Source organism: Treponema vincentii (assembly GCF_010365865.1).
Classification (GTDB): Bacteria; Spirochaetota; Spirochaetia; order Treponematales; family Treponemataceae; genus Treponema.
In genome coordinates, this window is sequence record NZ_CP048020.1 from 2534450 (window position 1) to 2591096 (window position 56647).

The window sequence follows — 56647 nt, forward strand, 5'->3', positions numbered from 1 at the left end:
AATGAGAAAACCCAAGCCCGTCCATAATCCCAATCGGCTCATAACTTGCAAAATCGACCGCTTCTCCGACAATCAACTCATCACGGCCTTTTACCTCCGACGTATTTTTGCATCCCGACATGGCAATCAGCGCCGCAACCGACACCGCTGCAATCCACCGTATTTTTCTTGTATTCATACAAACCTCCATTGTTTTTTGTTACTTCTAAGTCTGATGATCTTCCCCTTATTTTCCGTTATAAAAGCGGCTGCCCGCAGGTCATGTGTGATAAATAAATATGCGCACTGCGTCTCTTTTTGCAGCCGTTTTAAGAGCTGAAGGATATGCAGCATCACCGTAGGATCAAGCCCCGCGACGGCTTCATCCAGCACGGCGAGCTTCGGTCTAATAGATAGCGCACGGATAATGCATATCCTTTTTTGCTGACCGCCCGACAATTCATGCGGATACTTTTCCAAAAGATAGGCAGGAATATCGGCGGTATCCAGCAGCGGAGCAAGCCGAGCCATACACTCCTTTTCAGAAAATCGGCAAAAATGCTGCAGCGGCTCGCAAAGGCTTTTCTTAATTTTTTGCCTTGGGTCAAAGCAGTTCAGGCTATCCTGAAACACGGGTTGAATATGCCGGTAGAGCGTTCTCCTGCGGGCAAGCGGGAAAACATCCTCGCCGTCCCACCGGATGCTGCCTACAGTCGGTTTTTCAAAACCGCAGATAAGACGCGCCAAGGTACTTTTTCCGCTGCCGCTTTCGCCGATAAGCGCAACCGTCTCCCCGTCCCCGATCGTCAACGAAAAATCCTCCAGCACCGGCACACTGCCTTTCCTGCCGTTGTCCGTATAGCGTTTTGTTACCTGTTTTACTTCAAGCATCGCTTCTCCTCTATAAAATATCCACGTGCACACATGAAAAGAAAAATCTTCCGCCATGGAGGGCGGTGTTAAACAAATATACATCCGTGTATATTTGTTTAACTTCGAGTTTGTTCCCACAAACTCGATTCTGTGGATACTCCCTGGCATCCTTGCCAGTATAACGATATTTTGATCTTGCCAAAATTTGCAGTCAAAAGTGTACATGGACGTACACTTTTGACGATGATAGTAATTCGGCTGTGTACGGATGCCGGGGATTTTTCAGAACCGTTTCGGCGGTTCCTGTCTCTACTATTTCACCCTCTTTCATCACGGCAATACGTTCTGCAATATTCGCAACGGCATTCATATCGTGCGAAACAAACAGCAATGCGGCTTGGGTCTCTCTTACCGCTTTTGCAAGCAGTTGTAAAACAATACCGCAATTACCGGCATCCAGTGCGCCGGTCGGCTCGTCGGCAATGAGCAACACGGGACGCAGCAAAACGGCAATCGCAACCATAACCCGCTGCAGCATTCCGCCGCTTAATTGCCCCGGATAGCTTTCCATAACACGTTCCGCATCGGGAAGCCCTACGGCACGGAGCAGTTCATACCCCAGCCGGAAAGCCTCACGTATACTGCAATGACGGTGAGCCTTAATCGTTTCCATAAAATGGCGCTTTATTTTCATACACGGATCAAATGCCGCATGCGGATTTTGCATGACATACCCGATATCTTTTCCGTTGATTTTTTGCTGTTCCTTTGGGGATAATCGCAGTAGTTCTTTACCACACAGCCGGATACTGCCGCTTTGCTGCGCACGGCCTTTGAGTAAACCGAGTATCGCTTTGCACACGGAACTTTTGCCGCTGCCGCTTTCACCGATCAAACCGAACGTTTCTCCCCGCGCAATGGAAAAACCGATATTGCGTATTTTCGTTCTTTCATTCGGATATTCGATGCACAAGCCGCTTACGGAAAGGATCGGTTCCACCTTCGCCGGGTCTCCCGTATACTGTACATATTGCGGCATGAGCATACTCGCTTCATTCATCGATGCTTTCCTGTACGATTTCGTTAGGCAGTACCCCCTTCGACACACTTTTCGTCGTTTGGTATATATGTTCCTGTACGGAGCCTTGATACGGAGAAAAGAAACGGCGCAAACCTTCCCCCGTTATATTGCAGGCGCATACGGCAAAGAAGATACAGAGTCCGGGATAAACGGCGAATCGCGGAGCACGAATAAAGCTGCTTTTTGCATCCGACAGCAGCGCGCCCCATTCCGGCGTCCCCGCAGGCAATCCGATCCCTAAAAATGAAAAGCCGGAGAGCATCAGTACCGCATCGCCGATTCCTATCGTCAACAGTACGATAAGGCTCGGCATAATATTCGGAAAAATATGCTTTACCGTTATGCTCCAATCGGAAAGGCCTGCGGTTTTTGCATAGACAATATAGCTTTTTCGGCTTTCGTTATGCGTATAGCTGCGCAACATTCTGCCGTACCACCCCCAATACGCAAACCCCGCGCTTACGAGCAGATTGACTACGCCGTTTCCCATAATGCCGATAACCGCAAGCACCAGCACCGTTGGCGGCATCGCCATACTCACATCACAGCTTAACACAAAAAGCTGATCCGCAACGCCGCCCTTAAACGCCGCAATCATCCCGATAGGTGTTGCAAGCACGGCAACTGTCCCGATAACTGCGGCGGCAAGTCCCATGGAATAGCGCGTGCCGTACAGCAGTCTTGAAAATATGCACCGTCCGTACGCATCCGCTCCCAACGGCATCGCAAAAGACCGCTCGGCAAACCGTACACTCATATCGATTTTGTCAGGATTATTCGGCGCCAACACATCGCAAAAAACAGCGATGATAACCAATACCGACACCATACCGAGCCCTGCGCCGAGCGCGGCATTCATTTTTCCCCTCATGCACGATTCCTCAACAAACGTTTTAGGAAGGATTAAGCGCTTCGCCGATAAACTCCGCCGCGCCGTTGCACACGGTAAATGTAAACGCCGTTACAATAAGATACGCATTGATGACGGGAAAATCACGGTTAACTGCGGCGTTCAGTGCATACATACCGATTCCCGGAATTGAAAAGATAGTTTCTACAATCGCTGTTCCCGCAATAAGATAGCCGATATTTTGTCCCCACAGAGTCACAAGCATCGGAGCTGCGTTGCGTAAAAGATGGCGCGTCATAATATTCCGGTCGGTAATCCCGCGGGCTTTCGCGTATTGAATATATTCTTTCTCCTCATTTTCCAATAAAAAGGATCGTAAAAGGCGGATAAGCGTGCCGGTCATCGGCAAAGCGAGTGTACAAGAGGCAAACAGCACGCTGACACCCTGCCCGTGCCCGATAACGGGAAGCAGATGTAAGCGCATACCGAAAACGAGCAAAACCAAAAGACCGGTGCAATAACCGGGTACGGAAAAACTCAAGAAAGAAATGAAGCCGATAAGTTTATCCGCCAACCGTTTTTTGTACAAAGCCGCTGCTATGCCGAGCGGAACGGCAGCAATGATGCTGAATACCGATGCACAGGCAGCAATCAGCAGCGTTACGGGCAGCGCCTTGCCGAGTTCTTGCCGTACGGATTTTTTAGTAAGGTACGATGCGCCGAAATCCAGTCGCACCGCTTTATGCAGCCATGACAAATACTGCTGCAGAATCGTCTTATCAAATCCGGTAAGCTCACGGTATTGCGCAATCAACTCTTTATTTGCAGAACGGACAACCCTCCGCGCGTATGCTTCCGCAGGATCAATTGCCGAAATATTTGCCAACAAGAACGAAAGGAAGGACACGCACACCAAGACAAGGATAAGATACCCCGCTTTTTTAATAATTCTCACGTTTGTTTCAAATACCCCATAGTATCATCTAATATTAATCGTTAGTATTCTACGAAAAAGTATAGGGTGCTCTACCCCAATCGGAATTTATTATGCCCCAAACGGGTATTGTTATATTTATCAGGTCAAATCTCGAGTTTTGGTAAAATAGGAGAATCAAGGAGAACCCATCCTTTAATAAAATATTAAGGCAGCTTTACGCCGCTTAAAAAAGCCTGTTTGACATATACACGTTCCATGTGTATAATATACTTATGATAAAGACTTTTGCGGATAAAGAAACAGAGCATGTTTATAAACAGGAGTTTTCAAGACGGCTTCCGAATACAATTCAGAAAGTTGCTTTGCGTAAACTTATGTTAATAGATAATGCAAAGTGTCTTGAAGATTTGCGGGTGCCTCCAAATAATCATCTTGAACAACTTGTAGGAGACAGAAAAGGACAGCGCTCTATCCGTATAAATGATCAGTGGCGTGTCTGTTTTACAGAAAAAGACGGACACTTTTATAATGTAGAAATTGTGGATTACCACTAGGAGAAAACTATGGCAGAGTATATCGAAACACCGACAATGGGTGAAATCTTAAATGAAGAATTCTTGATTCCTCTTGGACTTTCCGCATATAAAGTCGCACAGGAAATTAAGGTTCCTACATCTCGCATCCAGGATATTCTTCATAATCGCAGAAGAATTACTGTAGATACATCTTTACGACTTGCAAAATTCTTTGGAGTTTCAGATGGTTATTTTATGGCTTTGCAGGATGATATTGATATAAGAAATGCAAAGTTAGAGCTTGCTCCACAATTAGAAGAGATAAAAGCCTACGCTTATGCATAATAATATGCCATAACAAGAAATTCAAAGCCGACACGGGCTCAAGGTCTGTGCGATTTAACTCATTGTTAGATGTACAGATCACTAAGCAGGTTCTTTATTTACAATAAAAACGTGCAGGTGTACAAAATCTTGATATTTCAAGCATTCTATAGATTGAAAATGATTCCCTAAATAGGTTTCAATATAAAAAGTAATATATGGAGAAAAATTCTACTCGCTTTTTCCTTTTTGCATTTTATTTAATTCGGCGATATAATTCAGACCAAAAATCTCAATCTCGTCTAATACTTTTTGAAACTGGGCTCCCAATTTACTCAAAGAGTATTCAACATGAGGGGGGACTTCGGCAAAGACTTTGCGGTCGATTAGTTTATCTTTTTCAAGCTGACGGAGTTGTCTTGTTAAAACAGTTCGAGTTGTTGTAGGCATTAATCTTTCAAGTTGATTAAACCTTTTTGTACCCGTACTCAGATGATATAAAATTATAATCGCCCATTTTCCTTGCAATACTCTTTGAGTAGTAGCGAAGGGACATTTATCATACATCGACATTATAAAAATCCTTCTTAAGTATTATATTTGATACTATGTATTATAAATGTTCGTACTTACAAAATCAAGACAAAAGACTATAATGATACTTAAAGAAGTGAGAAACTTCTAAATATTTACTGGAGGAATTTTATGAAACATGAAGTAATGAAGGTATTTACTGTTTATCGAGATGCATTGGAAAAGGGGGATTTTGCGGGAGCTTTTGCAACAATGTCCGATACTGTTGTATGGCACATGGGAGGCGAAAGTTCGCTTTCAGGTACGATTATGGGGAAACAAGCATTGGGTGAGCGGCTAGGTGAATTTGCAAAAAGGAGTGGCGGCACATTTAAAGTTATGACCAATTGGGCTGCGAGCAACGAGTGTTTTGTTGCTGCAAGTGTTGTTTCCATAGCGGAGAAAGGTGCTGATAAGCTCAATGATCCGGGTATTGATCTATTCAAAATAGAAAATGGCAAGATACAAGAAGTATGGACTTTTGCCGAACAACAATCGGCAGAAGACACATTTTGGGGTTAAGTGTGTACGCTTTGATTCATATAGAATTTTTCTGTGTTATAGATCATTCATCATAGAAAAATAAATAAAAGACATCTAACACCCGCTTCAACCTGCCATTACCTTTGCGGCAATGCAAGGAAAGGCTCATTTTGCCGAGCATGAGTTGATTGAGGCAGAGTAATGCGGCTATTATGGGAAGATAGAGCATGGGATGATTATTTATATTGGCAGGCACAGGACAAGAAAACACTGAAAAAATAAACGGGCTTATCAAAGATATTCAGCGAAGTACTTTTGAGGGGATAGGTAAGCCGGAACCCCTAAAGAGAAATTTAAGCGGTATTAGGGCGCTCTACCCCAATCGGAATTTATTATGTCCCAAACAGGTATTGTTGAGGAATCGTATAAAGAATGAGTAAAGACTATTTCTCTACTACGGAAAGCGTTATTTTATTGTAAGCGTCCTTTTCATCGTTCGGGTGCGGTTCCAAGCCTATCACTGTAATATCCTCCCGACCAGGTTCATAAACCCAAAAAACTCTTTCAGCCGCTGGTTTGTTATTTTCCACATAGGATTCCCAAACTTTCAGATTGTATCGTTTTGTAAGTGCCTCAATATCATGTGTACAAAGGCTTGGATACCTTGGGTCAGTAGAAAGTTTCTTAAAGCAACTGACAAGTTTTTTAAATAATTCAATCTCTTTTTTACTTGCGCTTTTAGCTTTGATTTTTTGCTCTAAATTGTCCCAAAATTGTTTCATTTCAGGAACACCCATTCTAATGTTGAACATTATTCAATATCTGTATAAGAGGAGAGACTCAGAGGAGCTGATACATTGCCTATTTTAAAATTATCCACACTGGAATCCAACATAGAAAGAGAATTCTGAGAAATTTGAAATGGTTTTGTTAATTCCCGAGGTTCCAACACAATTTTCCCATCTTCATATTCTTCAATATGAAAATATTCATAAATTGTATTACGCAACGTAATTCTTTTCTTTGAGTCTACTTTTGCATTATATGATCTGACCGCTGCAGCCTGCATAGTATGCCTCCAAATAGTGGGATTTCCCACCTACACTATAAAATATAAGCCTAAAAAAAACAAGTCGCCGTTGCTCCGTTCTATTCTGAAAGTAATATCCGCTATCTGGAAAATATTGTGCGTGATATAAAAGAGGGAAAGGCTCATTTTGCTGGGCATGAGTTGATTGAGGCAGAGTAATGCGGCTATTATGGGAAGATAGAGCATGGAATGATTATTTACGTTGGCAGGCACAGGACAAGAAGACACTGAAAAAAAAATAAACGGGCTTATCAAAGATATTCAGCGCAGTACTTTTGAGGGGATAGGTAAGCCGGAATCCCTAAAGGGAAATTTAAGCGGTATTAGGGAGCTCTACCTCAATCGGACTTTATTATGCCCCAAACGGATATTGTTATATTTATCAATTAATTTGACAATAGGGAACCTCTAAAAACCTCAGTTTTTTAGAGGTTTTCCTTAGATTTACTTGCGATGTTTTACTTTAAGTCATTACAATATAAAGACTTAAAGTAAAACTCGTCGGGCATCTCTAAAAATCTAACCGAGTTTTTAGAGATGCCCAATAATCCCATCCTTCGAATCAGAGTACCAGGGGGTATGTTTATGAAAAGCTCTGCAAAAAACAATCAATATATGCTATAATACCACCCGGAGGCAGCAAAATGTTTGCAATAACTGGGATTATTCAGGGAAATACCATTCTTACGGATTATCCTTCGCTTGAATATTATAATGGCAGAAAAGTAATAATAACCGTTTTGGAAGATGACAAGCCATATCATACCGTTTCTGATGAAAAACTTTTTGCAATTTCCGATTTTCTCATCGATCAGAATAAGCAAGCGTATCAGGAATTAGCTAAATGATTTTCTTTGAGTATGAACAAGTAGTAAAAATCCACAGGTCTCTTATCGAAAAGACAGGCGGTATGGATGGTATACGTGACGCGCAGCTTTTGGATTCAGCATTGAAAACACCGTTTCAAACTTTTGGCGGGAACAATCTTTATCCTGATATTTTAGACAAGGCTTCGCAGCTGTGCTGCTCTTTGATTGAGAATCACCCTTTTATAGATGGAAACAAAAGAATCGGCGTACATTTAATGTTGCTTTTTTTAAAGTTGAATAATATTGAAGTAAATTATTCACAACAAGAATTGATTGATTTTGGTTTAGACATTGCTTCGGGGAAAATGTCTAAAAATGACATAAAAGGATGGATTATTGAGCATAGAAAATAATCAGCCTCCCCCCGCAGCAGCAACCTCGTATGCAGGACTGCGGAGGAAGAGTAATTCACAGCCTTATGCCTTTACAATAGGCACCCATAGCTCCATCATGTAATTCTTGCTGTACATATCTCCTTCCGAATATGCTTCAAAGTCGGGAGTACCGGCATGACAGTACCCTTGTTCGGGAAAGAAGGTTTCCATAACATACTTCCAGCCTTTGTGGATGCAGTCGGGAACGGGGCCTTTCAGCTGGACTACTGCGTATTCTGCTTCAGGGATGTGCATCACCGACAAGCCGAGTTCGGTCGCCTTTTGTGCGTCACGGCAATCATACGCCGCTGCATAGGTAAACGTTTTGCCGTCTTTTACCTCGGAACAGATGCCGAAGCTCCTGCCGTTTCCGAGTTTTGCAAGTTCTTCGTGCGAAGCTTTTCCAAAAAGGCTGTTCCAGACTTTCGGAAAATCACTGGTTAGATCCGCATCGACTTGAATGCCTGCAAGCGTAAATCCGCTCTTTTTTTCAATTTTGACTTCCATAGTTTGCCCTCCGTTGACGGTTAAAGATAATTTAATTGGAGCAAATGATTTAAATTCTTTTCCGTTCCGAACCGCGCTCGGACTGACGCCGTGGAATTTTTTAAACGCAGCTGCAAAAGAATCAGGCGATTCATAGCCGTACGCCAATGCTATGTCGATAATCTTAGCATCGGTATTGCGCAAATCGGCGGCGGCTCTGCTGAGTTTTCTAAAACGGAGATATTCATTTAAAGGATACCCGACCAATATCGAAAAAATTCTGCTGAATAGCGGATAGGAATAACCGGAAATGCGCGCAATCTCCGCTTCATCACACCCTGTCTCAATAGTTCTTTCAATATAAGCCATCGTTCCGTTAAATGATTGAATGATATTCATCTTTTGCTCCAAAACCTACGGAGAGTATAATGCATATAAAAACAGCCGTCCCGATAGTTATCGTACAAAAAAAAGCGGCTGCGATGTGTCTTCTATATCATCATCAGCCGCAAAAACAAGTACAGCACACAGTAAAAAAGCTGCATAAAAAATAGGCGTTTCATACAATGTTTTTCATAAGTTATTGGTACTCCAAAACTTATGAAAAACATCATCTCGGATAGGCTTACGATTTTTAGCGGCGCCATCTTAGCGGCTGACAATCAACATTGTTTTTTAGCGGCGCCCAATACTCAAGTCCGAGTCTTACGCGCCTGCCTTTTTCATTTGTTCAAGGTTTTCAAGATTTTGCTTCATCGCTTTTTCGACCGCGCGGAGGATGTTTTCGTAGCCGGTGCAGCGGCAGAGGTGTCCGGAGATAAGCTTACGCAGCTCCTCCCGTGTATACAGCTTTCCGCTGCCGACAATTTCTACCGCCGTCAGAATAAGGCCGGGTGTACAGAAGCCGCATTGAACCGCTGCTTCATCGATAAAGGCCTGTTGTATCGGATTGAGTTCTCCGTTTTCGCCCTGTAAGCCTTCAACCGTCAAAATACTCTTGCCGTCCGCCCAGACTGCAAGGTAAATACAGCTGTCAACGGACACTCCATCCACCAACACGGTACAGGCGCCGCATTCTCCTACTTCACAGCCTTTTTTAACACTGGTCAACGCAAGCCTATTGCGAAGCGCGTCGGCAAGCGATTCCCGAACATCAACGGCAAGCTCGCACTGCTTTCCGTTCACCTTCATACTAATAATTTTTAACATGCTCACACCTCCTGCCGCTCGACAGCTTTCCGTAAAGATCGCACCGCTATTTGCTTGGCGGTATTAACTCTGAACGCTTTTGACGCGCGCCACGAGTCACGGGGATTGATATCCGTGAGAAGCACTTCCTGCAAGCCTTCATATAATGCATCGTTGATTTCTTTACCGGTCAAAAAAGCCTCGGTATTTTTACAGCGGAGCGGTACCGGAGCGGCAACACCGAAACACATACGCACTTCGTCGATTTTTAAGGCGCCGTTTTCCCGTTTGGTTTTTACAAGGGAGGCGCAGCTCAAGTTCGCAATATCCATCGCATTACGCATCGCATACTTGATGTAATCGCCGGTAAAGCCTTCGTAGTCCTTCTTTTTAATGAGGAATGAGGTTACCAACTCGCCTTTTTGCAGTACCACCTTTCCGGCGGAGACGTAAAATTCCTGTACGGGAACCAGCCGCACGCCGTCCGGGCCGGTAATTTCGACAACCGAGTTATAGCATTGCTGACTCGGCGCGGTGTCGGCGCTCGTTACACCGTTGGAGATGTTCCCGCCTGCCGTTCCCATATTCCGTATCTGAGGCCCGCCGACCTGATCGGCCGCATAGCCGAGCATCGGTAAGTGCTTTTGCACGATGGGACTTCCGGTTAATTCGCTAAAGACCGTCAGCGGACGGATACGGATAGTACCTTCTTCGTCTATGCTCACGCCGCGCAATTCGGGGATGCCGAAAATAGACACGACATTCCGTCCGGCAAGTTTACCTTCCCGCATTTGAATCAGCACATCGGTACCGCCGGCAAGGATAACCGGGTTTTCGGTACGGACTAAGGCGCTTACGGCATCGGCGATTGATGTCGCTTGATAAAAACTTTCCATATCGTACATATTAGATTACCTCCTTCAGCAGCCCGCTCTCGCTGAACGCTTCAAAAAGCCGCTGAGGATTAAGCGGCAGCTTGTTAATGGCAACGCCGGTGGCATGGAGCAGCGCATTGCGGATTGCCGGCGGCTGCGAAATAATCGGCGGCTCACCCAAAGATTTATTCCCGAAGGGGCCGGTGGGGTCGGCATTTTCGATAAACAGCTCGTGTAAATCAGGAAGATCCATCGCCGTCGGCAGCTTATAGTCCAAAAGGTTCCCATTCAGCAGCTTGCCTTTCTTATCGTAGAGCATCTGTTCGGCAGTCGCAGCGCCGATTCCCATTCCCATGCCGCCGTGTACCTGAGCTGCTGCCAGCTGCGGATTGATAAGCGTGCCGCTGTCGTGCAGGTTCAAAATATTCAATACCTTGATTTTGCCGACAGGAATATCAACCTCAATCTCAACAAAGGTTGCGCCGAACGAGAAGCAGTTATCGGTACAATGCGATGTTTCTTCCGCGCTGAGGTGATTGGATTCCTTCATACTATAGCAGCTTTCCATTGCGACCTCTTCCAAGGTGAGCCGCTCTTCGCCGGTACTGCGGACGATAATTTTTTCATGCTGCAGATCAAGTTCATCGGCCTTCATATCGAGCATCCACGCCGCATAGTCCAATATCTTTCGTTTAAGCGATTCGGCGGTCTTTTTAATTGCCTTACCGCTGACATACGTTTGCCGTGAAGCATAGGCCGCGCTGTCGTACGGGCTGACATCGGTATCCTGTTCGGAAAAAATATAGACCTTATCCATCGGCAGCGAAAGCACTTCGGCAGCCATCTGGCAGAACACCGTATCGGCGCCCTGCCCTATTTCCGTTGCGCCCATCTGAATTTGAATACTGCCGTCCTGATTGAGCACAATACGGGCGGAGGCGGTTTCGAGCGAGATGGGGTAAACGCCGGTTTTGTAGTTAAAACAGGCAACTCCGACACCGCGGCGCACCGGCCCTGTTTGATTTGCATACTTTTTCCGCAACTCATCCCAGTGGAACACCTCGCGGCCTTTCTGCAAGCATTGATAGAGCCCATCCGAGTTTGCTCTAATCTTTGTAACAGGGTCTTCGTATCCTTCCCGCATACAGTTCTTGAGCCGCAAATCAACAGGATCCATATTCAGTTTGAGCGCCATATCATCCATAAAAGATTCAAGGGCAAAATCCGCTTGCGGAATCCCATACGCGCGCATAGCCCCTGCGGTAATATGATTGGTAAACACGGAGTACGCTTCGGAAATGATTCCCTTTTCAGCCGAATAGAGCTGCTTAAACTCGTTGGAGGCATTCGCGGTAATGGCGTGTCCGTGCGAAGCGTAACCGCCCTTCGTAGAATAGCAGAGCATTTTGCGCGAAATGAACCTGCCGTCCGACTTCCGCACTGTTGTCTTCATGTGGAATTCCATTGCATGGCGCGTGCGGGTACACATAAAGGTCTCTTCCCGCGAAACGGACAGCTGTACGCACCGTCCGCCGACCACCGTACAAAGGTAGGCATTCAGCGGCTCATACAGGATATCCTGCTTGTTGCCGAAGCCGCCGCCGATATACGGCTTGATAACCCGTATCTTTCCCCAGTCGATACCGAGCGCCTGTCCGCATACGCGGCGGCAAATGTGAGGCAGCTGCGTGGAAGACACCACGATAATCTTTCCGCCCTTCATATAGGCATACGAGCCGGGATTTTCGATATGGCAGTGCGAAATCGGAGATACGGCATAATCGCCTTCAAACATGACCGTATCGGGATCATCCGGCGTTTCCTCATACTCGCCCACGCTAAACACCGTATGCTTCAGCACGTTGCCCGGGAACGCTTCGTGTAAAACGGTTGCTTCGGGGGACATCGCTTGATGCACATCCAGAATAGGAGGATATTCTTCATATTCAACGGTGATAGCCTTTAACGCGCGTTCGGCGACCACATTATCTTCCGCAATAACGGCAGCAATATCATCCCCGTAAAAGCGTACTCTTTTGTTGAGCAGCTTGCGGTCTGCAATATCCTGATGTGCCTCCTCGGTAGACCACGGGTGCCCCGCTGTCGGGAAACAAATGTCCGGCACATCGAAACAGGTAACAATCTTAACCACACCGGGAATTTTCTCCGCAGCGCTTGTATCGATTTTTTTTACCAGCCCGTTCGCGATGGTACTGTGCAATACCTTTGCGACTAAAAAATCACTGTGAAAATAATCGTCAACATACTTTGCCCTGCCGGTTACCTTATCGTAAGCATCGACACGGGGCACCGCCTTTCCAACTATCATTTTTACCTCCCTATATAAATTGAAATTTTACTACATCGAACAAACCGGAATCCGTCAATTTTAATTCGGGGATAACCGGCAGCGCAAGGAACGACAATCCGATCAGCGGTTCAACTTCGGGATATACGCCGATAGTATGCGCTTTTTCGGCTGCGTCGTGAATACAGTCGGCGAGCTGCACCGGTTCCATAGCGCTCATCAAACCGGCAATCGGCAGCGCAAACTTGCTGAGCACCGCACCGTTCTGTACAACAGCCACGCCGCCTTTCATATCGACTACTTCTTCAACGGCACGGTGCATATCGGCCGCATTGGAACCGGCTACGATGATATTGTGCGAATCATGCCCGATACTCGACGCGATAGCTCCATTCGACACTCCATAACCGTGCAGCAAAGCGCGACCGATATTGCCGGTATTCTTGTGCCGCTCCAGCACCGCCAAATAGCAGAGCTTCCCTTCTTTGAGCATCTCGGCGCATTCCTGCCGCGGAAATACCAGATGCTTCGTAAAAAGGGTTCCCCGCTGCATTCCGATAACATGGAAATTATCGGAACCGGACGGCATAAAGTGATCGGAACTAAAATCGCTTCGGGAAACGGGAACAACATGTACGCTGTCGGTAATTCTTTGAATTGAGAACGAAGACGGTTCACCGGCCTTTGCGGTTTCCGTTTCTTGCGCCATCGGAACGGTGGAAACTTCGATACCGGCTTTATATACCGAATTGATTGAAAAATCCGAAGTATCGTCAAATACGACAATGTCCGCATGGTAGCGCGGAGCAATCGCGCCCATTCCGGTCAAACCGTAACACTGCGCCGCATGGAAACTCGCCATACACAGCGCATCCTCCGGCGATAGGCCGAGCGACACCGCTTTGCGTACATTATTATTGATGTGTCCGTTCGCTAAAATGTCGCTCATTTTTTTATCGTCGGTACAGAACGCAAAGCGGCTTGTATCGGTTTTATGCTCCAGCATTCCACGTACAATTGGCTCCAAATCCTGCGCGGAAGAACCTTCGCGTATCAGGATGTACATTCCCTGCTGCAATTTTTCAAATGCTTCATCGTAGGAAGCGCATTCGTGATCGGTACGGATACCGGCGGCGCAGTATGCCTGTAAATCGCGGCCGCGCACGCACGGCGCATGACCGTCGCATATCTTTTTCTTTTCCCGAGCGGCGGATATCTTTTTCAATACGGCTTCATCCCCGCCGATGACTGCCGGATAGTTCATCATCTCGCCAAGGCCGAGTACATTCGGTTCGTCCAATAGCTTTTCTATATCATAGACGGTAATCGCGCCGCCGGTGTGCTCAAAATCGGTAGCGGGCACGCAGGAAGGAATCATAAAATAGATGGAAACAAGCGGCTGGTTCGTACCGGCAAACACCGCCTTCCGCGCATCCTCCAGCATATAGAGGATACCGTCAACGCCCGCGACGTTGGCAATTTCGTGCGGGTCGGCAATAACGGCGGTTGTACCGCAACGAAGCGCTTGGCGAGCAAAATTCCGCGGAGACGCCATCGTGGACTCAATGTGCAAGTGCGCATCGATAAGTCCGGGGCACACGAACTTACCGGTTAAATCTTTTTCTACAACGCCTTCGTATTGTCCGACTCCGGCGATATAGCCGTCCGCTATCGCAACATCCTGTTTAATAAACTCTTTGGTAAATACATTAAGCACAAAAGCGTTTTTTAACACCAGATCGGCTTTTACCCGCCCTGCCGCAATATCGATAAACCTTTTTTCATCCATAGTTATATCTCCTCCCGTTTATCCCATACGCAACGGCCTTGTACGAATTTTGCAACCATGTTGTGCCGTTCCGTCAAATAGAGCGCACGCTCCAGCCGCTGCTCAACGGAAAAATCGGTACGTGCACTCAACTGTGTATCATCGATCACTACTGCGTCAAACCAGAAGTTTTTTTCAAAGCTGCCGGTATCCCCGAAGAAGGAACCGCCGCCTTTCGTTCCAAGGTATAAGGCCTCCGATACGGAAAGCGCACGCTCTCCTTCATAAAAATACCGCCGCATTTTTGAAACTTGAAGCGCCGACATCATCGCTTTAAAAAGAGACAGTTGAGAACCGGCAGCCACATCTGAGCCGAGCCCGATATGAACGCCCGCATCCAAAAGCCGCGCGATCGGGGCAATGCCGCTGGTTAAATTGATATTCGATTCGGGACAATGCGCAATGTACGTGCCGCGCCGAATCAGTAATTCTATTTCTTCGTCGGTAGGGTGCACACAATGAGCGAGAATGGTTTTATCGGTTAAAAGACCGTAGCGATCGTATACCTCAGCATAGTTTTTGCATTCGGGATGAAGTTCCTTCACCCATGCGATTTCTTTTTTATTTTCCGAAAGGTGGCTCTGTATAGGCAAGTGCCGGGTTGCTGCCAACTTGCCGAGATTATCCATTAAAGCGGGCGTACACGAAGGTACAAAGCGGGGCGTTATAATAGGAGCAACGGTATCATCATTTTTAAATGAATCAACAAAGGCTTGGGTCGCGGCAAAAGAAGATTCTGCCGTTTCGCATAAGTAGTCGGGCGCATTCCGATCCATATTCACCTTGCCGACGAGGCACGGCATCTTTTTAGCTTTTAGTAAATCCGTCAACACGCGGTTGCCGCTATTATGAATGGTACCGAAGATTACCGCGCGGCAGGACGGACTCGCTTCAAGGTCATCGGTAAAAAGCCGATAGCTCTGCAAAGCGTAATCCGCATCGGCATATTTCGCTTCTTCGGGAAAGGTATAGGTATTCAGCCAATCGATGAGCTCAAGCTCCATCCCCATGCCGCGGAACGCATACTGCGGCGCATGAACGTGTAAGTCAACACAGGCAGGGACAATCAGCATACCGGAAAAATCAAAACAGGGGGTATGCTCCCATGATCCTTCCGGCAATGCGGTAACAAAATCGATTATTTTTCCGTTTTCGCACAACGCATACGCATGAGGATGCGCTACAAGACGGTCTTTTGTTACGGCTGATACAAAATCACCCTTAACGACAAACTGTGTCTGACTCATACTGCAATACCCTTGTACCAGTATAGCACGGTTCACCGCAAAAACAAGCAAAAAAACGCAAAAAACTAATTTTTTTTTAGGATGTCTCACAATATATAAGGATTAGTGAAGAAATTAAAAGAAAAAAGATAAAAAAGCCAACTCTCGGACTTGAACCGAGTACCTGCACGTTACGAGGGTGCTGCTCTGCCAGGTGAGCTAAGTTGGCAAATAAAACAACCTGAGCCGAGTTTACCAAAAAAGGCTTCCTCAGACAAAGTCTGAATAGTATACGGAAAAAGAACCGTTACGTCAAGGAGAGCGTTTAAAATATTTCTGATACGGTTGCCATGAGCATACGTATCCTATTCTGGTAATGCCCCTATCGCAGCCCTTCCTTCAACTCCACTAACAGCGCATCGCTTTTCATAAATGACTGGTGCAGCAGCTCCAGCAATTCCGCCGTGGTGTGGGTTACTTGTTCTTCCTTTATATACGGATTTTTTATATCCAGGTTATAGCCGTTGGTTTTTAAGGTTTCAATACTGACCTTCCAGACGTGTTCATTTTCGACACGGCTATTCCACCATGCTTTCAGCGGCTCAAACTCACTCTTCTGAATAGGCTTTGTTTTGGAGTAGGATTTCTGCCCCTCCGGCAGTTTATGCTCCCAGTACCAGATGTCCCGTGTCGGCTCGCCTTTTGTAAAGAACAACAAATTCGTGGTAACACTTGCATAGGGCTGAAACACGGAGTTAGGCAAACGCACAATCGTGTGCACATTACACTGTTCTAAAAACTCCTGCCGGATTCTCTGCTTCTTTGTCATCAAGAATTTTAAGCGTAACCATCCACTCCAGCTATTCAATGCGCTGCGCATCCCCCGAAACTCCCGGGTCTTTTCGCATAATATTTTGCAATGATTTTATAATTCCACCAATATTCGGCATATATACTCCTGTTACTTTTTCATTTGGGCGTTCCCGCCGCAAGCGGCGGTCGGGCTTTCCGGGGTTATCATTCCTCCGCTGCGCTCCGGAACACCCCTACGGTGTGCCCCTCCAATCCCTAACGCTGTTGAGCAATGTACATCCTTGTACATTGCTCAACGACAAGTTTTTCTAACGAAAAACTTGCTACTGAGTGGAACCACCGCCATCCATGGCGGTTCTGAACTTGACATCCATGGCACCCGCTGGACGCGAGTTTTTTGCAAAAGCAAAAAACGTCGCTACTGCTTGGAACCAGAGACATTCGTGCCGCTACTGCGGGAAATTCGCAATAGAATAAGGATTTAATTTTTTAATATTTCTTTATCAATTGAGGTATAATCATTTTCTGTTAATTTTGAGAACAGAATATCATCATTCAGCATTTTTAAAAATTCCTTTGCCTGAACTTGCGACTTTATTACTATTTTCTTGTTATCCTTGTCTATAAAAATTTTTTTACTATAATAATCATGTGTTTTAATACGCGTTAAAAGTATTTCTTTTGGAATTTTTGTTACAGGAGAATCTTTCGCTTTCATCAATTTTTTTGCGACAGTAAGTTTTGGCTTATTTAATAAGTTAATTAGCTGTGAAAGATCAGAAACTATATCAACCGATCTTATTTGATCAACCGTTTTCGATGCCTCGATTCTTATATATTCTTCGAAACCGAAAATATTCTGCATAATATTGATTTTCTTTGTAATAATGGAATTATTAATAATATAAATATCTGCTTTATCTTCAAATTTTACAATATCACGTTCCAATGGCTCATAAACATTCCCATTTAGGATTGCAAATAACGAGCTATCTCGTTTGATTAAGGTTGTAGGATATTTATGTTGATAAATCCAAAATAGATTATTATTTCTATGAATTCTTATAAGAAACCCTGTTAATCGTAATTTTTCTTTTTCTGTATAATTTTTAACTTTTTCTAAATTTATATTAATAAAAGAGAACGGCCTATATGAATTACTTTGGATAATTTCATAAAAAATATTTCTAGATGTTGCAATATTTTTTGCTATATCTAACTCAAAATCTTCAGAAAGAATATCTTTTTGTGAAAAAGATAATATTTTTTGCTTTATAAGTTCGTACAGTTTGGGATTAATTAACATCTTTCTGGTTTCAAAATTTTCATTATTTTTAAGTACAGTAAACAAATCAATACCAAAATTAACATCAATCAAAATAGAATGAATCCATTTTTTAACTTCTTCTTGCGTCATTTTTACCTTTCCTTAATGAAATAAATATTGGTTGTGATTTGTCTGTAAACCGGTGCAATTTTTCCTTTTTCTAATAAAATAGATGAAGACTTTTTATCACATATGCATATACATTGAGTTATTTCCTCTTTGTCAAAAGTAAATTCAAAAATATGATAACCTAAAATAGTCAAAATTGGATTTGCATAAAAAAGATTGGTTTTTGCTAAAAGAATACAAATCATTATTAGTATGATAAAAAAAACGGTCATTCCTTGCCATGTACCTACATTATCGATAACAAGAGGTAATATCAAAGTTATAAAGAAATTCAAACTTTCATCTGTTTTTTCTTTATGAATAGTAATAGTATCTCCTTCTTGAGTATTAGCATAAAAAAATGCTTTAAACTCTACAAAAAACCATATTGATAATAAAATCCATAAAAGACAAACTAAATCGACAATTAATAAAAAAGAATTATTACTAAGGATTTGTTTAATGTTATACTTATTCCCTAGGTCATCCGTCCAGATAAAAGCATAATTTCTTATTATTGTTAGAAGAGCCAAGGGCGATAAAGATTGAATCATCAATTTGATCTTCATTTTATTCTTCTTTTTTGTAATTTTAAAGTTACTGGAGAAAAATCTATACTTTCTTCTTCAGATAAGTATCCTTTTTCTAATGCAAATAATTTTTCGATTTCATCAGAATTCATCGAAAAACCAAAATTTGAAAATTCCTCTAGTAATTCTTTTTTTGTAAATATATTATTACCGATTAGTAACTCAACAGCATCTTTTAAAAGACAAGGATAAGGGATCTCCAGAAGATTATCTAAAGGTTCCAACTCCCTATATCCTTTTTTATTCATTATTCTAATCATATATTGATACTGATTCATAGTAATTATTCCAAGCGCGCAAGCTCTATGAATCATAGCGGCTATTGAAACTCTCCATTTTTTCTTTAACTCTATGTAATGGGATAATTCTGTTGGAAAAAGATAAACTTCTCTTGCAAAAGAAATTTTTGGTAAAAGAAATGCTGCTGCAAATTCATTGGCTTGTTTTTCTCTATTTTTAAATTCTTCTCTTGTGATCTCTTCTGTATCTTCATTCCAATTATGAAGAATGATATGGCCTAATTCATGCGCTAAATCAAAGTTTATTCTGGCAGCAGAAGTCTTATTATTTGAATATGCTATAAAAAAAGTTTCTTGACCATTTATTTTAAAAAACTGACTAAATGCATCTATATCAGTTGTGGATGTTTCATATGACGTTATAATAATCCCTTTCGCTTCTAACAAACGTAATAAATTACGAATAGGTTCACTCCCAATCGCCCAATATTCTCTTAAATAATTTGCGGCTTCCTCTGGAGAACTATAACTTTCAATATCAGTAGGTATGTCCAAACATGGAAACTCTATATATTCATGCATAATAGAATACAATTTTGCAAGTAAGTGTATTTTTGCTTTTTGTTCAGTTCTATATTTTTTAGGGGTTTTCATTAGGGAACGAAAATATGATGAGCCTGATTTAATTAAAATATCATCGTTTTGAAGAAAAAAATCTATTGGAAAATTAAGTATTTTAGAGAGCAATAACAATTTATCAAACTGAGGAGCAACTTTTTCCATCTCATATTGAGACTCTGCCTGTGGAGAAATACTTAATTGAGTTGCTAGTTCATTAACTGTTAGTCCATTATATATTCGGGCGAATTTTATTCTATCCCCATTAAATTGTAACATATATTTTCCTAGGCATTTTTATTTTCAAGATTGTCATTTTTACTTTTTAGAGAGAGATTATATCTTTCGCCAATTCTCTGCTTACTTTTATCGGAGAGTTTCAAGATAGGTTTTAAAATTTCCTTCTCAGCAACCTGCTCAATGTTATTTTGATATTCTGGCATAATATTATCAAAAAGGTCTTCTGTGTTTAATACATCTAAGTTAACATCCAAAGTTAGCAAATTTAAACCAATCACATCATCAAATTGATTTGTATTAAATGTAATCAATTTATATACTATTTTTGAAAAATTAGGAACATGATTAAAAAATGGCTTGCACAGATCATTTAATAAATTTTCAAATATAGGACTATGATTATGACAATCAAACAAAAATGGTGAATTTAAACCTAATTGTTGGTTTAATTCGACTAAAGACTGTAAATATAACGGTGCATTTTTTGAAACATTACTACAAATACTTTCATATCGTTTTGCAGTCATTAAAGAAAATAACGTATTATTTTCTTTATCTAAAAGAAGTAGAAATTTCCACCCTCCCATTTTTACAATTTCTACTTCAATATTGCTATTTTGCAGCTTCTCGTAAATATTTGTGTTTATTAAATCCCATTTTAGAAAGTTTCTTGAATTTTGAGTTACTAAACTTCTTGTGCTTGTATAAGATTCTAAATCTTCCTTAATTGATTGAGAAATTGCAGAATAAATATTCTGATAAAAATCTGTTTTCATAAAGCCCCTCCCCTTTTAGAACATCTTTTATAAAAAAGATTTACACAAAACTTAAAATTTGTCAAGCATATTCCTATTAAAAATGTAAAATCAAACCGCACTTCTCCTCAAAAGCCTCTTGCAAGATACTTCTCATTAGTTGATTTGTATATTCTTCTCGTTGTGTGATTTCTTTTTCTAATTGCTCTACTTCTAATAAAAGTTTTTTCATTCGGCTAACTATTTCTGCCTGCTCTTGACTAGGTGCCAAAGTAATTATCATTTGCTTTAATTTAACACCGGTAAGATGTTTGATACCTTCTCCCGTTAGATACCTTTCAATTTGATTAGTTTCACATAAATAAAAAAGATAATAATTAAATATAATAGACATGTCAGCCATTGAAAAAAAATGAACTCTATGAATAGCTTTTTGAAAACAAATACTGTAGGACTCATTCCATATTGCAGAACGCCCGGGATATCCTCCTTCACAAATCAATAAGTCTCCTTTTTTAACAGAATATCTTGAAAGTTCTTCATCTCGTATTTTCATTTCAAGTAGATCTGATAAATCAAAATCAAACCAACGCACATTTAAATTTCGTAAATATTTTCTTGGCATCCCTTGATTTTTAATTCCATCAAGCATTTTACCAAGGCAGCTTTCACTTATCTCCCCCAATCTCACCCACTTCCACCCGGTAGGAAGTTCAAAAGGTTTTTCCGCATCAAGAATTGGCGGTAACGCTTTCCGTTTTTTATCAACTTTCCTTTCCTTCTGTATCAGCTCAAACAAAGCCTCTGCATCGTAGTCGGGATTGCCTTTCTGCACCGGATGTTCTTTACGTCAATCAGCGGTAAGTTTGCCTTCTATAGCATCCTGTAAAATATTCCGGCGGAGCTGTTTCGCGTATCCTTTTTGAGTTTCTATTTCTTTTGCCAGTTCATTTACTCGTTTTAGATTTACAGAAATTCTTTTTACAATTTGCTTTTGTGTTGGTAAATCCGGAAGTGATATTTCTAACGGTAAAAATACTTTCGACTTTATTTCAGTCTTTATTCCGCCTTTTGCTTGTTTTTTCAGTGTTTCGATAAAAGCGGGGCTTTTGACAAAGTATTTAAAATACTCTAAATCAACAACTGAATCATCGAATATATATGAAGAATAATGGATTGTTGCTGTAACGGGTTCCACTCCCTGATATACTGCAATAGCCCCTTTTGCCACGTTAGTTCCGGAAATAACCAAATCACCCGGCTGAACAATAATCATATCAGTTTTAGAAGGTTTTTCGGAAATATGAATTGTTCCGGAAAAATCTATTTTATCGAGGCGTTTATATGTTACGATAGCGTTATCATCGGGTTTGTATCGGCCTTGCCGTTCTGTCAGGAACTCCCCAATCCTAACTTTCTTCCATTTTCCCATCTTCTATTCCTTCAGTAAATCCATCATGTCCCAATTATACTCCTTTTTGGGATATATAGCACAGATATGTACCAAACATTCGGAAAATGGTACATATTACTCCGCTTCTTCGTAATAATAGGAATAATCAATCCCTTTCATAAACATTTCACGGTCATTGATTTTGTCCGTCAGAGCATTCTGCAGCAAAACCTTTATTTTGCTTGACTCGATTACGCTTTCCGCCATAGCTTCCAGATATTCTCTTTTATTGATTTTGCTCCAATCGATGCACTTTTTTAATGTACGCTTAAGGATTAAATCCAGCCATATCCTTGTTGTTCTTCCGTTACCTTCACGGAAAGGATGGGCGATATTCATCTCGACATATTTTTCTACGATCTGTTCAAACGTTGTATCCGGCATTTTCTCTATTCCGGCAAGATTTTGTTCAAGGAACTCTGCTGCCGCAAACTGAAAACCGCCTTTTGAAATATTTACGGTTCTGATTTTACCGGCAAAATCATAGAGCCCTCCAAAAAGATAGGCATGAATCTGCTGTAATCCCTGTATCGTCCCAACTTCAATACTATCCAGCAATGAACTTTCAAAAAGTGCGTATGCCTTTGTTTTACTTTTTGCATCTATTGTTTCTTCAGAATAGGTAAACCACTGGATAAACGGCACGGATTTATTGTTCGGAAAATTTTTTGCAAGCTCTATTACCTGATTATAATCAATGACGTTTGATAAACGTTTTTTCCCGTCAGGAGCGGTAAGTTTGAACTGGGTAGTAACACTACCCAGTTGATTATTTTCTTTTTTGAGCTTTGCCTTCAAATATTTCCAGTAGTTACGGTTCTTTTCGTATTCGCGTTGTTCGTTTAAGACCCCGATAATATCAAGCACACTAAACCACCATTTGGAATTCTCTTCATCCCAAACAGCGCGAACTTCCGTATCATTAAAAAACCTAATTGATATTTTATCCATCTTGTCCCTTATATCTTATTCGTGCAGTATCTTACGCCGCATATATTTCATTCTCAAGTTCCTTGAGCGCAGCCAGATACTTCTCTTTGCCGCCGAATATTTTTACAATTTCTGCCGGTGTTCCCAGATTCTTCAAAGGCTCTATCGTAAACACCTGCATTTCTTCAATATTCTCTATACCGGTTTCTACATATGTAGAGGCGGTCTTCTATTATTTCGCCGTTTACATCCGTCTTGCCGCGTTTAGGACGGTAGTCTTCCAAATCAACACTCCTGACGCAGAGCATCGGGGGTGTTGTTCTTATAAGGTGGTTGCAGTCGGCTTTCATCCCCTTTATTACGGCGCAGAGCGCCGGGGTATGAAACCCTCCGCACGAATCGACATTCATTCCAACGCGAAGCACTTTGTATGGAGCCAAAAAGCCGTCATAATTGGTTAGTCCCTGATACAAGGCAAGGTAGATTTCATACGATGTATCGATTTTCTTCTGTTTGATAATATGGCATTTATCCTTGAAATGCTTAAAGTCACCTTTTTTAGTTTGCGTTATAAGGTTGTTTCTGTCAGCTAAATACAGAATTCTCTTTTTAATTTTTGATTTCCAAAGGCGATAGATAATCTGAAATGCCGTATACGTTTTACCGGTTCCCGTTGCCATAACAAGCAGGAGACGGTTTTTTCCGCGGGCAATCGCCTCTGCCGTTCTATTGATGGTATCCCGTTCCGATAACGCTTTCTTAGAAACCATAATTTATTATAGCACGGCTTTCTTCATTTATATAGTGAAAAGATTGTGATATAATGCAACACATATCAGGCAGTCCTGATTCGATTATCTTAGTTAGGAGATCCTATGAACAAATACATCCGTTCAATTATTTTATCATTAATTACTGTTTGCACTGTACTGCTAAGTACGGCTTGTACTGAAAAGAACGTCGCGCAAGAACATTGCATCAGCGTCGTTGGCAAAGCAACCGTGTACGTTTCACCCGATCAAGCAATGATCTCTTTTTCAATTGTTTCGCAGGCAAATGACCTTACCGCAGCAAAACAGCGTCACGATACGGCGATGCAAAAAACGAACACACTATTCAACCAGTACGGCATCGAACAAAAAGACGTTACAGCGGAAAACCTTACCATTCATCCCCAATACTCTTACAATGCCGATACGCCTAAATTCCTCTATTATGAAATTACTCAGAATATTTCAGCAGTGATTACAAACTTGGATAATTATGAACCGTTCTTAACGGATTTAGTGAATAACGGTATCGACCGGATTAACGATGTCCGATTTTCTACAAAAGACGTTAAAAAATACAAGGATGAGGCACGGCGCAATGCTGTAAAAGCTGCGGAAGAAAAAGCGCAGCTTCTATGCGAAGCGGCATCAAGCGGCAATCATAAACCTTCACTCGGTAAAATTATCCGCATTTCGGAAGCTCCCTCTTATTCCGATTGGAATGGAAACAGATACAATATCGCTGTGCAAAATCGAGTTGCGTACGCGCAGACAGCTGGAGGCACTTCGGAGTCAGGCGGTACTCCAATCGGAAAGATTCTCTTTGACGCGCAAATAGAGATGGTATTTGAGCTGAGGTAATTTTAAATTTAAGGTGATTGCTTCCACATATCAAGCGTAAGGCAGAAAAGTTTATCGTACCGGCATAAACGAACATCATTGGTAAAAAATGCATCACAGCCGGAAATTAAAGCAGATGCAAGCTGGAGTGCGTCCATCCCTTTAAGCGAATGCAATTCTGCACGGATTTCAGCTGCTTTTTCAGCAATTGGCCGGGTAATATCGATAACATGGATTCCACATGCAGTTAGGAATCTATTAAAATTTTCAATAAGCGCTTGATCGCTTTGCATATACGGATAAACCAAATATTCCTGTACTGTTACTACAGAAGTCAGTACTGTTTTGCCGCTTTTTATACAGCTCTCAAAAAATGCTTTTGCAGTATCAAAATAAAGTGGATGTTTTTCCAAATAATAGATAAAAATTGCGGTGTCAACAAAGATTTTGTTATACCCGATCGCCATTCCTCAGTTCCTTTAGATAAATATCCGCATTTTTTCCTCTTTCGGTCGGTTTAACAAACATGTCAAGGTTTACGCCAATAGTTTTTTCAGATATAGCAACATCGTCAATAATGGTTACCAGAGCTGTTTTACCTTGATATTCTCGAACAGCCGCTGCATCCAAAACGACCGTATTGCCACGAATAATTCCTTTTACTGCAAGCATAAATAGCTCCTTGGGCATTTCTAATCAACACGGTTATAGCAAATTTAAGCATAAGTTGCTATAACCGCCGCCAGGGTGAACACATCAGGCAGTCTTACCATATTCTCCACGAATGGCAGTGATTCCACACAGTCACAGCAGAACACAAGAGACCTTTACTTCCCCGCACCGAACGCATGCTTGATTGTTTCGGCGAGGTTTTCTACGCGGGAAATGCCCTGCATTGCAGGTTCGGGCTCATCGCCGTCGCCGGCGGCTGCCGGGACATAGAGTTGGGTAAAGCCGAGGCTCTGCGCGGTTTTAATCAGCGGCTTTAAGCGGCGCACCGGTCTGATCTCACCGGCAAGACTGAGCTCTCCGATAAATGCTTCGTTTTTACGCGCGGGGATATCCGTTCGCGCAGAGTAGAGCGCAAGCGCTAAAGCCAAATCGATAGCCGGTTCCCGCAGCCGGATGCCGCCGGCGACATTGATATAGATATCTTGATCGGAGAACCGCAAGCCTATCCGTTTTTCCAATACGGCGGCGACGCGGCTGACCCGTGCGGAATCTATCTTATCGGAGAATACGCGCGTCATCGTGCCTTTAGCGGGAACCGTAAGCGCCTGAATTTCTACCATAAATACGCGACTGCCTTCAAACACCGGCACGGTCGCAGACCCGGCAGGCAGCTCACCTTGCCGCTGAATAATAAACAGCGCGGCGGGATCCTGTACGGCAGCCAAGCCTTTTTCATCCATCCTGAAAATCCCCAGCTCGTCCACCGAACCGAAGCGGTTTTTAAGGGCGCGGAGAAACCGCACATCATCTTCGTTCCGCTCAAAAGAGATAACGGTATCGACCATGTGTTCCAGAACCTTCGGCCCTGCGATGACGCCTTCCTTTGTTACATGAGCGGTAAGAAAGAGCACTGCATCCCGCTCCTTTACCCACTGCACCAATTCGTTGGCGCAGTATTTAAGCTGATTGATCGTACCTGGGATGGTTCCCGCCTGCGGGGAAAAGAGCGTTTGTACCGAATCGATAATGACGATAAGCGGATTGAGATTATTCAATACTTTTTCGATATTTTCCACCGAATTGGTGCAGAGCAATTCGATATTTTTGAGCGGAATGTCAAGCCGGTCTGCACGGCCGCGTATCTGACCGGCGGACTCTTCCCCGGAAACATAGAGCGTCCGCTGCCCTACCGCTCCGGTTGCTGTGGCAGCTGCCGCTTGCAAGAGCAATGTCGACTTTCCGATACCGGGTTCGCCGCCGATTAATGCGGCCGAGCGCTTTACTGCACCGCCGCCAAGCACCCGATCGAATTCAGAAATGCCGGTTGTAATGCGGACGGTATCGTGCACCTCCACCTGTTCAAGCGGGATAGGATGCGCTTCGTCCGTTTGCCGCACGGCAGCGGCGCTTGAAGCAAAGCCGGGGGTAAAGTCCGCTTCTTGGAATTGCTCCTCAAAGGTATTCCATTCGCCGCAGCCCGGACAACGTCCGAGCCATTTCGGCTGGCTGTACCCGCAGGAGCTGCACCGGAATATCCGTCCGCCGGCTTTCTTTTTTGCCATTTTTCTTCGTTACCTATTCATCGTTCCGTTCGGAAAGGGTAAGCGTCAATTTTACGGTCTTATTTCCGCGGAGCACCGTTACGGCAATACTCTCGTTCGGTTTTTTATCTTCCAAAACAGCATAGTATTCGCTGAGGTTGCTGACAGCCTGCCCGGCAATTTCAGTGATGATGTCGCCACCGAGATAGATAACCGCAGCGCGCTTCCCGATACCGTAACGGACGGCATTCGCTCCACCGCGAAGTCCCGCCTTTTCGGCATTGCTATCTTTTTTAACACGGGAAACCAATAGCCCGCGCTGTATCGACAGCCCCGCATAGTTTGCAATCGAAGCATTCAGCTGTACCAGCTCCGCATCGATGGACGCGCGCCGAACTTTTCCGTACTTGATAATCTCGGATACAACCCGCTTGGCTGTGTTGATGGGTACCGCAAAGCCGACTCCCGCAGAGCTGCCCGACGTGGAATAAATCATCGTATTGATGCCAATCATCTTGCCGTCCGAATCGAGGAGCGGCCCGCCCGAATTACCGGGATTGATTGCCGTGTCGGTTTGAATCATATTTTTGATGATGACGTTTTTATCGGTTTGAATCGGGCGGCCGAGGGCGGACACAATACCGACCGTCAGCGTCCGTGTTAAGCCGAAGGGGTTCCCGATTGCGAGTACCCGCTGCCCTACCTTGAGCCCGTCAGAATCGCCGAATTTTATCGTTGTAAGCTGCGTGTTTGCAGGCGGGTCGAATTTGAGCACAGCAAGATCGTTTTCACGGTCTACGCCGATCACCTTGGCATTGTACTGGCTGCCGTCCGAAAGGGATACGAATATCTTTGTTGCATCCTCGATAACGTGCGTGTTGGTAAGGATGTAGCCGCGACTGTCGATTATCGAGCCCGAACCGGAACCGCCTTCCTGCGGAATCGGTTCAAGGAACCAGTTTACCCCGACCGTTTCCGTGGTGATGTTAACAACCGCATCGTTGGTATTTTCGTACACTGAAATATTTTGCTTCTCTTCTGCGGTGTAACGGCCCGCCGGTTCCGCGGTAGCTGTCAGGTAAGGGCTTGTTTGCCCCGCTGCTTCTAAGACAGACACGCTCCCGTCACCGGCATTTTCTACACCGTCAATTTGCCCGCCGCTCTGTTGTGTGAGGGCGGTATTACTTTCCGCCAATGCTTCAAGCTCGGCTGCGGCATCCCCCTGCGGCGTTTTTGTTCCGTGCCCCAAATAGAAGCCCATCCCATAAGCGGCAAGTGCAATAAAACAGCCTGCAACGACTGCGGAAAGAATAAGTTGTCTTCTACTATAAAGCTTCATACACGATCCCCTTATACGCACGAATAAATATACAAAAAAACAGACCATCCGCCAATAGACAGACAGAAAAATAAACATATCGGATTATTTTTTAAAGCTTCTTTATTGTTCTAAAATATACACACTCTTCCTTATGCGGAATTCCAAAAACACTGAGTTTTTGCCCTTTCAAAAAAGAACATTCTCCGATATAATCGATCTATCGAATAGATAGTGCGTAGGACACAAAAAGTATGGAAAACCCGCTCGTTACAAAAAAGTTGCGCAAAACAAAAGCACGGAACTTAATCATCAGTATTTTATCTCAAGATAAGGATAAGGCTTTCTCCGTCGAAGAGCTGCATGAAGCCTGCGGGGCAGATCTGCAAATCGACTTATCGACGGTATATCGAACAATGCATACACTTGCCGAATCCGGTTTTGTAACAAAAAGTATGCATCCCAACGGAAAAGCCTATTTTCAGATTGCCTCTCAACAGGGAACAGAGCATCACCACCGAATCGTATGCAGTAAATGCAAGGCTTCGGCTGACATTGCCGTCTGTCCACTGCACGATTTGGAAAATCAGATCTTATCCGAAACGGGCTTTACCATGACATCACACAGTATAGAACTTACCGGCCTTTGTCCCACCTGCAAAGCCGAAGAGGAAGCACAGGCTTCACAGACAAAAGCTCCATAACATATTTTAATTCAAAAAAGCGGCAACCTTAAATCAGTTTGTTTTTTTGCGCCGCAGCATAAAGTTTCGCATTCCACACATTACGGAAAATAAACTTATCGCGCACCGTATTCTCCGTCATCGTATCCATACAGTTCTGCAACGCCTTAAACGATCGGCTTAAATATCCGTTCGCGGTATCGGAGGTATTTCCCTCCCTGCGGCGAATCGCATCATAACAAAGATACGAATATATCGAAGCGTACATATCATGATTTTTAAGTGCATCCCGTGCAGTGTCTTCGAGTTGTTGCAGATATGTCGGAGCAGAGTCTTCCAATAAGTCCGCTGTAAGCCTAAATCGATAATAGCTATCAAAAGCGGTATAGCATATCTGCATTGCCGGTTTACCGTACAGCTGTCCCCAGACTAATTCCTCTGCAAGCACAAAACCACTCTGGTACGGTTCAAATGGTACGGCAAATGCATCGGGGATAACCTGTATCTCGGCACGTTCATCGCGAAGAATAGGTGCAAACAAAAATGATTCAATCAAAAATAAGCGGGCATCGGGAGACTTATCGAGGTTTGTAATGAGTATCGGCTGTGCCTTACTTGTTTGCCCCTTTTGGGATAATGCTCTTGCATACCAAATCCTGCAAAGAGGTACCCATTCTTGGAAGTGCTTCGAAGCTGCTTTTTCCGCCTCTTGAAATAACAGTTCCGCCTTGCCGTAATCACCTAATTGCAATGCTACCCTCCCCTGCATGAACAAGCACGGTATTTTTTTAGGCTGTTCAAAATAGTTCTCTGCATCCTGTAAGAGTCGATCGAAAAAATTTTCAGCAGTATGTAAACTATTCTGTAAAAAGCAACTGATACCGAGGTTAAACAATGCCTCGCATATAAAATTGCTATCGTTCAGTGCTTCGGCAATATCAAGCGCGTATTGAAAGTATGTAACAGCATCTTCTATTTTATTTTGAGATAAATGCAAAAAAGCAACACATGAAAGAGCGCGATACTCTCCTGCGGGAAACGTATGCGCTTGGGCGGAACTGACCGCTTTCTTTACTGCATAAACCGCTTCGTTAATATTTTTTTGTTCCCTGATTTTTAATGCTTTTTGGTAACTTTCGAGAGCGGGAAAAAAGACCGCAGACTTAAAGGGGCTGATATCAATCTGAGGAATTTCCTTATCCGAGTACTTGTGGAAGAAATGATGCAGCATAAATTGATCTTCCGGAACAAATTGAAGCATACCAAAAATAGCTTTCAGGTTTTCATCGGGACATAACCTCCCTCTCTTATATTTACCCCATAGGAAATTGGCTATATACCGTTTTGCCTTGTTTTTTTCTATTCCAAGCCGCTGCTCCAATCGATCGGTAGTCAAGGGGCTTACCGAGTACAAATCGTTTTTAACCTCGGTAATACCAACTGCATACATCCACTCATACAAACTTGTAATAAACGGGGCGCTTTTATGCAGTGAAAGGAAAAACTCCGACATTTCATCGTCAAAGATAAATAAAGGTGCATATATTGTAAGATAAGCAAGTTGTAAAAAATCAGTCGATAAGCCGTCAAACATCATCGATTTTTCCGACATCAGTTCGGTATGGGCGGTAATGGGGAGTACACTTATCAGATGATTTGCTGCCTCCGCATTTTTTTCGGTATATATAACCGTTAATTCGGTAGTATGATAACTTTTTACAAAGGCCTGAAAATAAAGACGTGTATATAATAAAAACGCGTCGATAAAATAATCAGGATAATCAGCACAAAAACGGTTCCGACGGAAATAATACTGCACATGTTGAACTTTTTCGTATTGAACTTGTTCGTCTTTCGAGAGTGCTGCTGTTACCGCGTACTCAGTAAGAGGATGTACAAGCATAAAATGATACAGCGCGTGTATCCATGTGCCGGTACTCGAAACGTAGAGGCAGCACGGAGTTTTCGCCGTTTCGGTATGAGCCGTTTTCGGTACGATAAAATCGGCACTGTAGTAAAGTTTTACCTTAGGTACATATTCGAACCGGATATAGGCTTTCAAAAGCTGTTCTGCTTGCGCGGAGGCAAAAAAGCTACGGCTTGGCACAAGGGTGCTTCTATAAGCGGCAAAATAATCTGCGATAACATCCTCGGAATCCGTTTCTCCACAGCAATCGATAATAACGCGATAATCTACAACCCGCCTTTTATAAACGCGCAATAAATCGGCTAAATTTTGCAAAAATAAATTAGCGGAAAACATCGGGGCAACTTCGTCACTGCTAAAACAGTAGATTGAAGCACACGAAATCTTAAATGAGGAGGCTCCGTTTGCTTCAGCCGATTCCGCGATGGTATTCAATAATTTTTGTATTTCAAATGGAGCAATTCTCAATAGCTGCCGTTCATAGGGAATTTCAAAATAAATACAAATCATAACAACCTCGTTTCCATCCTATGTATCGGCTTTTTTTTATTTCTGATAAAGTTTGTAGACCTTTCGAAAAAATTTGGCTATACTGTAGGGATGAATATAAAAAACAAGCGAGATTACTTCTTACCGCTTATATTAACCTTTGCGGTTATTGCGTTTGATCAACTAACCAAATGGCTGATTATTAAATCGATTGATCCGTGGTCTGTGGGGGCTTCTTTTTTTGGAGACCTCATACGAATTGTCTGTGTTTACAATACTGGGGCAGCCTTCAGCCTAGGAAGTAGACTTTCCTCTATTACACGCCTTATTGTAATGGCCTGTATCCCTGCCTGCTTTATTGCCGGTATCTGCGTAGTCTATTTTAAATCGGAGTTCTCACGGGTGCAGCGCTGGTTTTTAAGCGGTATTATCGGCGGCGGGATAAGCAATTTACTCGATCGTTTTTTTAGAGCGGAAGGCGTTGTAGATTTTATCGATGTTAAATTTTTCGGTCTTTTCGGTTTGGAACGCTGGCCAACATTTAACATCGCAGATTCCGCTATTGTAATATGTGGAGCAGGCTTATTTGTTGCCCTTCTCATACAAGAGTGGAAAGGGAAAAGCAAAACTCCGGAAGCACCAAAAGACGGGGAATAAATGCGGAATATTATTCTTTTTCTGATTATCGGGACATTGATAACACTCGTGCTTATCGCCGGATGTAGCGCAGTATGTGCCACAATTATTATTTTGCTGGCAAAATTCGTGAATGAACATATTTTAGCAGCGCTGCCCTTTTCTGTTATTGCCGGTATTATCTTGTCGTTTTTCTTTTACGGTAAGATAATGAAGAAAATAATGAATAAGTACGGATTAAATAACAAAAAATAAGCAGTTAAAATAGGGATTAATAACCGTCGGACATCTGGCGGTTTAAATCTTTCTGGCACAGCTCTTGATAAATAGGTGCACGGTTTTTCAGTTCTTCCTTGACAGCCTTGCTGAACGGCATATATCGCCAGAATACGTTGCGTACTTCTTTATCGAGCTTTTGTATTCCTTCACTTTCCTTAGTCATCCAGATTAAATAATCTTCGATAAAGTACTCTTTTACATCACCTTTCAGTTTTTGAGCCTGGAACCATTGATAGTAATTGCCGGTTAATCCCTCTTCCATCCAATAGTACGAAGCCTTTTCCTTTGCAACTTGCCATCGAAGGTCAGCGGTAGCTGTTAAAAGTGCATTTTTCAAATTTTTTGTATACATTGGAATTGCAATACGCCCGCGGCTGGTTACGCGATTATACCGATCGAAGGGTTCCCAACAAAAACCGATATCACCATAAGAGGGAATAAGTACGACAAACGGAGGTATCCTATTCAGTTGAGAACGGTACTGCCGGCAGTACGCTTCGCAATCAATACTTTCAATCCAGCGCATAATATCCAATACGTTTTCTCTAATACCGATTTCGTTCGGTGTACACCGGAAAAATTCGCGCGATAAAATAGGAAAGTGATTCCCTTGTCGCCCGCAGGTCATCTTAACCATTTGTCGAACGGTTTCAAGCTCCGTATTTACATCGGAGACGTTCAACTCGCCGTCGCCGCTCACCTCGATTTTTTCTTTTAACAAACGGACATCTTCATCTACACGATGGTACTCATTCAAAAAATTTGTCAGTTCTTTATCCAGTGCAAGAATCCGCCTCAAGCTGTCACCCAGATCGCTTACATTACGCTTCTGTATTTCAGTAAAAGGCGCTTTTATTCCTGCAAAACCGGCAAGACTATCATGTACAAATAGCTCATGAATTTGATTTTTTACTAATTCTTCCGCATTAGAGCGCTCATCCGATTTTGCACGGAGCAAATTTTCCGCACTTTGCAATTTGCCCTGAGCCTTATTAAGCAGTTGCTGGAAATGAGTCGAAATATTTTTTTGTTTTGTCCGTACCTCGTCAGTGGAAGAAGGATTAATCAATCCGACAGCAATATCATGGAACCACTCATCAAGGTAATAAACAGGTTCATTGTAGGAATTTTCATCGATAATCTTTGCAAACGTATCTTTTTGTTCAGCAGTTAAAAGCGTCGGCAAAATGAGCCCGTACCGCAACGCATACTTTTTTTCAATTCCGAATTCATCTGTTGGTAATTTTAATACAAGTACGGAAATAAACTGCCAATAATTTGTGACAAGCTGCTGCCGGTATACGGTACGGTCTTTCTGATCGCGGGTGGTAAGATATTTTGTGAGCGTATTATGCAAACGCTGAGAAGCCTCACCACAATTTTTTAGCACTCTTTTATAAAAATCCGCTGAATCAAAATAGGTATGCGGCGTTTTATTATAAAAATGTTCGATTTTAGGGAAAGCTTTAACAGTAAGATCAACACGGGCAGGACTCGGTTCAGAACTACCGGAAGCTTCCGGTGAAGCGGATAGGAGAATATCATCGCCAATATCATCAAAAAGATCAAGCGAAGGGGCAGAGGGAGCTACAGGAATATCTTCCAATAAGGCTGCGAGATCAGGATCAAGATTTGATATATCCATACGCGGTTCTATTCCTACCTTCTTTTTATTTGTGTGGAGGGTTTAATGCCCCGACGCTCGCGTCGTGGTTGTTGGTTTTATCTGGAGGTGAGGGGAATTGAACCCCTGACCTCTTGCATGCCATGCAAGCGCTCTAGCCAACTGAGCTACACCCCCAAAGACAACGAAATAATTATGAAGGAAATTCCATTTTAGGTCAAGCCCTGAAGCAGGAGTGCCAGAAGAATGTGCGACATGAATTGCTTTTTTTTTATAAATGCGTTATTCTATTAACAATGCTTATTATGCGTTACGGGGGCACATATATGTTACCATTCTACTTTCTTTCCGTCACCACAAATTTAATGATGGGGGGGATTTTACTCCTTTCCGCAAAAAACAAAGAGGAATTCAACATCAAATATCCTCTTTTAAATGATCCGACTTTCTTGCTGGTACTCCTGATCTTTTCAGGAATTTCAGCCGTATTTAAACTGCTTAGCCCCGTTGTTGGCCCCGCCGGAGGAAGTGCTCCGATAGTCGGCGATATTATCCCCGCACTTTCAGGTATACTCGGTTGTATCGTATTTTTTGACCGCTGGGTTAAAGCCTCTGAAAATCATTTGACGCTGCCGCCGTTCTTTACCCGTATTCTTGCCTTTGAACAGCCGATAGGCTTCTTCTGCCTGTTTGCCGGTGTTACTCACCTGCTTTTTTCACAGGTACTGTTCTTATAGCCTATGCGCCAATCGGTAGTAGGTATTGTCCGCAAGGATAACAAGTTCCTGCTTGGCTTGCGAACACCAGGCGGCGATGTCGGAGAGCATTGGGAGTTTCCGGGAGGAAAGTGCGAAGAAGGCGAAACGCATCAGCAGGCTTTAATCCGCGAGTATGAAGAGGAACTCGCCGTCCGCATATCCGTCGGGCAATTCATTGCACATAAGCATTTCCAAAACGAACACCGTAATTTCGATCTTTTTGCTTACGAAGTAATTATTCCAAAGGATCGACCATGTGCTTCTTCCGTGCATTCTGAATTAAAATGGTTTTCGATTGATGAGCTGCAGGATATTTCGATTGTCCCGTCTGATGCGCTGTTCATTCCCGAACTCCGAAAGTTTTATCGGTTATAATTGTGAAAAATATGATACGGGGCGGCAGTACTACAACATTATGCACCATCGCTTGTCTCTTGTTCTGCTTGGTTTCTTGTACACGGCATGCAAGTTTGGATTCAATTACGCTGCCGTCCGATTCCGCCTTAAACGATGCCGACCGGTTTGCCGTAATTACCGAGACGTATATCTCGTTAAAAGATAGCCCGGGAGTAAACGGTATTATTGTCAACCATGCGCGGCGAAAGGAGATTTACGAAGTAACAGGAACGCAATTCGTATCAAGAGATTCGGAGAGCGAACTGTGGGTACACCTTACGGATGGCTGGCTGCAACGCTCCTGTGTAGAGTTATACCCAAGCAGGGCAAAAGCCGAAACAGCTGCCGCCCGGTTAAAATAAAATGGAAGAATACCCTCAATAGCCGAGTGCGCGCAGGGGTATCCTAAGGAGAGATTATGCCTCAGAAGATCGGAACGGTTTCGCGGGGATTGATAGCACCCATTGTACATGCCGGAGATGATATTGCCGCAATAGCGGTTGATACGCTCTTGTCGGCGGCGGAAACGGAAGGCTTTTCCATTCATGACCGGGATATCCTTGCCATAACGGAGTCCGTGGTGGCACGCTCGCAGGGGAATTATGCTTCCATCGACCAAATTGCCACCGACATACGGGCAAAATTCGGAACCGAGCACATCGGATTAGTTTTCCCTATATTGAGTAGAAATCGTTTTGCTATCTGCTTGGAGGGTATCGCAAAGGCGGGAAACAGACTGACGGTTGTGCTGAGCTACCCTTCCGACGAGGTAGGCAACCGACTGATGGATCCTGATACGGGTAAAGCGGAAGCGATAAATCCGTGGCAGGATACTTTTACAGCTGAGGAGTTTACGCAGCGCTTCGGGGCATATAAACACCCGTTTACGGGTATCGATTATATCTCTTTTTATAACTCAATCATTAAAAAATACAATGCACAATCTTCTATCCTACTGGCAAATGATCCGTGCGCTGTTCTTTCCGAAACAAAATATGTACTCGCCTGCGATATCCACACGCGGGAAAATACGAAACGGCGCTTAGCGGAACACGGTGCGAGCCGCGTGTACGGGCTTGACGATGTACTGTCCCACCCTGTTAACGGTAGCGGATATAACAACAAGTACGGATTGCTCGGATCAAACAAGGCGACGGAAGATTCCATCAAGCTCTTTCCGAACAATTGCCAAGCATTGGTAGAAAAGATTCAGTGCATGCTTAAAGAAAAAACCGGCAAAACGGTTGAAGTGATGGTATACGGCGACGGAGCATTTAAAGACCCTGTCGGAAAGATTTGGGAGCTTGCCGATCCTGTTGTGTCCCCCGGCTTTACCGCAGGACTATCCGGAACGCCGCATGAGGTAAAATTGAAATACCTTGCGGACAACAACTTTAAGGATTTGTCCGATAAAGAACAGTACCAAGCAATGGTTACTTACATCAGCGAGCATAAAAAAAATGCCCTTTCGTCACAGATTGATCAAAAAGAAGCCCAAGGAACGACCCCTCGCCAATTAACCGACTTAATCGGTTCGCTATGCGACCTTACCTCCGGCAGCGGCGATAAAGGGACACCGATCATTTTTATTCAAGGCTACTTTAATAAATTCGGTGAATGAAATACTGAATATTGGTACTGACGAAAGGGAAATCGAACCAGATAAATAGATACACAGCATAATAGTAGGAAAGAAAAAATCATAAGAGTTATTAAAATTTTATTTTTTATCATTCCAACAGCCCCTAATTGTTTTAGTTAAAATTGCTGGATACGTATTATTTTTGCCATTATTCAATATTTTACTTAGGAATTTCATATTCTTTTATTTTATATGTATCCATATTGTTCCCTTCAACCAAATACTCTAAAAATAAAGTCTTATTATCAAATTTAGTTTTTTTTCCTATACAAAACCAATAACACCCAGCACGAAAAATATCATGCGGTAGTATGAGTATAGTACTTTTTCCAGCATTAAATATATCTACTATCGAAATAGTAGTATCTGCACAGAGAACCAATTCGTTATTCAAATCTACAAAATTTGTTACAAGAAAAATATGATTTGAAAATTTTTCATACTTGGTAGAAAAGAAATATGATGATATATCCGGTGCAACAGCACTACCAAAGTCAATCCTTAGTATATCTTCATTAAGCCAATACATACGAGGATCAAGCCTCGTAATTCCTTCAATTTTTATATTCTTTCTATTTCTCAGATTAACCGCTTCAATGGTAGTATACGCCTTGTCATATTTATAGATACTAACGGTCCAATCTCCTTTTTTATCGGCAACTTGTAAAACTTGCCCACACGCGATATGCGCAACAAAAATAAAGACTACACTGAAAATAAGCTTTCGTTTTAAGGCCATCGACGTCCTCCTTGACTTTGAATTGATGAATCACTAAATTAAAAAAAATCAGCTGTTCTCACTGAAAGGGGATTTATCCAATCAATGTCTTAATTAGCATAAAAAAGCAAATCAGAAAAACAAAGACCGTTGCGACTAACCCTTTAATATTAGAAGGTGATACTTTATCATTGTTACAGTCATTTTTGAAATCTAAATAGCAAGTTGGAAACATTCCTGCACCAGCAATAGCACCGAGGAGATAATATAAAATTTAGGTTCCTCTATATCCAATTATATACAATATAATTACAATAAAACATGTCACTAAAGTAATATAAAAACAAATCCGAGCAGTCCGCCTATTCATCCTATTCTTTCGCCTTTTCAGTTTTCAGAAGTTCCCTATATCATAACCACCATGTCCAATCAAAGGCGCTGATCTTACCGCTTATAAGCATATCTTCAGGGTATGCGTGCCAATATTTCATCGGCATATTCCACCAGCATTTATCTTTTATCTTTTCTTTTCTGCCAATACATCCAATTCTTGAAGTAATATTTCATTAATTGTTATTTCAAAGAATAATGCTGTTGTAATAAATATTGTAATGTTAATGCTCTTAATCTATCTATCATACTGACTTTTATAAATACATTATTCGTCATATCGTAAATAACATTCTCTGTCTCCATTTCATAAGAATACTTTTTGCCATCCATTGTAATTAATTCAATATGATAAACTCCTTCAAATATCACGCACTTAGGTACATTTTCTATTGCGATCTCCTTTCCATTCTTTATTTCATTTAATAGATCAGAAAATCTTTGTGCATCTCCATCATAAAAAATAATATCGTTGGATAAGTTATTATTCACTATTAAATACATTTTTAATTTCCCAATAAACTTTAATTGCTTATCAATTTTAGGCGACCTATCATTTATAACACTTATAGACAAATACAACAAACCAACGCAAAACATAAAAGCAAAAACACAAAAAATAAATAAACACTTCTTTTTCATTTACTCACCCCTCAACGTTTTTCTCATATATCTTCCTTAGAGTATATATTTGCTTACCACACATACCCCGGCCATTAAAGCTTTCTGTCCCAGTAGCAGTAACACCTTTGCATCCGACAACATCAACATTATTGCCGAAGGCTCCCTCCCATTTATCTTCGACATCGCCTTGAAAATAATTTTTCAAAAATTATAGTTTTAAGATTTTTATATCCCCATAGACGACCTTTCCTCTAAACACATGAAAAACTCAGTTTTTATTCAGCATTTATTTTTGTGCAGTAACGCCGTAGACGGTATGCATATTTTCAAAAGCGGACGTCGAAAGACTCCAACCCCTGATACTGCGCAGCCGTAATTGTAAAATTGGAAATATACGCACGGGGATGACTGTGCTGTACCACATTGAAAAAGTCATAGAGCGTGGCGCCGTCTCCTTCTGCAAATATCTCCACCGAATAGTCGGGACAGTTCCGTACCCAGCCGGTAATGCCGAATTCCCGTGCAACCTGTACCGTCCAATAACGGAACCCGACGCCCTGCACCCGTCCTTCCACAAGGGCACGAGCTGCTTTCCGTTCGGTAGTATGCGGCGCATCCTTACGCATAGCGTATCCTCAAAAAAATGACCTCTTTCAACATACCGGTGAACTTATCCTACTTATGCGCAAAGCCCAGCGCTTCCGCCGCATCGATTATCGGTATGCCGAGGTCTTCCGCATACTCGATACCGTTCTGCACTCCTGCTAAAACCTGTTCTATTTGGTGCGCATCAGCATTGCAGATAATACGGGCATTTTTTTGCGCCGCTCGTTTCCAAAACGCTGCTACGGGATATTGATAGTCCGCACCGTAATCCCGCCGCACCTTCGATTTAATCAACCCGTAGCCATTGATTTCAAGCGGCATTCCCAAATCATTTGCAGCATCGATGAGCGCATCAATGCAGGTAAGGCAGTCCGCATCAATAGACCGGATGCTACTCAAAAACAAATCGGGATGAGCCAAAAATGCATAGAGCCCCGACTTCATCCCTTCAATCGTAAAATCGATATAGGTATGCAGCAGGCGTCTTTCGGTAACGGTCGCAATATATTCAAGTCCGCCGTGCAGCGGAAACCAGTGTGAACCGAACACCAAATAGTCGGCTCCGTAGCGGCCGATTAACTCATCCTTAAACCAGCTGCGGTGCTGCGGCGACCATTCACATTCAAAACCGAAATACACGGGAAAATCAGCTTCCTTTTTTGCGTCTTCAACAAGGCGCTTATACAGTGGTATATCCGCTGCTGCCATCCGGCAATAGAGCCACATGTCGTCATGGGGATAAGGACAATGGTCGGAAAACCCAAGCGCAGAACAACCGTCGGATGCTGCCTGCCGTACATAATCAAGCGGAGTGCCCTCAGCGTGTTTGCACAGATAAGTGTGGGTATGAAAATTACTGAGCATAAAAAAAGTATATCGGTAAGCCCCTCAAATGTCAAACTTCCGCCGGGTAAACGTCAGGGTAAACGCATCAGGCCGTTTTTTTAACACCCCCGCGGAAAAATTGAGACTATTCGACCAGAGTTGAACGGCCTCCTGATTTTTCGGGGATATTGCCAAAGCATCTGATGCGATTGTCCTGTGCGTCAGAGAGTGTTTTGTGCCCAAAGGCGGATAATCGGTTCGAGGCTGTCAATACGGAAGCCCTGTGCGAACACATCGGCTTGTTCTTTGCTGCCCTGCCATTGCTGATAGGGATTATCGTAATTAGTTTCTAAAAATTGATAGATGATATTTTCGGCGTTGTTTTGTTCGTTGCCAAAGAACGATAATTTTTGTACTGCCGAATGTTGGAGAATCGTACGGATTGCCGAGCGGACTTCTTTAAAGAAGAGATCGCGATAGATGCCGTAGCTTTTGCCCGTTACTTTTTTTACCGTTTCGGCGATGGATGCCGGTAAACCTTTAGATTCATTGATAGGGTATATTTGAACGGGAGCCGATGCTTCTTCTACAGTCGGCTGGACTGATACAGACTTACCAGCGGCTAGTTTAAGTACTTCCTGCCGGTCTGCAACCGGTCGACCCGATGCGGCTTTACTTGTTTCAGAACCGATCGATGCAGATTTAATTGATACAACCGATTTCGTACTCTTTCTTGATTCGGATGCTGCTACTGTGTTTTTTTGCAATACTTTTTTTGCAGACGGCATCGCAGCTCCGGACACGGAAGCCGAATTAGCCTGAGCATTTTTTTTCGTCTCTTTTTTCTTACGTATGGAAGCAGTTTCCTTTTCCGCTTTGTTCGTTTCTTGAACCGATACTTTTTCAGTCTGTTTTTTTGACCGTTTTGCCGCTTTTGCTTTTTTTACAGCCGGTACCGGCAATCCTTTAGCCTGCGAAGGCGGAGACTGATCAGCTGGTTCCACACAGAGCTTCAACTTCTTCCAAGCACGTTGTAGGTATAGATCCCCGGAGATGCTGTAATAGTACCCTTGTGCTACATTCGCGAGCACTGCATGAAGCAGCTCTTCATCTTTCCAATTACGCACTCTGCCTACTTTTATCGCATGAAAAATTGCATAATGATTGGTACCGTACTTTCTGCTATACAAGAGCAATATATTTTCAAAAGCACCATCAGCATAGCGATTCCAATATTTCATAATATAGGCGAGTACCTTATCTTCAACACGGGTTATAGACGTAGAAATAGTTATCGATGCAATTTGTTTTTTAGTAAAAACAATCTTTGAGAAATCGATAACGGAAGTCTGCGCCCTTTGAATCGCTCTCCGCGCTTTTTCCTGAGCATCTTTCCGACTACATTCTTCACGGTATTCTCTTACCGAAGAAATTGTATCGGTAATATACATACGAATGATATCGGCAGCCTGCCGCATATCGGCAGCATGATACTTGAGCCTTTCGGCATACCGCGTGTATTTTTCGGTAAAACTAATGGCGGCAAATCGATTCGGAGAAATGGCATTAATGACATTTTCGCATACTTTAATAATCGTATAAACCTTCGCACGCTTAAGCGGGGCAATGGTATTCGCAAAAAAGACAATAACCCTTTTTACCTGAATAATAGTCCTATCCGCAAGCTGAATAAGCGAATCGGTAAACAAAATATGAAATCGATAATCACGCTTTCGGTAATAAGTCATCAACTGCACCCGCATCTTATTATCAGGATATCGATGTATTAATTTTGTATTATAGAGCCGCAATGCCTCTGCTTGCCTATTCAAAGAACGGAATTCAAAATAACGTTCAATGTCAGGATCTTCGCTCAGACTGAGTCCGGGAAATTCTTGCTTTAAAATATAAACATCAAGTTCGGTAAGTTGCCGCATAATATATAACTTTTAGATTGATTATAGCAAAAAAAAGGGTTGCTTCCTAGTAGGAGGCAACCCTTTCCGTCACTCTTTAATGCTTAGCGCAACAGCGACATCACACTTTGAGTCTGCTGGTTTGCTTGTGCAAGCATTGCCGTACCGGACTGCGTCAGGATCTGGTTTCTGGTGAATTCTACCATCTCCTTAGCCATGTCAACATCACGTATGCGTGACTCCGAGGCTTGGAGGTTTTCCGCTGCAACATTGATACCGACAACGCTCATTTCGAGTCTGTTCTGGTATGCACCAAGATCAGCCCGCTGCTTGTTGATCTTCTTGATGGCTTCATCAATGGTACCGATTGCACGGTTTGCTGTTTCAGGCGTATCGATTGTAAGGATCGATTCGTCACCAATGTCGCGAACACCAAGTGCTTTAGCGGTCATAGTACCGACATACGCACGTACGCGCTGATCCATGTTGGCGCCGATATGGAACCACATAGAGGCGGTAACGGTGTTTTCTCCTGTTTCACGAGCGAAACGACCGGTAAGCATATTCATACCGTTGAACTGTGCGTGACTTGCGATCCGGTCAACTTCAGCAACAAGCTGAGATACTTCAACCTGGATGTACAAGCGGTCTTCAGCGCTGTAAATACCGTTTGAAGACTGAACGCTTAATTCACGGATACGCTGCATAACATCAGTTGTTTCCTGCAAGAACGCTTCGGCAACTTGAATAAAGGAAATGCCGTCTTGAGCGTTGGCACTTGCTCTATTTAAGCCGCGGATTTGGCTTCGCATTTTTTCGGAAACTGCTAAGCCGGAAGCATCATCCCCTGCACGATTGATGCGTAAACCGGATGAAAGTTTTTCTATGTTTTTCTGAGTATACACGTTGGTTTGACCAAGAGTTCTCTGTGCAAACATAGCGCTCATGTTGTGATTAATGATCATATTGCTACTCCTTCGGCGATTTTTGACGAGTTTTTTACCTTACGGCGTCCGTCACGGCATCCCTGCCGATATGTCAATAATTATTTTCCAGATCCTCTGCTATCCGACACAGAAGAACGTAACACAATGCAAGGCGCACAACCTTTTCACTGTGCTTATTACATATATCGGAGTTATAGCAAAACACTTAAGAAGAAAAATTAAAAAATATAAAGGTTATCGGTAGATTTAGATCAGGATCAACGTATTACATGCATATTACAAACCTCTTTCGATAAATAGTAAAAACTGATAGACTATTTATCGCTTATAACAGAAGTGGGTAAGGAGCGTAATGACACCGCATACATTCGAAGTTTTAGAATTTTTCCGCATCGCGGAGATTATCGCAGGATATTGTAAATCTGAAGAGGCACGAGTACGCTGCCTACAAAAACGGCCGCTGCAAGATGCGGCGGAGATTGCCGCAACGAAAGAGCTCGGTCGGGATATTCTCTCGTTTTTGCAAGCTGACGAACCGCTGCCTATTAAAAATCTCCCACCGCTCGCTTCCGTATTAAAACAGCTGCATACCGCAGGCGTTTGCCTTACCGTAGAGGAACTCTACGCGGCGGGGCTTTTAGCGCTGCAAGTCGGTGAGTTGAAGGCGTGGGCTATAAAGCAAAAGCGGACGGACAGTGCCGCATGTACGCTCATCGAATCGATACCGCCGCTTCCGCAAACCGAGCAGGCGGTGTTTTCGTTTATCGATAAAAACGGAGCACTGCGCGATATCCCCTCGTTGACGGCAATCCGAAAAAAGATGCAACGTATCGAAGCCGATATCGAAAAAACAATGCGGAGCTACTGCACCGACGAGTCTACCAAGGGAATGCTGCAAACGCCTACGCCCGTGCTGCGGAACGGCAGGCAGGTTATTGCCGTGCGTTCCAACTTTAAGGGGCGGATTAAGGGCATTATCCACGAATACTCCCAGTCGGGGCAAAGCTTTTACCTTGAACCTGAAAGCATTGTACTGCGTAATAACGAATTGATGCGGGCGCAGGCAGAGTATGAACAGGAGCTGCACCGCCTGTTGGTGAGCATCAGTGCAAAGCTCGCGGAGGAAGCGGAAGCGCTTGAACGGGCATACGATCTTGTGCTGGAACTGGATTGCGCCGCGGCCGCCGCCCGCTGGGCATATACGGAAAACGGTGTGTTTGTACCCGACACGGGGAATTCTCAGTACTTTTATTTACAGACGGCGCGGCACCCGCTACTCGGCGCGGCGGCGGTTCCCATCGACCTGAAACTGGCACCGGAAGAGCGGATACTGATTATCACCGGGCCAAACACCGGCGGCAAAACCGTCAGTTTAAAGACCGCCGCCCTCTTTGTTCTATTGAATCAAACCGGCTGGCCGGTACTCGCAGGGGAAGAAACACGGCTGCCGGTGTTCCGCTACGTCGGCTGCGCTATCGGAGATGAGCAGTCGCTCGACCGCTCGCTTTCCACCTTTTCCGCCTATATGCGCACCGTCGGGGAGCTTTTGGCGGCGGCGGATGAAGAAAGCCTTATCCTCCTCGACGAACTCGGCAGCGGTACCGACCCTCAAGAGGGCGGCGCACTCGCCATGGCGATTTTGGATGAGCTGTTTGCCCGCCGCTCGCGGGTCTTTGTAACGAGCCATCACGGTGTACTGAAAAACTATGCGTACCGGAAAAGCGGCTGCGTGAATGCCTCCGTATCCTTTGACGAGGCGACACTGCGCCCTTCATACCGGATACTGATGGGCATCCCCGGTGAAAGCCGCGCCGTCGATATTGCAGAAAAAAACGGATTAAGCCCCGACGTTATCCGCGCCGCACGTGCGTATATGGCAGACAGTTCCGCCGATGCCGCCGCCCTCATCAAGGGGCTGATGGAAAAGCATGAGCAGCTCGCCGTCTTTGAGCGGGAAAAAGACGAGACAGAAAAGGCGTTGCGAGAAAAGCAGCGCCGCTTCGATTTAAACACGCTCAAGCTTCGCCAAAAAGAGCAAGTTCTCCGCTTGCAGGGCTATAAACGGTTGAATGATCTATTTGAGCAAAAACGTAACGAAATAGAAAACCTTGTGCGGGAAATCCAAGAAGGGGAACTGACGCACGAAAAAACGACTAAGCTCAAGCAGTTCTTTGCCGATTTCGGGGCAACACTTGCAGAAGAGCAAACGGATATCCGCAATGAACAGGAGGAACTTTCCACCCTACAGCAGGCGCTTCGAAATCGTGAGCAGGCACAAGCACACGGAAAACCGGCAAACGGTATGCCTGCAACCGGCGTTTTGGCAAACGGCGTTCTCGCATGCGACGCTTCTGCAAGGGAAACACTTGCCGAAGGCATAGAAGTGTTTATCCCCCACCTACATCGGCGCGGCATCATTATCCGGAAAGAAAAAAAGAATTGGCTGGTGGCGGTCGATACCGTTAAGATGACATTCCCCGCCGATAAACTTGAACCGCTTAACACACCAGCAGCCGCACCGTTACGCACACCGCAGGTTATCATAGAGGCGGAGCTGCACAAAGAAAGCCGCCCTGAGCTTGAGCTGCGCCTTTTGGGCATGCGCCTTGACGAAGCGGAAAAGTGCCTACAGAACCAGCTTGATCTCGCCCTGATGCATAATATGCAGGAATTTTCGATTGTACACGGGAAGGGTAACGGGATACTGCAAACAATGGTACAAGAAAAACTTGCCTCAACTCCGTACGTTGCGGAGTTTTTCTTTGCCCGCCCCGAACACGGCGGCACCGGCAAAACTGTTGTACACTTGAGGTAGTTATTTTTCCTTTTTACCCTTGCCAAGAGCAGCAATCCATTCTTCTTTGCGGGCGGGGCGCATGATACGGATACCCTCCATTGAGGTTCGAATTGCTTCCGAAAAAGCTCCTTTTGCAGATTTATCGATAATACGTACGATGGGGAAACGGGGATCCTCCGAATTATTGTCGATCACCTGCGCAACAGTATTATTTGAGAGATAGACAAAACTACCGATCGGGAAAAACGACAGCGCATTCAAAAACGCTTTCAAAACCTCCTCATCATATTGTGAGGACTCCCGCCGTAAAACATTTAATAAGCCTGTTGAAGGGTCTTCGGCCTTTTTATATTTGCGTTCGCCGGTCATTGCTTCATAAGAACAGACAACCGCCAGAATCTTTCCATAAAGAGAAATCTTTTCACCGGTCAGCTTTTGAGGGTATCCCGTACCGTTTTCACGCTCATGATGATCGAGCGTTCCTAAGCAAATCGGTAATGGAAACTTTGCTTTTTTTAATATTTTACAAGACAGCACAGGATGCACATATAAGTACTTTTTTTCTTCATCTGATAATTCACCCGCTCTGGAATAAATATCTTCGGAAATATGAATAAGACCTATCTCATGCATCAAGGCTGCGGTTGCCAAATCAACCAGCTGGTGCCTTTGCATTTTGAGTTCCATACCGATTACAATGGCAAAAACCGCCGAACGGAGCGAATGGGTAACAAGGAAATTGTCTACATCATACGGCATAATAGATTGCAAAATAAGTACTGACTGCCGGTTTTCTTGTACAAAAGTGCAAAATTCCTTCATCTTAGCAATTACCTTTTCGGTATTGAGAGCTTGCTTGTTACGGTATGCGCCATACACCTCGTCAGTAAAAGTATAGAATCTTTGATAAGTCTTTTCTACCAATTCTCCCGAAAGTTTTTGCTCGGGTACAGCTTGAACATTACCATTTGCACCGAGCTTTTCACCGCTCTTATCTTCCTTTTTTTGAGGATCTGTCTCGGTTACAATCCCTTTTGTATACAGAATCGTAAACTGCCATTCGGAAAGGAGTCTTTTTAATTCCTCCGTAAAGCAGCTTTCCCTTGTAAATAATAAAACCTTTTTATCAATGTACACATCCTCCGTAAAATATACGGGAGTTTTTAGCTCTAAAAGTTTCAATGTATTCACTTAAATACGCTCCTGTAGTACACTGAAAGTGCGATTAAAAAATTCGCACCATCTATTTATAGATTATAGGAGATTTTGAATGAAATTAAAAGTGCTTATTATTATCTTTAATGCTATCCTGTTAACTATCTTCTTTACAGTGCTTTCTTTTTCATTCTTTACTGCCGGTACTGAATTTATCGGCAGCTTTTTTAAAAACTATTGGATATTCGTCCTGTTTTTTACGATTCTCTTTCTGGGAATGAATATGTTCTTTATCAACAACTGGAAACTCATAACAACCCTTGAAGCTGAAGATTAGCCCGCGCTTTCCCTTTATTTGGAAACGGAAATTTTTGAAAAGCACCATCTTACCGCCAAAAAAGTGCAGCTACTGTGTGAAATCAGTATTTTATTGGGAGATTTTGAGATATTAAGGCGGCTCGAACGCGTACTAGAGGACTATAAACCTGAATATATCAGAACTTTTGCTCCTCATTTCGCGGCGGCTAAGCTGCTTTCAAATGATTATCAAGGGCTTGCCGAGTTTATGACTCATATTGTCGGAAGCCCCCATAAAACTTCTCCGTGGATATCATTTTATGACGCATTCTCAGCACAAATGTTGAAGCGTTACCACGAGGCGGCAGAAAAATTCGCGCGTATGTTGGAAACGGAACAAGAACCGTTTGTTCGATTGCTTGGTGTTTATTTTATGGCATGCGGATTATATCATTACATTGATGTGCACAAAGACGAAGCAGATAAAAGAATCGAAGAAGAAAAACGAAAATTAAAAAAACGTTCATTGCAACAGTGGAAAAAATACGCTCAGAAAGAAAAACAAAATATACATATACTTGTTCTCACAAAAGCAATCGATGATGCACTGATATGGCTTTTTAAAGAAGATGAACTACCGAGGCAAACACCTCAGACGGTTTCTTAACAGCCTGATACATTTGCCCGTCCTTGTATAACTGCTCAACCGCGGAGCATTTTTTTAATGGAGCCGAAAACACCGCGGGTAATTTCCCGTCCAACCGAACGGGTGATACTGTCAACCAAAATTCTTCCCAATCTATCAGTGGTACTTTGATTTTTCCGTTTTGCAGCCTCTTCCAGCCTTAACTTTGCCGCTTCCGCCCTTGCTTTGGCGTTTTCGGCTCGTATAAGCGCAGCTTCTTCTTTTGCCTTTGCCGCGTTTTCTTTTGCAAGCTGTTTTTCTTCGGCTTGGCGCGTTGCAGCTTCAGCTTGTTCGCTAAACTGTTTGGTAAGAATCTCGTAGGCGGATTCACGGTCTACCGGATCCTTGTATTTATATAAAAGAGGAGACTCTTCTACCAGTGCTGTGATTTTAACACTGTCGATTACGCCCATTTTACTGTGAGGAGGAACAATCATTGTCCGCTGCGTTATGGAAGGGCTGCCGTCCTGCTGTAAAACGGAAACAAGCGCTTCGCCGGTTTTAAGCTGCGTAATAACTTGAGCGGTGTCGAATGCAGGATTGACGCGGAAGGTCTCGGCTGCAAGGCGTATGGCTTTTGCGTCCTTAGGAGTAAACGCCCTCAACGCATGCTGAATCTTATTTCCCAGCTGACCGAGGATCGCTTCGGGAATATCGACGGAATTTTGAGTAACAAAAAAGACCGCAACGCCCTTCGATCGGATTAAACGCATGATTTGTTCAATCTTTTGAAGTAAAATCTTTGAGCCGTTATCAAACAACAAGTGAGCTTCATCAAAGAAAAAAACAATTTTCGGTTTTTCAGCATCACCGATTTCCGGAAGATTTTCGTAAAGCTCGGATAAGAACCATAGTAAAAAGGTTGAATACAGCATGGGCTTTTGGTACAGTTTGACGGCATTTAATATATTGATATAGCCTCGCCCGTCCGATGTTTGCTTAAAAAAATCATTGATATCTAAAGCCGGTTCTCCGAAAAAATTATCCGCTCCTTCATTTTCGAGCGTTAAAAGATTCCGCTGAATTGCTCCTATCGATGTGTCGGAGATATTACCGTATTTTAATTTTAAATCCTGCTTATTTTCACTGATATAATGGAGCATCGCTTTAAGATCCTTTAAATCCAACAGCAATAGCCCGTCCTCATCCGCGACACGGAACGCGATATTCAATACGCCGGTTTGCACTTCGTTAAGGTCTAAAAGGCGCGAAAGCAACAGCGGCCCCATTTCGGAAATCGTAGTGCGTACGGGATGCCCCGTTTCTTGCAAGATACTCCACATCCGCACGGGATAACTTTTGAATTCAAAGTTTGAAATATGTAAGAGACTGAGCCGTTCTTGCAGTTTAACGCTCGATTCGCCTTTTTCGGCAAAACCGCACAGGTCGCCTTTCACATCCGGTAAAAACACCGATACACCTAAATCGCTGAATGCTTCAGCAATTACTTTGAGCGTAACGGTCTTTCCGGTACCGGTAGCCCCTGTAATAAGTCCGTGTCTATTCGCCCTCATCGGTAAAAGTTCAACCGTAGTTTCACCGCGGCCTAAAAAAATTGCTTCGCTCATAATGCTTCCTTAAAGTAATAGTATGAAAAAAGGATTGGGAGTCCCTAACAATCTTCGTTGAGATATTTTCCTGAAATTTAATCAGCCTGTAAAATTTTTTAGCGAAAAACACAAGAAAGGTCAATGCCGGCGAGGATCTCTACTCTACGTTCGCTTAACCCGTTTAAAGAGTTCTTCGCGGGTAAGCACAATCCAGATTGGGCGACCGTGCGGACAGATGGGTTCGGGAAGTTCAAAGGCTTGCGCCGCAATGCGCTGTTGGGTTACGGGGTCGAGGATGGCGTGATCCTTGCAGGCAGCGCGGCAGGCGGCTGAGGCTAAAATCTGATAGAGGATATCATCGGCATTTTTACGGACGCCCGTGATGTCGCGGATAAGATCGCGTTCCGTGCCTGTCCACCGTGCCGGTACGGCGGTTACCTGCCATACGCCTGCACCTTCATCGGAGAGGGAAAAGCCCGCTTTACACAGCAGCTCCTGATGTTTTTTGATAAACGCATCGTCTTCTTCCGATGAAGTGATAATGCGGTAGGGGATTAACAGCTCCTGTACGCCGCCGATATTATGCCGCAGCTGCTCAAAGATAATCCGCTCGTGGGCGGCATGTTGGTCAATTAAATACAGCGCCTCGTTTTTTTCTACTGCGATAAAGGTACCGGCGACCTGTCCGAGCAGCTTAAAATCAGCCGGAGGAAGATCCGGCGGCGGCTGTAGACACGCTGCCGTACCCGAAGCCGCAGGCGGCGGAATAATGTGTTCCCCTACTGAATAAGGAACCGCTGCTGTCGCCGCTATTTGGCGGAATGCGCTACCGTATCCGCTTTGTGCAGAACCGTACTCCGCTTGAGTGCCGGATACCTCGTGGTTGTATCCGTCAGGTAGTACACCGGTATCGTTTCCGTACTCCCTTCCATATCGGTCATAGTCATCGGCTGCTGTACCGGCGGCTGGGTTAGCGCTTTTACCGTATCCATACAGGCCGGCTGTCGTGTCGGAGTGCGGCGGCTGTGGGTATGCTCCTGCCGGGGAACCGTGCTGAAAATCCAACGGGCGGGTAAGGCTGGGGTCATACTTTTCTTTTAAGAGACTTGCAACGGTATGCTGCCGGTAAAAGGAGCCGACGGCACTGCTAACGGCGTGGTGGATGGCGCCGTAATCTTGAAAGCGCGCTTCTTTTTTTGCGGGGTGAATGTTAAAGTCCACACGGGAAGGCTCTACCGTTAAAAATAAAAACGCAACGGGGTGTCCGCCGTTGGGGAAATAGCCTTCGCTGCCGTACTCGATTGCCTGTATAAGCCCGAACTCGGTAATTCTTCTACCGTTGACAAATACCATGATAGCGCGTTTATCGCTTCGGACAACATCCGGGCTGCCGAGCACAATACGGAACGAAAAATGCTCACCGCTTCCTTCAATTTCAAAAAAGAGCGCTTCGGGTTCTTTAAACGAAAATGCAGCGAGGCAGCGTTCCCGCAGCGACTGTGCAGGAGGAAGCAGAAAGCGAAGCTCGCCATCCGTGATAAAGCGCATTTCGGTACGGTAATGCGGCAGAGCTTTGTCGAGAAAGATTGTTCTACACAACGCAGTCTCGGCAGCCGCCCGCTTTAAAAACTGCTTGCGGGCAGGGAAGTTTTCAAAAAGGTTTTCTACCTGCACTACCGTGCCGGCATTTAGACGCGCCGGAAGTATCTTCCCTAGCTGCAGTTTCCATGCGGCGGGTCCGCTCCTCGTTGAGGTAATTTCAAGATCACTGACCGCCTTAATAGAAGAAAGCGCTTCGCCGCGGAAACCGAGGCTGTGCAGGGAGAGCAAATCTTCCGCGGTGGATATCTTGCTCGTCGTATGGGTATCCGTGCAGATTGCGAGGTCTTCGCGGCTCATTCCGCAGCCGTTATCCGTAACCCGAATGCGGTCGATACCGCCACCTGAAATTTCCACTTGCACCTTTGAAGCGCCTGCGTCGATTGCATTGTCTAAAAGCTCGCGGATAACAGCGGCGGGTCGGTCGATGACCTCCCCTGCTGCAATTTTCCGTGCTGTTTCCGCATCAAGCGCTTTTACCGGCTTGTATACGGCGGCGGAATCGACAGCCGTATCAGTATGAAAAGAAACTTGAGATATTTCAGGTGATTGAGACGAGGTATCCATCGCTATATGTCATCAGCTGAAAAGAGCTCCAGCTCAGGTTTATCCTGCGATTGCACCGGCTGATTCATCAATATCTGCACCTTACTTTCTATTTTATCAATGTCTTTTTCCAAGGTTTTAGCAAGCTTGATTCCTTCTTCAAAAGCCGCAAGAGCTTCTTCCAACGGAAGATCGGCACTCTTGATTTTTTCGCTGATTTCTTCAAGACGAGTTAACCGTTCTTCAAATTTTTTCAACGTCTTCTCCTTCTCTATTCGGGACAACCGTATTGGACTGCTTTTTAACACCCCCGCGCGAATAAATGGCGATGATGATGGCATATATAGTTAGTGTCAATAACAGTAGTGCTTGAGCACGAAGTGTTTTCACCTCGTATATATTTTATTACATACTCTACTGGATAGTAAAAAGCATTCCATCTCTTTCCACTGTCCGATAAATCCTGTTTACCTTGAATGGTAAAGTCATTTACACCAATAATATCTTTTGGGAGACTAATACAGTAATTAAACCCATCCTTATATTCAATATACTCAATCTCAAATTTAGTCATCCCCTCAAAATAATCTACATAAATATCCTCTTGCTTTTTTAGTAAGAAAATATATTCGCACCCCGTTTTAATTCCATTCTTTTGATATGTTACTATTGAATTTTCTGCAGCGTAACCTTTTATTGTTTCTTTAATATTTATAGTATATTGCGTTTTATTTCCTATAATTTTGCTAGAGATAATTTCTCCCACTATTATTAAATCAGCTTGACTAACAAGAGAATAGAATTCCTCGAAAATATATAATGGAAAAACAGGGATACTAAAAATCACAAAAATAATTGTTGATAACAATTTCTTCATATATTTTCTTCCTTTGTATCGTAAGAGCGCCGTCTAACATTCGATTAATCCGCATTACACATTTTCTCCGAATAAATATACGAATCTTCGGATGCTTTCAGAGCAAAGGGTAGCCCATTTTCTCGAATTGTAGCTTTTACAAAAGAATTTATAGCCGAAGAAATATTGATTCCCATAGAATCACATATCCGCTCAAAACTTATTTTATCATCATTTATAATCTTTGCTGATATTGTAGTCATTTTTAATACCTATTACTACAATATACTGTATAAATCTCTAAATATCAACACTATCAAAACTGCTACAAGTAATTATGCTTTATATTATTTTACTTTTCTTATTTATATCTATAAAAACAAACAGTCCAAATCCTTTCTTATTTTATATTCACCACCTTGAACCATGGAACACCGAGGAAACCCTTGTACAATTTTATTTTAACCATATTGCCAAGCTCTACTTCAGAATACAATGTGCTTCCAACCGAAATTTCTTTTTGTTTTGTTTTTCCGTCAATCCATGGTGAAACTTCAAGATAATAATTCGTCCGTTTTCCTTTCAATATGCGTTGATTTATGACAGTAACTTCGAAAACCGTAGGCTTTGATTTATCAAGTATGATGTTTGCAGAAACCGAAAAACCAAATCCATATAAAAACATAAGAAATAAAACACTGGCAACTGTAAGCATTCTGGTAGAACGCTTTTCTTCTATTTTCTTTTCTGATTCACTTATGCAAATATAATATAAAAAGAACATAACAAGCATTACAAATACCGAAACGGAAACTTGTTTTGAAAAACTATATATTTGGTTTATATAAATAACAGCTAAAATACAAAGCGTCACAGAACAAAACCAAAAAGGAGTAAGAAGGCTTGGATATAAATCTGTATTGTTTGCATTAAAGCGAATTCCTCCATTTGAGAGACGTATAATCAGGAACAAAAGAATCGGATACGCTGCGCACACAATAAAACCAATATGCATGAAACTTCTACCTAAAAAAATACAAGCAATAAAAAGAATAGAAATAAGCACGCCGCCCCATTTTAAAATCCGTGCAATCATATACGTTTTTTGAAGAAGCTTATTTTTTTCATCATCTGAAAGTTCATCATGGAATTCCGTAAATTCTTTAATAGATTGCGCAACCTGCTCGACATATAAATTATGCGCATGAGAATCAAGCCATTCATATAGTAACTGTAAATTCTGAAAATATATAGAGGCTGTAAATGATTTTATTTTTTCTATACCGCCGATTAAAGTTTTGTATGAAATTGAAATTCCTTTTTGAGTTATAAGGAATGATTGAAGCGAAGAAACAGGAATCTTCTTCACTTTTGCAAAACCCGAATAAAATTCGATCCCATTTTCATCATCAAAAGAACAGTATGCAAAGAATGCTTCCAAAACACTAAAAACAGAAAGCGTACCAGATAATATAAACAGCGGGAGCATCAGCCCCCAAGTCACAGCGGGATGTACTTCGGTAAGCAGAAAAATTAAAAATCCAAATAAAAAAGCTGCTGATAAAAAAATACCGCTTGCCACAGCCACAACTTTCATTTTTTTAGAAAAAGTAAGTTTTATCATTTATTTCTTAAGTCCTTCATCGATTCTAAACTATTGGCTTTAATACCATCTGTTACGACATAGCATATAAGATAACCCTCTGTGCGGATAACTCTCCGTACAGATAACAGGTTCAACCCGTTTAATATATTTCGTCCCTACGGCCCGTTAAAATGATACGGTTCCCTGCTTTGGTAATGCGTATGCAGCAAACGGTGCGCCTTTTCAGAATTCGGCTTTCCCAAGTATTCGCTATAGACTTGCTTGATGTATGGATTATTATGCGATGTTCGTATCACAGCTCTTTCATCATCGGTGTAAAGACCTGCAGCCCTTAGCTTCCGCACCTCGTCGGTACAACCGTAGGGCTGCCCGCCGCCACCGACACAACCGCCGCGGCATGCCATCACTTCGACAAAATGATAGAGCGGGTCTTCGCCTGCTTTAATTGACTGTCTTATCTTCTCCAAAAATTCAGGTAAATTCCCGAGCTGATTGACAACGGCAACGCGAACTTCAGTCCCTTCAATATCTATTTTAGCTTCTTTAATACCGGTAAGACCTCTTACTTGATAAAAATCAAGCGCGGTGAGTTCTTTTCCCGTTATATAAAAATAGGCGGTGCGCAAAGCCGCTTCCATAACGCCGCCTGTTGCACCGAATATCGTTCCTGCTCCGGAATACGGGCCAAGCGGAGAATCTGCCTTCTGCTCTTCCAATGCATTAAATTCAATCCCGGCCTGACGGATATAGTTTGCAAATTCCCGCGTTGTAATAACCGCATCTACATCCTGGTAACCGGAAGCGGACATGGTACCATTGCGTTCGCATTCGTATTTTTTTGCCGTACACGGCATAACCGCTACCGAAAATATCTTTTTAGGATCGATGCTCATCTTTTCAGCCCAATAGGTCTTTATCATCGCCCCCATAATCTGCATCGGACTTTTAGTAGAAGAAAGATGCGGTATCAAATCATGATGATATTTTTCGGCGAATTCAACCCATGCAGGGCAACAAGATGTGAACTGCGGGAATGTGTAAGTTCTATCGGTAAAATTCGTCACGAACTCCTGTGCCTCCTCGGCAATCGTTAAATCAGCGGAAAAATTACTGTCAAATACATACTCAAACCCGATGCGGCGTAACGCCGTATATATTTTTCCGGTGGTGAGATCCCCCGGTTTTAAGCCGAATTCCTCTCCCAATGCGACCCGCACCGAAGGAGCTATTTGAACGACACTGATCGTATCGGGATCGGAGAGCTTTGCCCACATATCCATTTTTGGCGGAGTCTCGTAAATCGCGCCGACCGGACAATGAGCTGCGCATTGGCCGCAATGTACGCATGGAGAATCCCTCAATAGAGCCATTGCTGCCGGAGCGATAATCGTCTTTCCTCCCCGTCCTTGATATTCTATCGCATGTACCGCCTGCATGTGCTGACAGACTTCGACACAGCGTCCGCACGAAATACACTTATTTCGATCAAATACAATAGCGCCGTTAGAATCATCTTTCGGTTTTTCATTGATGTAGTGTTCAAAGTGCATCTCCCGCAATCCGAATTCGGCAGCTAAACTTTGAAGTTCGCATTTATTATTCCGGCTGCACGTAAGACAATCCTTAGGATGATTAGATAAAATCAATTCCAATACGGAACGCCGCGCCTGTACAATTTCGGGGTCATGGGTAATAATGTTCATACCGTTGGCAGCCTTTGTGCAGCAAGCTCGCATCATTCTGGCGCTGTTCTCAAGATGGACAATACAAAGTCCGCACGAACCCCATGCCGGTAAGTCTTTGTTATAGCAAAGCGAAGGAATCTTTACATTTGCCGCACGGGCAGCCTCCATTATCGTTGCGCCTTCGGGCACTTGCACTCGTTTTCCGTTTATCTTTATGTCCAACATGCAGATTCCCCCTTATTTTTTCTCGATTGCATCAAACCGGCAGCTACGGAAGCATTCTCCGCATTTTAAGCACTTTACCTGATCGATTGAATGGCGGTTTCTCCGCTCGCCTGAAATGCAGTTTGCAGGGCATTTGCGTGCGCAAGCGCCACAGCCGATACATTTTTCAGTAATATAGAAACTAACCAAGTCTTTGCACTTACCGGTAAGGCATTTTTTATTGACAATATGGGCGATATACTCGTCGCGAAATTTCTTTACCGTTGAAAGCGTAGGATTGGGAGCAGATTGACCAAGTGCACATAAAGAAGCTTTTTTCATGGCAAAGCCGATTTCTTCGAGTTTATTCAGGTCGCTCATTTCACCTTTTCCCTTTGATATCTTATCGAGCAACGCATAAATTTGACGAGTACCTATCCGGCACGGCGCGCATTTTCCGCAGGATTCATCGACACAAAATTCCATATAAAACTTTGCAACATTTACTACGCAGTCATCTTCGTCCATAACAATCATACCGCCTGAGCCCATCATAGAACCGAGCGCTTGCAGGTTTTTAAAGTCGATAGGAGTATCAAGTGCCTCAGGCGTAATAATTCCCCCTGAGGGGCCGCCGGTTTGCACCGCCTTAAATTTTTTACCGTTTTTAATACCACCGCCTATATCAAAAATAATTTCCCGCAGCGTCGTTCCCATGGGAACCTCAACCAACCCTGAGTTTTCCACCTTCCCGGTGAGCGCAAACACCTTGGTACCGGCAGAATCCGCCGTACCGATGCTTTTGAACCATGCCGCTCCTTTCATCAAAATGATGGGGATATTCGCAAACGTTTCTACATTATTGATAATGGTCGGTTTGCCCCAAAGTCCCGCCTGTGCCGGAAATGGAGGTTTAGGCGTCGGCATCCCACGCTTCCCCTCGATTGAGCGGAGCAGCGCTGTTTCTTCCCCGCAGACAAAAGCACCTGCACCCAGTCTGATTTCTATATCAAAGCTGAAATCAGAACCAAGGATATGTTCACCCAAAAGGCCGTATTCCTTTGCCTGCTTAATTGCCTTCTCCAGCCGGGATATTGCGAGGGGATATTCCGCGCGAATATAAACGAAACCCTT

Annotated in this window: 61 protein-coding genes, 2 tRNA genes and 3 pseudogenes (2 of these 66 cut by a window edge); 19 read left to right on the forward strand and 47 right to left on the reverse strand. The window is 43.4% G+C overall.

What is annotated here, in order from left to right; translation table 11 throughout:
• The 5 genes from GWP43_RS15315 to GWP43_RS11810 all read right to left on the reverse strand — a co-directional run.
• Positions 1-178 carry the 5' portion of an ABC transporter substrate-binding protein gene (locus GWP43_RS15315; protein WP_269138859.1) on the reverse strand. 530 nt of this gene lie to the left of the window's left edge, so the window shows 178 of its 708 coding nt (coding positions 1-178); the start codon lies at positions 176-178; its stop codon lies beyond the left edge, outside the window.
• Complete coding sequence (locus GWP43_RS11795) at positions 175-870, reverse strand: ABC transporter ATP-binding protein (RefSeq protein ID WP_162664317.1); 696 nt, start codon at positions 868-870, stop codon at positions 175-177. The genes GWP43_RS15315 and GWP43_RS11795 overlap by 4 nt, the downstream gene beginning before the upstream one ends.
• A gap of 193 nt (positions 871-1063) precedes the next feature.
• Positions 1064-1912 carry an ABC transporter ATP-binding protein gene (locus tag GWP43_RS11800; protein ID WP_162664318.1) on the reverse strand — a complete coding sequence of 283 codons (849 nt, stop codon included), beginning with the start codon at positions 1910-1912 and terminating at the stop codon, positions 1064-1066.
• Entirely contained in the window at positions 1905-2804 is a 900-nt protein-coding gene (locus GWP43_RS11805) for an ABC transporter permease (protein WP_162664319.1), read from the reverse strand. The genes GWP43_RS11800 and GWP43_RS11805 overlap by 8 nt, the downstream gene beginning before the upstream one ends.
• A 22-nt stretch (positions 2805-2826) precedes the next feature.
• Positions 2827-3738, reverse strand: a complete 912-nt coding sequence (locus tag GWP43_RS11810) for an ABC transporter permease (protein WP_162664320.1) — start codon at positions 3736-3738, stop codon at positions 2827-2829.
• A 254-nt stretch (positions 3739-3992) separates the two neighbouring features.
• Here GWP43_RS11810 and GWP43_RS11815 point away from each other — a divergent pair, with 254 nt between their 5' ends.
• Both GWP43_RS11815 and GWP43_RS11820 read left to right on the forward strand, forming a co-directional pair.
• The gene (locus GWP43_RS11815) at positions 3993-4274 is read left to right on the forward strand and encodes a type II toxin-antitoxin system RelE/ParE family toxin (protein ID WP_162664321.1); all 282 of its coding nucleotides are present in this window, start codon (positions 3993-3995) and stop codon (positions 4272-4274) included.
• Between the two features lie 9 nt (positions 4275-4283).
• Complete coding sequence (locus tag GWP43_RS11820) at positions 4284-4580, forward strand: HigA family addiction module antitoxin (protein WP_162664322.1); 297 nt, start codon at positions 4284-4286, stop codon at positions 4578-4580.
• 210 nt (positions 4581-4790) lie between these two features.
• On the opposite strand, the gene GWP43_RS11825 is transcribed toward GWP43_RS11820, so the two are convergent.
• Complete coding sequence (locus tag GWP43_RS11825; protein ID WP_230977704.1) at positions 4791-5132, reverse strand: winged helix-turn-helix transcriptional regulator; 342 nt, start codon at positions 5130-5132, stop codon at positions 4791-4793.
• A 132-nt stretch (positions 5133-5264) separates the two neighbouring features.
• Between GWP43_RS11825 and GWP43_RS11830 the strand changes: the two genes are divergently transcribed.
• Both GWP43_RS11830 and GWP43_RS11835 read left to right on the forward strand, forming a co-directional pair.
• Complete coding sequence (locus GWP43_RS11830) at positions 5265-5654, forward strand: nuclear transport factor 2 family protein (RefSeq protein WP_162664323.1); 390 nt, start codon at positions 5265-5267, stop codon at positions 5652-5654.
• 162 nt (positions 5655-5816) lie between these two features.
• A pseudogene (locus GWP43_RS11835) lies at positions 5817-5977 on the forward strand (Txe/YoeB family addiction module toxin); the annotation flags it as partial.
• Positions 5978-6058: 81 nt separating this feature from the next.
• Here the strand turns inward: GWP43_RS11835 and GWP43_RS11840 are convergent.
• Positions 6059-6397: a hypothetical protein gene (locus GWP43_RS11840; protein WP_230977705.1), complete on the reverse strand. Its 339-nt coding sequence runs from the start codon at positions 6395-6397 to the stop codon at positions 6059-6061.
• Positions 6398-6426: 29 nt separating this feature from the next.
• Positions 6427-6684, reverse strand: coding sequence for a hypothetical protein (locus GWP43_RS11845; RefSeq protein ID WP_162664325.1), 258 nt, complete (start codon positions 6682-6684; stop codon positions 6427-6429).
• A gap of 179 nt (positions 6685-6863) precedes the next feature.
• Here GWP43_RS11845 and GWP43_RS15705 point away from each other — a divergent pair.
• From GWP43_RS15705 to GWP43_RS11865, 3 genes and pseudogenes are all read left to right on the forward strand, one after another.
• Positions 6864-7027 (forward strand): annotated as a pseudogene (locus GWP43_RS15705) (Txe/YoeB family addiction module toxin); the annotation flags it as partial.
• Positions 7028-7349: 322 nt separating this feature from the next.
• Positions 7350-7553, forward strand: coding sequence for a hypothetical protein (locus GWP43_RS11860; protein WP_162664326.1), 204 nt, complete (start codon positions 7350-7352; stop codon positions 7551-7553).
• On the forward strand, positions 7550-7927 hold the full coding sequence (locus GWP43_RS11865; protein WP_162664327.1) for a type II toxin-antitoxin system death-on-curing family toxin: 378 nt from the start codon (positions 7550-7552) through the stop codon (positions 7925-7927). Before GWP43_RS11860 ends, GWP43_RS11865 begins: the two co-directional genes overlap by 4 nt.
• 63 nt (positions 7928-7990) lie before the next feature.
• Here the strand turns inward: GWP43_RS11865 and GWP43_RS11870 are convergent, their stop codons facing one another.
• Complete coding sequence (locus GWP43_RS11870; protein WP_162664328.1) at positions 7991-8833, reverse strand: AraC family transcriptional regulator; 843 nt, start codon at positions 8831-8833, stop codon at positions 7991-7993.
• A gap of 29 nt (positions 8834-8862) precedes the next feature.
• Here GWP43_RS11870 and GWP43_RS15320 point away from each other — a divergent pair, with 29 nt between their 5' ends.
• Positions 8863-8988, forward strand: coding sequence for a hypothetical protein (locus GWP43_RS15320; RefSeq protein WP_269138860.1), 126 nt, complete (start codon positions 8863-8865; stop codon positions 8986-8988).
• A gap of 151 nt (positions 8989-9139) precedes the next feature.
• Here GWP43_RS15320 and xdhC read toward each other — a convergent pair whose 3' ends face one another.
• The 16 genes from xdhC to GWP43_RS15070 form a co-directional block, all read right to left on the reverse strand.
• On the reverse strand, positions 9140-9643 hold the full coding sequence (gene xdhC / locus GWP43_RS11875) for a xanthine dehydrogenase subunit XdhC (protein WP_162664329.1): 504 nt from the start codon (positions 9641-9643) through the stop codon (positions 9140-9142).
• 2 nt (positions 9644-9645) lie between these two features.
• Entirely contained in the window at positions 9646-10527 is an 882-nt protein-coding gene (xdhB, locus tag GWP43_RS11880) for a xanthine dehydrogenase subunit XdhB (RefSeq protein ID WP_006188014.1), read from the reverse strand.
• 1 nt (position 10528) lies between these two features.
• Positions 10529-12826, reverse strand: a complete 2298-nt coding sequence (xdhA, locus tag GWP43_RS11885; protein ID WP_162664330.1) for a xanthine dehydrogenase subunit XdhA — start codon at positions 12824-12826, stop codon at positions 10529-10531.
• Positions 12827-12836: 10 nt separating this feature from the next.
• Entirely contained in the window at positions 12837-14594 is a 1758-nt protein-coding gene (gene ade, locus GWP43_RS11890) for an adenine deaminase (protein ID WP_162664331.1), read from the reverse strand.
• Between the two features lie 2 nt (positions 14595-14596).
• Entirely contained in the window at positions 14597-15880 is a 1284-nt protein-coding gene (locus GWP43_RS11895) for an amidohydrolase family protein (protein ID WP_162664332.1), read from the reverse strand.
• 135 nt (positions 15881-16015) lie between these two features.
• A tRNA-Thr gene (locus tag GWP43_RS11900) sits at positions 16016-16088 on the reverse strand.
• A 153-nt stretch (positions 16089-16241) separates the two neighbouring features.
• Positions 16242-16739 (reverse strand): N-6 DNA methylase, encoded by a 498-nt coding sequence (locus GWP43_RS11905; protein WP_230977706.1) that lies wholly within the window; start codon positions 16737-16739, stop codon positions 16242-16244.
• A gap of 414 nt (positions 16740-17153) precedes the next feature.
• Positions 17154-18089, reverse strand: a complete 936-nt coding sequence (locus GWP43_RS11910) for a Kiwa anti-phage protein KwaB-like domain-containing protein (protein WP_162664333.1) — start codon at positions 18087-18089, stop codon at positions 17154-17156.
• A 2-nt stretch (positions 18090-18091) separates the two neighbouring features.
• Entirely contained in the window at positions 18092-18676 is a 585-nt protein-coding gene (locus GWP43_RS11915) for a hypothetical protein (RefSeq protein ID WP_162664334.1), read from the reverse strand.
• Positions 18673-19833 (reverse strand): helix-turn-helix domain-containing protein, encoded by a 1161-nt coding sequence (locus GWP43_RS11920; protein ID WP_162664335.1) that lies wholly within the window; start codon positions 19831-19833, stop codon positions 18673-18675. Before GWP43_RS11920 ends, GWP43_RS11915 begins: the two co-directional genes overlap by 4 nt.
• A gap of 8 nt (positions 19834-19841) precedes the next feature.
• Positions 19842-20570 carry a DUF5986 family protein gene (locus tag GWP43_RS11925; protein WP_162664336.1) on the reverse strand — a complete coding sequence of 243 codons (729 nt, stop codon included), beginning with the start codon at positions 20568-20570 and terminating at the stop codon, positions 19842-19844.
• Between the two features lie 76 nt (positions 20571-20646).
• Positions 20647-21384, reverse strand: a complete 738-nt coding sequence (locus GWP43_RS11930) for a restriction endonuclease subunit S (RefSeq protein WP_162664337.1) — start codon at positions 21382-21384, stop codon at positions 20647-20649.
• Between the two features lie 15 nt (positions 21385-21399).
• A complete protein-coding gene (locus GWP43_RS11935; protein ID WP_162664338.1) occupies positions 21400-21981 on the reverse strand; it encodes a restriction endonuclease subunit S in 582 nt (193 codons plus the stop codon).
• A gap of 96 nt (positions 21982-22077) precedes the next feature.
• Entirely contained in the window at positions 22078-22953 is an 876-nt protein-coding gene (fic, locus tag GWP43_RS11940) for a protein adenylyltransferase Fic (RefSeq protein ID WP_162664339.1), read from the reverse strand.
• 31 nt (positions 22954-22984) lie between these two features.
• The gene (locus tag GWP43_RS11945) at positions 22985-23113 is read right to left on the reverse strand and encodes a type I restriction-modification enzyme R subunit C-terminal domain-containing protein (protein WP_230977707.1); all 129 of its coding nucleotides are present in this window, start codon (positions 23111-23113) and stop codon (positions 22985-22987) included.
• A gap of 4 nt (positions 23114-23117) precedes the next feature.
• The gene (locus GWP43_RS15070) at positions 23118-23702 is read right to left on the reverse strand and encodes a DEAD/DEAH box helicase family protein (RefSeq protein ID WP_230977708.1); all 585 of its coding nucleotides are present in this window, start codon (positions 23700-23702) and stop codon (positions 23118-23120) included.
• Between the two features lie 105 nt (positions 23703-23807).
• On the opposite strand from GWP43_RS15070, the gene GWP43_RS11955 reads away from it, so the two are divergent.
• Complete coding sequence (locus tag GWP43_RS11955) at positions 23808-24563, forward strand: SIMPL domain-containing protein (protein WP_162664340.1); 756 nt, start codon at positions 23808-23810, stop codon at positions 24561-24563.
• An 8-nt stretch (positions 24564-24571) separates the two neighbouring features.
• On the opposite strand, the gene GWP43_RS11960 is transcribed toward GWP43_RS11955, so the two are convergent.
• The 4 genes from GWP43_RS11960 to GWP43_RS11975 all read right to left on the reverse strand — a co-directional run bounded on the left by GWP43_RS11960 (position 24572) and on the right by GWP43_RS11975 (position 28094).
• Positions 24572-25009: a type II toxin-antitoxin system VapC family toxin gene (locus GWP43_RS11960; RefSeq protein WP_162664341.1), complete on the reverse strand. Its 438-nt coding sequence runs from the start codon at positions 25007-25009 to the stop codon at positions 24572-24574.
• Positions 24993-25214, reverse strand: coding sequence for a hypothetical protein (locus tag GWP43_RS11965; RefSeq protein ID WP_162664342.1), 222 nt, complete (start codon positions 25212-25214; stop codon positions 24993-24995). Before GWP43_RS11965 ends, GWP43_RS11960 begins: the two co-directional genes overlap by 17 nt.
• A gap of 155 nt (positions 25215-25369) precedes the next feature.
• A complete protein-coding gene (radA, locus tag GWP43_RS11970) occupies positions 25370-26776 on the reverse strand; it encodes a DNA repair protein RadA (protein ID WP_162664343.1) in 1407 nt (468 codons plus the stop codon).
• Between the two features lie 13 nt (positions 26777-26789).
• On the reverse strand, positions 26790-28094 hold the full coding sequence (locus GWP43_RS11975; protein ID WP_162664344.1) for a S1C family serine protease: 1305 nt from the start codon (positions 28092-28094) through the stop codon (positions 26790-26792).
• Positions 28095-28327: 233 nt separating this feature from the next.
• On the opposite strand from GWP43_RS11975, the gene GWP43_RS11980 reads away from it, so the two are divergent.
• Positions 28328-28777, forward strand: coding sequence for a Fur family transcriptional regulator (locus GWP43_RS11980; protein WP_162664345.1), 450 nt, complete (start codon positions 28328-28330; stop codon positions 28775-28777).
• Between the two features lie 28 nt (positions 28778-28805).
• Here GWP43_RS11980 and GWP43_RS11985 read toward each other — a convergent pair whose 3' ends face one another.
• On the reverse strand, positions 28806-31193 hold the full coding sequence (locus GWP43_RS11985) for a tetratricopeptide repeat protein (RefSeq protein ID WP_162664346.1): 2388 nt from the start codon (positions 31191-31193) through the stop codon (positions 28806-28808).
• Positions 31194-31283: 90 nt separating this feature from the next.
• Here GWP43_RS11985 and lspA point away from each other — a divergent pair, with 90 nt between their 5' ends.
• Both lspA and GWP43_RS11995 read left to right on the forward strand, forming a co-directional pair.
• Positions 31284-31829: a signal peptidase II gene (gene lspA, locus GWP43_RS11990; protein ID WP_162664347.1), complete on the forward strand. Its 546-nt coding sequence runs from the start codon at positions 31284-31286 to the stop codon at positions 31827-31829.
• Complete coding sequence (locus GWP43_RS11995) at positions 31830-32063, forward strand: hypothetical protein (RefSeq protein WP_162664348.1); 234 nt, start codon at positions 31830-31832, stop codon at positions 32061-32063.
• A 16-nt stretch (positions 32064-32079) separates the two neighbouring features.
• On the opposite strand, the gene GWP43_RS12000 is transcribed toward GWP43_RS11995, so the two are convergent.
• On the reverse strand, positions 32080-33732 hold the full coding sequence (locus GWP43_RS12000; protein WP_162664349.1) for a hypothetical protein: 1653 nt from the start codon (positions 33730-33732) through the stop codon (positions 32080-32082).
• An 82-nt stretch (positions 33733-33814) separates the two neighbouring features.
• Positions 33815-33888 (reverse strand) — tRNA-Ala (locus GWP43_RS12005).
• Between the two features lie 149 nt (positions 33889-34037).
• On the opposite strand from GWP43_RS12005, the gene GWP43_RS12010 reads away from it, so the two are divergent.
• The 4 genes from GWP43_RS12010 to GWP43_RS12025 are packed head-to-tail and all read left to right on the forward strand — an operon-like array spanning position 34038 to position 36486.
• A complete protein-coding gene (locus GWP43_RS12010) occupies positions 34038-34448 on the forward strand; it encodes a hypothetical protein (RefSeq protein ID WP_162664350.1) in 411 nt (136 codons plus the stop codon).
• Positions 34449-34451: 3 nt separating this feature from the next.
• Positions 34452-34844: a (deoxy)nucleoside triphosphate pyrophosphohydrolase gene (locus GWP43_RS12015; protein ID WP_162664351.1), complete on the forward strand. Its 393-nt coding sequence runs from the start codon at positions 34452-34454 to the stop codon at positions 34842-34844.
• 11 nt (positions 34845-34855) lie between these two features.
• On the forward strand, positions 34856-35227 hold the full coding sequence (locus tag GWP43_RS12020) for a hypothetical protein (RefSeq protein ID WP_162664857.1): 372 nt from the start codon (positions 34856-34858) through the stop codon (positions 35225-35227).
• Between the two features lie 56 nt (positions 35228-35283).
• Entirely contained in the window at positions 35284-36486 is a 1203-nt protein-coding gene (locus tag GWP43_RS12025) for a coenzyme F420-0:L-glutamate ligase (RefSeq protein ID WP_162664352.1), read from the forward strand.
• Positions 36487-36667: 181 nt separating this feature from the next.
• Here the strand turns inward: GWP43_RS12025 and GWP43_RS12030 are convergent, their stop codons facing one another.
• The 6 genes from GWP43_RS12030 to GWP43_RS12055 form a co-directional block, all read right to left on the reverse strand.
• A complete protein-coding gene (locus GWP43_RS12030) occupies positions 36668-37246 on the reverse strand; it encodes a hypothetical protein (RefSeq protein ID WP_162664353.1) in 579 nt (192 codons plus the stop codon).
• 552 nt (positions 37247-37798) lie between these two features.
• On the reverse strand, positions 37799-38257 hold the full coding sequence (locus GWP43_RS12035) for a hypothetical protein (RefSeq protein ID WP_162664354.1): 459 nt from the start codon (positions 38255-38257) through the stop codon (positions 37799-37801).
• Between the two features lie 308 nt (positions 38258-38565).
• Complete coding sequence (locus tag GWP43_RS12040) at positions 38566-38865, reverse strand: acylphosphatase (protein ID WP_162664355.1); 300 nt, start codon at positions 38863-38865, stop codon at positions 38566-38568.
• Positions 38866-38914: 49 nt separating this feature from the next.
• Positions 38915-39709 carry a PHP domain-containing protein gene (locus tag GWP43_RS12045; protein ID WP_162664356.1) on the reverse strand — a complete coding sequence of 265 codons (795 nt, stop codon included), beginning with the start codon at positions 39707-39709 and terminating at the stop codon, positions 38915-38917.
• A 182-nt stretch (positions 39710-39891) separates the two neighbouring features.
• A complete protein-coding gene (locus GWP43_RS12050; RefSeq protein WP_162664357.1) occupies positions 39892-41607 on the reverse strand; it encodes a hypothetical protein in 1716 nt (571 codons plus the stop codon).
• Positions 41608-41690: 83 nt separating this feature from the next.
• Entirely contained in the window at positions 41691-42551 is an 861-nt protein-coding gene (locus GWP43_RS12055; protein ID WP_016523188.1) for a flagellin N-terminal helical domain-containing protein, read from the reverse strand.
• A 334-nt stretch (positions 42552-42885) separates the two neighbouring features.
• Here GWP43_RS12055 and GWP43_RS12060 point away from each other — a divergent pair, with 334 nt between their 5' ends.
• On the forward strand, positions 42886-45348 hold the full coding sequence (locus tag GWP43_RS12060) for an endonuclease MutS2 (RefSeq protein WP_162664358.1): 2463 nt from the start codon (positions 42886-42888) through the stop codon (positions 45346-45348).
• On the opposite strand, the gene GWP43_RS12065 is transcribed toward GWP43_RS12060, so the two are convergent.
• A complete protein-coding gene (locus GWP43_RS12065) occupies positions 45349-46521 on the reverse strand; it encodes an HD-GYP domain-containing protein (protein WP_162664359.1) in 1173 nt (390 codons plus the stop codon). It lies immediately after the preceding gene.
• 79 nt (positions 46522-46600) lie between these two features.
• Between GWP43_RS12065 and GWP43_RS15075 the strand changes: the two genes are divergently transcribed.
• Both GWP43_RS15075 and GWP43_RS12070 read left to right on the forward strand, forming a co-directional pair.
• Positions 46601-46822: a hypothetical protein gene (locus tag GWP43_RS15075; protein WP_230977709.1), complete on the forward strand. Its 222-nt coding sequence runs from the start codon at positions 46601-46603 to the stop codon at positions 46820-46822.
• A gap of 18 nt (positions 46823-46840) precedes the next feature.
• On the forward strand, positions 46841-47449 hold the full coding sequence (locus GWP43_RS12070; RefSeq protein WP_230977710.1) for a hypothetical protein: 609 nt from the start codon (positions 46841-46843) through the stop codon (positions 47447-47449).
• Positions 47450-47484: 35 nt separating this feature from the next.
• On the opposite strand, the gene GWP43_RS12075 is transcribed toward GWP43_RS12070, so the two are convergent.
• The 8 genes and pseudogenes from GWP43_RS12075 to GWP43_RS12110 all read right to left on the reverse strand — a co-directional run.
• Positions 47485-49035, reverse strand: coding sequence for a helicase HerA-like domain-containing protein (locus tag GWP43_RS12075; RefSeq protein WP_162664360.1), 1551 nt, complete (start codon positions 49033-49035; stop codon positions 47485-47487).
• Positions 49036-49179: 144 nt separating this feature from the next.
• Positions 49180-51183: a DNA mismatch repair endonuclease MutL gene (mutL, locus tag GWP43_RS12080; protein WP_162664361.1), complete on the reverse strand. Its 2004-nt coding sequence runs from the start codon at positions 51181-51183 to the stop codon at positions 49180-49182.
• A gap of 2 nt (positions 51184-51185) precedes the next feature.
• On the reverse strand, positions 51186-51419 hold the full coding sequence (gene xseB / locus GWP43_RS12085; RefSeq protein ID WP_162664362.1) for an exodeoxyribonuclease VII small subunit: 234 nt from the start codon (positions 51417-51419) through the stop codon (positions 51186-51188).
• Positions 51420-51463: 44 nt separating this feature from the next.
• Positions 51464-52039 (reverse strand): hypothetical protein, encoded by a 576-nt coding sequence (locus tag GWP43_RS12090; RefSeq protein ID WP_162664363.1) that lies wholly within the window; start codon positions 52037-52039, stop codon positions 51464-51466.
• A 44-nt stretch (positions 52040-52083) separates the two neighbouring features.
• Complete coding sequence (locus GWP43_RS12095) at positions 52084-52281, reverse strand: type II toxin-antitoxin system RelB/DinJ family antitoxin (protein ID WP_162664364.1); 198 nt, start codon at positions 52279-52281, stop codon at positions 52084-52086.
• Positions 52282-52418: 137 nt separating this feature from the next.
• The gene (locus GWP43_RS12100; RefSeq protein WP_162664365.1) at positions 52419-53642 is read right to left on the reverse strand and encodes a hypothetical protein; all 1224 of its coding nucleotides are present in this window, start codon (positions 53640-53642) and stop codon (positions 52419-52421) included.
• 137 nt (positions 53643-53779) lie between these two features.
• Positions 53780-55534 carry an NADH-dependent [FeFe] hydrogenase, group A6 gene (locus tag GWP43_RS12105; RefSeq protein ID WP_162664366.1) on the reverse strand — a complete coding sequence of 585 codons (1755 nt, stop codon included), beginning with the start codon at positions 55532-55534 and terminating at the stop codon, positions 53780-53782.
• Positions 55535-55546: 12 nt separating this feature from the next.
• Positions 55547-56647 (reverse strand): annotated as a pseudogene (locus GWP43_RS12110) (NADH-ubiquinone oxidoreductase-F iron-sulfur binding region domain-containing protein) (it continues 682 nt past the right edge of the window).

What these genes read in the sequence shown, in the direction of transcription:
- mutL (WP_162664361.1), bottom strand. Translation starts at nt 51,183, where the DNA reads ATGGATACCTCGTCTCAATCACCTGAAATATCTCAAGTTTCTTTTCAT.
- GWP43_RS11910 (WP_162664333.1), bottom strand. Translation starts at nt 18,089, where the DNA reads ATGACGCAAGAAGAAGTTAAAAAATGGATTCATTCTATTTTGATTGAT.
- GWP43_RS11985 (WP_162664346.1), bottom strand. Translation starts at nt 31,193, where the DNA reads ATGATTTGTATTTATTTTGAAATTCCCTATGAACGGCAGCTATTGAGA.
- fic (WP_162664339.1), bottom strand. Translation starts at nt 22,953, where the DNA reads ATGGATAAAATATCAATTAGGTTTTTTAATGATACGGAAGTTCGCGCT.
- GWP43_RS11915 (WP_162664334.1), bottom strand. Translation starts at nt 18,676, where the DNA reads ATGAAGATCAAATTGATGATTCAATCTTTATCGCCCTTGGCTCTTCTA.
- GWP43_RS11945 (WP_230977707.1), bottom strand. Translation starts at nt 23,113, where the DNA reads ATGCAGGTGTTTACGATAGAGCCTTTGAAGAATCTGGGAACACCGGCA.
- GWP43_RS12035 (WP_162664354.1), bottom strand. Translation starts at nt 38,257, where the DNA reads ATGAAAAAGAAGTGTTTATTTATTTTTTGTGTTTTTGCTTTTATGTTT.
- GWP43_RS12055 (WP_016523188.1), bottom strand. Translation starts at nt 42,551, where the DNA reads ATGATCATTAATCACAACATGAGCGCTATGTTTGCACAGAGAACTCTT.
- GWP43_RS11895 (WP_162664332.1), bottom strand. Translation starts at nt 15,880, where the DNA reads ATGAGTCAGACACAGTTTGTCGTTAAGGGTGATTTTGTATCAGCCGTA.
- GWP43_RS11820 (WP_162664322.1), top strand. Translation starts at nt 4,284, where the DNA reads ATGGCAGAGTATATCGAAACACCGACAATGGGTGAAATCTTAAATGAA.
- GWP43_RS11805 (WP_162664319.1), bottom strand. Translation starts at nt 2,804, where the DNA reads ATGAGGGGAAAAATGAATGCCGCGCTCGGCGCAGGGCTCGGTATGGTG.
- GWP43_RS12050 (WP_162664357.1), bottom strand. Translation starts at nt 41,607, where the DNA reads ATGCGGCAACTTACCGAACTTGATGTTTATATTTTAAAGCAAGAATTT.
- lspA (WP_162664347.1), top strand. Translation starts at nt 31,284, where the DNA reads ATGAATATAAAAAACAAGCGAGATTACTTCTTACCGCTTATATTAACC.
- GWP43_RS12040 (WP_162664355.1), bottom strand. Translation starts at nt 38,865, where the DNA reads ATGCGTAAGGATGCGCCGCATACTACCGAACGGAAAGCAGCTCGTGCC.
- ade (WP_162664331.1), bottom strand. Translation starts at nt 14,594, where the DNA reads ATGGATGAAAAAAGGTTTATCGATATTGCGGCAGGGCGGGTAAAAGCC.
- GWP43_RS12020 (WP_162664857.1), top strand. Translation starts at nt 34,856, where the DNA reads ATGATACGGGGCGGCAGTACTACAACATTATGCACCATCGCTTGTCTC.
- GWP43_RS12045 (WP_162664356.1), bottom strand. Translation starts at nt 39,709, where the DNA reads ATGCTCAGTAATTTTCATACCCACACTTATCTGTGCAAACACGCTGAG.
- GWP43_RS12060 (WP_162664358.1), top strand. Translation starts at nt 42,886, where the DNA reads ATGACACCGCATACATTCGAAGTTTTAGAATTTTTCCGCATCGCGGAG.
- GWP43_RS12075 (WP_162664360.1), bottom strand. Translation starts at nt 49,035, where the DNA reads ATGAGCGAAGCAATTTTTTTAGGCCGCGGTGAAACTACGGTTGAACTT.
- GWP43_RS11920 (WP_162664335.1), bottom strand. Translation starts at nt 19,833, where the DNA reads ATGTTACAATTTAATGGGGATAGAATAAAATTCGCCCGAATATATAAT.
- GWP43_RS11960 (WP_162664341.1), bottom strand. Translation starts at nt 25,009, where the DNA reads ATGGCGATCGGGTATAACAAAATCTTTGTTGACACCGCAATTTTTATC.
- xdhA (WP_162664330.1), bottom strand. Translation starts at nt 12,826, where the DNA reads ATGATAGTTGGAAAGGCGGTGCCCCGTGTCGATGCTTACGATAAGGTA.
- GWP43_RS11865 (WP_162664327.1), top strand. Translation starts at nt 7,550, where the DNA reads ATGATTTTCTTTGAGTATGAACAAGTAGTAAAAATCCACAGGTCTCTT.
- GWP43_RS12030 (WP_162664353.1), bottom strand. Translation starts at nt 37,246, where the DNA reads ATGGCCTTAAAACGAAAGCTTATTTTCAGTGTAGTCTTTATTTTTGTT.
- GWP43_RS15320 (WP_269138860.1), top strand. Translation starts at nt 8,863, where the DNA reads ATGCATATAAAAACAGCCGTCCCGATAGTTATCGTACAAAAAAAAGCG.
- xdhC (WP_162664329.1), bottom strand. Translation starts at nt 9,643, where the DNA reads ATGTTAAAAATTATTAGTATGAAGGTGAACGGAAAGCAGTGCGAGCTT.
- GWP43_RS12025 (WP_162664352.1), top strand. Translation starts at nt 35,284, where the DNA reads ATGCCTCAGAAGATCGGAACGGTTTCGCGGGGATTGATAGCACCCATT.
- GWP43_RS11995 (WP_162664348.1), top strand. Translation starts at nt 31,830, where the DNA reads ATGCGGAATATTATTCTTTTTCTGATTATCGGGACATTGATAACACTC.
- GWP43_RS15070 (WP_230977708.1), bottom strand. Translation starts at nt 23,702, where the DNA reads ATGGTTTCTAAGAAAGCGTTATCGGAACGGGATACCATCAATAGAACG.
- GWP43_RS12010 (WP_162664350.1), top strand. Translation starts at nt 34,038, where the DNA reads ATGTTACCATTCTACTTTCTTTCCGTCACCACAAATTTAATGATGGGG.
- GWP43_RS11925 (WP_162664336.1), bottom strand. Translation starts at nt 20,570, where the DNA reads ATGAAAACAGATTTTTATCAGAATATTTATTCTGCAATTTCTCAATCA.
- GWP43_RS11795 (WP_162664317.1), bottom strand. Translation starts at nt 870, where the DNA reads ATGCTTGAAGTAAAACAGGTAACAAAACGCTATACGGACAACGGCAGG.
- GWP43_RS12015 (WP_162664351.1), top strand. Translation starts at nt 34,452, where the DNA reads ATGCGCCAATCGGTAGTAGGTATTGTCCGCAAGGATAACAAGTTCCTG.
- GWP43_RS12095 (WP_162664364.1), bottom strand. Translation starts at nt 52,281, where the DNA reads ATGACTACAATATCAGCAAAGATTATAAATGATGATAAAATAAGTTTT.
- radA (WP_162664343.1), bottom strand. Translation starts at nt 26,776, where the DNA reads ATGGCAAAAAAGAAAGCCGGCGGACGGATATTCCGGTGCAGCTCCTGC.
- GWP43_RS12105 (WP_162664366.1), bottom strand. Translation starts at nt 55,534, where the DNA reads ATGTTGGACATAAAGATAAACGGAAAACGAGTGCAAGTGCCCGAAGGC.
- GWP43_RS12090 (WP_162664363.1), bottom strand. Translation starts at nt 52,039, where the DNA reads ATGAAGAAATTGTTATCAACAATTATTTTTGTGATTTTTAGTATCCCT.
- GWP43_RS11845 (WP_162664325.1), bottom strand. Translation starts at nt 6,684, where the DNA reads ATGCAGGCTGCAGCGGTCAGATCATATAATGCAAAAGTAGACTCAAAG.
- GWP43_RS11955 (WP_162664340.1), top strand. Translation starts at nt 23,808, where the DNA reads ATGAACAAATACATCCGTTCAATTATTTTATCATTAATTACTGTTTGC.
- GWP43_RS11975 (WP_162664344.1), bottom strand. Translation starts at nt 28,094, where the DNA reads ATGAAGCTTTATAGTAGAAGACAACTTATTCTTTCCGCAGTCGTTGCA.
- GWP43_RS11830 (WP_162664323.1), top strand. Translation starts at nt 5,265, where the DNA reads ATGAAACATGAAGTAATGAAGGTATTTACTGTTTATCGAGATGCATTG.
- GWP43_RS11840 (WP_230977705.1), bottom strand. Translation starts at nt 6,397, where the DNA reads ATGAAACAATTTTGGGACAATTTAGAGCAAAAAATCAAAGCTAAAAGC.
- xdhB (WP_006188014.1), bottom strand. Translation starts at nt 10,527, where the DNA reads ATGTACGATATGGAAAGTTTTTATCAAGCGACATCAATCGCCGATGCC.
- GWP43_RS12000 (WP_162664349.1), bottom strand. Translation starts at nt 33,732, where the DNA reads ATGGATATATCAAATCTTGATCCTGATCTCGCAGCCTTATTGGAAGAT.
- GWP43_RS11800 (WP_162664318.1), bottom strand. Translation starts at nt 1,912, where the DNA reads ATGAATGAAGCGAGTATGCTCATGCCGCAATATGTACAGTATACGGGA.
- GWP43_RS11815 (WP_162664321.1), top strand. Translation starts at nt 3,993, where the DNA reads ATGATAAAGACTTTTGCGGATAAAGAAACAGAGCATGTTTATAAACAG.
- GWP43_RS11935 (WP_162664338.1), bottom strand. Translation starts at nt 21,981, where the DNA reads ATGGGAAAATGGAAGAAAGTTAGGATTGGGGAGTTCCTGACAGAACGG.
- GWP43_RS11825 (WP_230977704.1), bottom strand. Translation starts at nt 5,132, where the DNA reads ATGTCGATGTATGATAAATGTCCCTTCGCTACTACTCAAAGAGTATTG.
- GWP43_RS11980 (WP_162664345.1), top strand. Translation starts at nt 28,328, where the DNA reads ATGGAAAACCCGCTCGTTACAAAAAAGTTGCGCAAAACAAAAGCACGG.
- GWP43_RS11860 (WP_162664326.1), top strand. Translation starts at nt 7,350, where the DNA reads ATGTTTGCAATAACTGGGATTATTCAGGGAAATACCATTCTTACGGAT.
- GWP43_RS11870 (WP_162664328.1), bottom strand. Translation starts at nt 8,833, where the DNA reads ATGAATATCATTCAATCATTTAACGGAACGATGGCTTATATTGAAAGA.
- GWP43_RS11905 (WP_230977706.1), bottom strand. Translation starts at nt 16,739, where the DNA reads ATGCGCAGCGCATTGAATAGCTGGAGTGGATGGTTACGCTTAAAATTC.
- GWP43_RS11965 (WP_162664342.1), bottom strand. Translation starts at nt 25,214, where the DNA reads ATGCTTGCAGTAAAAGGAATTATTCGTGGCAATACGGTCGTTTTGGAT.
- GWP43_RS15075 (WP_230977709.1), top strand. Translation starts at nt 46,601, where the DNA reads ATGAAATTAAAAGTGCTTATTATTATCTTTAATGCTATCCTGTTAACT.
- GWP43_RS12100 (WP_162664365.1), bottom strand. Translation starts at nt 53,642, where the DNA reads ATGATAAAACTTACTTTTTCTAAAAAAATGAAAGTTGTGGCTGTGGCA.